Origin of the sequence: Pelagibius sp., assembly GCF_028289705.1 — a bacterium.
Classification (GTDB): Bacteria; Pseudomonadota; Alphaproteobacteria; order Kiloniellales; family Kiloniellaceae; genus Pelagibius.
Genome location: NZ_JANQOI010000087.1, coordinates 1 through 57,123 on the forward strand (window position 1 = coordinate 1; position 57,123 = coordinate 57,123).

The 57,123-nt window shown below is 66.6% G+C and carries 51 protein-coding genes (1 of these 51 only partly in view); 19 read left to right on the forward strand and 32 right to left on the reverse strand.

Annotated elements, in window-relative coordinates:
• From Q0996_RS10690 to Q0996_RS10745, 12 genes are all read right to left on the reverse strand, one after another.
• A partial coding sequence (locus Q0996_RS10690) for a glycerol-3-phosphate dehydrogenase (RefSeq protein ID WP_299618860.1) occupies positions 1-981 on the reverse strand: 981 nt, incomplete at its 3' end.
• A gap of 7 nt (positions 982-988) precedes the next feature.
• Positions 989-2,029, reverse strand: coding sequence for a 2-hydroxyacid dehydrogenase (locus Q0996_RS10695; RefSeq protein ID WP_299618863.1), 1,041 nt, complete (start codon positions 2,027-2,029; stop codon positions 989-991).
• Positions 2,026-3,585: an FGGY-family carbohydrate kinase gene (locus tag Q0996_RS10700; RefSeq protein WP_299618866.1), complete on the reverse strand. Its 1,560-nt coding sequence runs from the start codon at positions 3,583-3,585 to the stop codon at positions 2,026-2,028. Before Q0996_RS10700 ends, Q0996_RS10695 begins: the two co-directional genes overlap by 4 nt.
• A complete protein-coding gene (locus tag Q0996_RS10705; RefSeq protein WP_299618869.1) occupies positions 3,582-4,709 on the reverse strand; it encodes an ABC transporter ATP-binding protein in 1,128 nt (375 codons plus the stop codon). The genes Q0996_RS10700 and Q0996_RS10705 overlap by 4 nt, the downstream gene beginning before the upstream one ends.
• On the reverse strand, positions 4,706-5,815 hold the full coding sequence (locus Q0996_RS10710; protein ID WP_299618872.1) for an ABC transporter ATP-binding protein: 1,110 nt from the start codon (positions 5,813-5,815) through the stop codon (positions 4,706-4,708). The genes Q0996_RS10705 and Q0996_RS10710 overlap by 4 nt, the downstream gene beginning before the upstream one ends.
• A gap of 4 nt (positions 5,816-5,819) precedes the next feature.
• The gene (locus tag Q0996_RS10715; RefSeq protein ID WP_299618875.1) at positions 5,820-6,677 is read right to left on the reverse strand and encodes a carbohydrate ABC transporter permease; all 858 of its coding nucleotides are present in this window, start codon (positions 6,675-6,677) and stop codon (positions 5,820-5,822) included.
• 3 nt (positions 6,678-6,680) lie between these two features.
• Positions 6,681-7,604, reverse strand: a complete 924-nt coding sequence (locus tag Q0996_RS10720; protein WP_299618878.1) for a carbohydrate ABC transporter permease — start codon at positions 7,602-7,604, stop codon at positions 6,681-6,683.
• 123 nt (positions 7,605-7,727) lie between these two features.
• Positions 7,728-9,170 (reverse strand): extracellular solute-binding protein, encoded by a 1,443-nt coding sequence (locus Q0996_RS10725; protein ID WP_299618881.1) that lies wholly within the window; start codon positions 9,168-9,170, stop codon positions 7,728-7,730.
• A gap of 51 nt (positions 9,171-9,221) precedes the next feature.
• Positions 9,222-10,148, reverse strand: a complete 927-nt coding sequence (locus Q0996_RS10730) for a sugar-binding transcriptional regulator (RefSeq protein ID WP_299618884.1) — start codon at positions 10,146-10,148, stop codon at positions 9,222-9,224.
• A gap of 280 nt (positions 10,149-10,428) precedes the next feature.
• On the reverse strand, positions 10,429-11,409 hold the full coding sequence (locus Q0996_RS10735; RefSeq protein WP_299618886.1) for an acyl-CoA desaturase: 981 nt from the start codon (positions 11,407-11,409) through the stop codon (positions 10,429-10,431).
• Between the two features lie 27 nt (positions 11,410-11,436).
• On the reverse strand, positions 11,437-11,961 hold the full coding sequence (locus Q0996_RS10740; protein ID WP_299618888.1) for a hypothetical protein: 525 nt from the start codon (positions 11,959-11,961) through the stop codon (positions 11,437-11,439).
• Entirely contained in the window at positions 11,958-12,263 is a 306-nt protein-coding gene (locus Q0996_RS10745) for a metalloregulator ArsR/SmtB family transcription factor (protein WP_299618890.1), read from the reverse strand. Before Q0996_RS10745 ends, Q0996_RS10740 begins: the two co-directional genes overlap by 4 nt.
• A 192-nt stretch (positions 12,264-12,455) precedes the next feature.
• Between Q0996_RS10745 and Q0996_RS10750 the strand changes: the two genes are divergently transcribed.
• Positions 12,456-13,493, forward strand: a complete 1,038-nt coding sequence (locus Q0996_RS10750) for a zinc-binding dehydrogenase (protein WP_299618893.1) — start codon at positions 12,456-12,458, stop codon at positions 13,491-13,493.
• 184 nt (positions 13,494-13,677) lie between these two features.
• The gene (locus Q0996_RS10755) at positions 13,678-14,703 is read left to right on the forward strand and encodes a LacI family DNA-binding transcriptional regulator (RefSeq protein ID WP_299618895.1); all 1,026 of its coding nucleotides are present in this window, start codon (positions 13,678-13,680) and stop codon (positions 14,701-14,703) included.
• Positions 14,704-14,715: 12 nt separating this feature from the next.
• On the opposite strand, the gene Q0996_RS10760 is transcribed toward Q0996_RS10755, so the two are convergent.
• A complete protein-coding gene (locus Q0996_RS10760) occupies positions 14,716-15,861 on the reverse strand; it encodes a Gfo/Idh/MocA family protein (RefSeq protein ID WP_299618898.1) in 1,146 nt (381 codons plus the stop codon).
• 14 nt (positions 15,862-15,875) lie between these two features.
• Entirely contained in the window at positions 15,876-16,772 is an 897-nt protein-coding gene (locus tag Q0996_RS10765; protein ID WP_299618901.1) for a TIM barrel protein, read from the reverse strand.
• A 138-nt stretch (positions 16,773-16,910) separates the two neighbouring features.
• Here Q0996_RS10765 and iolC point away from each other — a divergent pair, with 138 nt between their 5' ends.
• Genes iolC through Q0996_RS10780 form a run of 3 tightly spaced genes read left to right on the forward strand, consistent with a single transcriptional unit; the run spans position 16,911 to position 19,673 of the window.
• Positions 16,911-17,978, forward strand: a complete 1,068-nt coding sequence (gene iolC, locus Q0996_RS10770; RefSeq protein WP_299618904.1) for a 5-dehydro-2-deoxygluconokinase — start codon at positions 16,911-16,913, stop codon at positions 17,976-17,978.
• Between the two features lie 3 nt (positions 17,979-17,981).
• Positions 17,982-18,821: a 5-deoxy-glucuronate isomerase gene (locus tag Q0996_RS10775; RefSeq protein ID WP_299618906.1), complete on the forward strand. Its 840-nt coding sequence runs from the start codon at positions 17,982-17,984 to the stop codon at positions 18,819-18,821.
• Entirely contained in the window at positions 18,822-19,673 is an 852-nt protein-coding gene (locus Q0996_RS10780) for a class II fructose-bisphosphate aldolase (RefSeq protein ID WP_299618909.1), read from the forward strand.
• A gap of 11 nt (positions 19,674-19,684) precedes the next feature.
• On the opposite strand, the gene Q0996_RS10785 is transcribed toward Q0996_RS10780, so the two are convergent.
• From Q0996_RS10785 to Q0996_RS10805, 5 genes are read right to left on the reverse strand one after another with little or no spacing between them, the layout of a single operon-like run.
• Positions 19,685-20,101 carry a DUF126 domain-containing protein gene (locus Q0996_RS10785; protein WP_299618912.1) on the reverse strand — a complete coding sequence of 139 codons (417 nt, stop codon included), beginning with the start codon at positions 20,099-20,101 and terminating at the stop codon, positions 19,685-19,687.
• 4 nt (positions 20,102-20,105) lie between these two features.
• Positions 20,106-21,365: an aconitase X catalytic domain-containing protein gene (locus tag Q0996_RS10790; RefSeq protein WP_299618915.1), complete on the reverse strand. Its 1,260-nt coding sequence runs from the start codon at positions 21,363-21,365 to the stop codon at positions 20,106-20,108.
• Between the two features lie 3 nt (positions 21,366-21,368).
• Complete coding sequence (locus tag Q0996_RS10795) at positions 21,369-22,187, reverse strand: aspartate dehydrogenase domain-containing protein (protein WP_299618918.1); 819 nt, start codon at positions 22,185-22,187, stop codon at positions 21,369-21,371.
• The gene (locus tag Q0996_RS10800; RefSeq protein WP_299618921.1) at positions 22,184-23,305 is read right to left on the reverse strand and encodes an enolase C-terminal domain-like protein; all 1,122 of its coding nucleotides are present in this window, start codon (positions 23,303-23,305) and stop codon (positions 22,184-22,186) included. The genes Q0996_RS10795 and Q0996_RS10800 overlap by 4 nt, the downstream gene beginning before the upstream one ends.
• Positions 23,306-25,012: a thiamine pyrophosphate-binding protein gene (locus Q0996_RS10805; RefSeq protein WP_299618923.1), complete on the reverse strand. Its 1,707-nt coding sequence runs from the start codon at positions 25,010-25,012 to the stop codon at positions 23,306-23,308. It abuts the gene before it with no gap.
• Positions 25,013-25,199: 187 nt separating this feature from the next.
• On the opposite strand from Q0996_RS10805, the gene Q0996_RS10810 reads away from it, so the two are divergent.
• The 7 genes from Q0996_RS10810 (at position 25,200) to Q0996_RS10840 (ending at position 31,873) form a co-directional block, all read left to right on the forward strand.
• A complete protein-coding gene (locus Q0996_RS10810; protein WP_299618925.1) occupies positions 25,200-26,663 on the forward strand; it encodes an MmgE/PrpD family protein in 1,464 nt (487 codons plus the stop codon).
• Positions 26,644-27,483 carry a transporter substrate-binding domain-containing protein gene (locus Q0996_RS10815; RefSeq protein WP_299618928.1) on the forward strand — a complete coding sequence of 280 codons (840 nt, stop codon included), beginning with the start codon at positions 26,644-26,646 and terminating at the stop codon, positions 27,481-27,483. The genes Q0996_RS10810 and Q0996_RS10815 overlap by 20 nt, the downstream gene beginning before the upstream one ends.
• Before the next feature lie 85 nt (positions 27,484-27,568).
• Positions 27,569-28,825 carry an FAD-binding oxidoreductase gene (locus Q0996_RS10820; RefSeq protein WP_299618931.1) on the forward strand — a complete coding sequence of 419 codons (1,257 nt, stop codon included), beginning with the start codon at positions 27,569-27,571 and terminating at the stop codon, positions 28,823-28,825.
• A gap of 30 nt (positions 28,826-28,855) precedes the next feature.
• Positions 28,856-29,515 (forward strand): amino acid ABC transporter permease, encoded by a 660-nt coding sequence (locus tag Q0996_RS10825; RefSeq protein WP_299618934.1) that lies wholly within the window; start codon positions 28,856-28,858, stop codon positions 29,513-29,515.
• 25 nt (positions 29,516-29,540) lie between these two features.
• Positions 29,541-30,305 (forward strand): amino acid ABC transporter ATP-binding protein, encoded by a 765-nt coding sequence (locus tag Q0996_RS10830; protein WP_367575665.1) that lies wholly within the window; start codon positions 29,541-29,543, stop codon positions 30,303-30,305.
• 101 nt (positions 30,306-30,406) lie between these two features.
• A complete protein-coding gene (locus Q0996_RS10835; RefSeq protein ID WP_299618939.1) occupies positions 30,407-31,090 on the forward strand; it encodes a GntR family transcriptional regulator in 684 nt (227 codons plus the stop codon).
• A 30-nt stretch (positions 31,091-31,120) separates the two neighbouring features.
• Positions 31,121-31,873 (forward strand): aspartate/glutamate racemase family protein, encoded by a 753-nt coding sequence (locus Q0996_RS10840; RefSeq protein ID WP_299618942.1) that lies wholly within the window; start codon positions 31,121-31,123, stop codon positions 31,871-31,873.
• Here the strand turns inward: Q0996_RS10840 and Q0996_RS10845 are convergent.
• The 3 genes from Q0996_RS10845 to Q0996_RS10855 all read right to left on the reverse strand — a co-directional run bounded on the left by Q0996_RS10845 (position 31,866) and on the right by Q0996_RS10855 (position 34,876).
• A complete protein-coding gene (locus Q0996_RS10845; protein WP_299618945.1) occupies positions 31,866-32,681 on the reverse strand; it encodes a carbohydrate ABC transporter permease in 816 nt (271 codons plus the stop codon). The genes Q0996_RS10840 and Q0996_RS10845 overlap by 8 nt on opposite strands.
• Positions 32,671-33,543, reverse strand: a complete 873-nt coding sequence (locus Q0996_RS10850; protein ID WP_299618948.1) for a carbohydrate ABC transporter permease — start codon at positions 33,541-33,543, stop codon at positions 32,671-32,673. Before Q0996_RS10850 ends, Q0996_RS10845 begins: the two co-directional genes overlap by 11 nt.
• 88 nt (positions 33,544-33,631) lie before the next feature.
• Positions 33,632-34,876: an ABC transporter substrate-binding protein gene (locus Q0996_RS10855; protein WP_299618951.1), complete on the reverse strand. Its 1,245-nt coding sequence runs from the start codon at positions 34,874-34,876 to the stop codon at positions 33,632-33,634.
• A 247-nt stretch (positions 34,877-35,123) separates the two neighbouring features.
• Here Q0996_RS10855 and Q0996_RS10860 point away from each other — a divergent pair, with 247 nt between their 5' ends.
• Positions 35,124-36,158, forward strand: coding sequence for a LacI family DNA-binding transcriptional regulator (locus tag Q0996_RS10860; protein WP_299618953.1), 1,035 nt, complete (start codon positions 35,124-35,126; stop codon positions 36,156-36,158).
• Positions 36,159-36,164: 6 nt separating this feature from the next.
• Here the strand turns inward: Q0996_RS10860 and Q0996_RS10865 are convergent, their stop codons facing one another.
• The 5 genes from Q0996_RS10865 to Q0996_RS10885 form a co-directional block, all read right to left on the reverse strand.
• Positions 36,165-36,962: a FadR/GntR family transcriptional regulator gene (locus Q0996_RS10865; RefSeq protein WP_299618955.1), complete on the reverse strand. Its 798-nt coding sequence runs from the start codon at positions 36,960-36,962 to the stop codon at positions 36,165-36,167.
• On the reverse strand, positions 36,931-37,893 hold the full coding sequence (locus Q0996_RS10870) for an ABC transporter ATP-binding protein (protein ID WP_299618957.1): 963 nt from the start codon (positions 37,891-37,893) through the stop codon (positions 36,931-36,933). The genes Q0996_RS10865 and Q0996_RS10870 overlap by 32 nt, the downstream gene beginning before the upstream one ends.
• Positions 37,890-39,758, reverse strand: a complete 1,869-nt coding sequence (locus Q0996_RS10875) for a dipeptide/oligopeptide/nickel ABC transporter permease/ATP-binding protein (protein WP_299618959.1) — start codon at positions 39,756-39,758, stop codon at positions 37,890-37,892. Before Q0996_RS10875 ends, Q0996_RS10870 begins: the two co-directional genes overlap by 4 nt.
• 10 nt (positions 39,759-39,768) lie before the next feature.
• Positions 39,769-40,716, reverse strand: coding sequence for an ABC transporter permease (locus tag Q0996_RS10880; protein ID WP_299618961.1), 948 nt, complete (start codon positions 40,714-40,716; stop codon positions 39,769-39,771).
• A 104-nt stretch (positions 40,717-40,820) separates the two neighbouring features.
• Positions 40,821-42,377: an ABC transporter substrate-binding protein gene (locus tag Q0996_RS10885; RefSeq protein WP_299618963.1), complete on the reverse strand. Its 1,557-nt coding sequence runs from the start codon at positions 42,375-42,377 to the stop codon at positions 40,821-40,823.
• A gap of 117 nt (positions 42,378-42,494) precedes the next feature.
• Between Q0996_RS10885 and Q0996_RS10890 the strand changes: the two genes are divergently transcribed.
• Complete coding sequence (locus tag Q0996_RS10890; RefSeq protein WP_299618965.1) at positions 42,495-43,163, forward strand: DUF1028 domain-containing protein; 669 nt, start codon at positions 42,495-42,497, stop codon at positions 43,161-43,163.
• A gap of 4 nt (positions 43,164-43,167) precedes the next feature.
• Here the strand turns inward: Q0996_RS10890 and Q0996_RS10895 are convergent, their stop codons facing one another.
• The 4 genes from Q0996_RS10895 to Q0996_RS10910 form a co-directional block, all read right to left on the reverse strand.
• The gene (locus Q0996_RS10895; protein ID WP_299618967.1) at positions 43,168-46,248 is read right to left on the reverse strand and encodes an efflux RND transporter permease subunit; all 3,081 of its coding nucleotides are present in this window, start codon (positions 46,246-46,248) and stop codon (positions 43,168-43,170) included.
• 4 nt (positions 46,249-46,252) lie between these two features.
• The gene (locus Q0996_RS10900; RefSeq protein ID WP_299618969.1) at positions 46,253-47,380 is read right to left on the reverse strand and encodes an efflux RND transporter periplasmic adaptor subunit; all 1,128 of its coding nucleotides are present in this window, start codon (positions 47,378-47,380) and stop codon (positions 46,253-46,255) included.
• A 319-nt stretch (positions 47,381-47,699) separates the two neighbouring features.
• Positions 47,700-48,722 carry an asparaginase gene (locus Q0996_RS10905; RefSeq protein WP_299618972.1) on the reverse strand — a complete coding sequence of 341 codons (1,023 nt, stop codon included), beginning with the start codon at positions 48,720-48,722 and terminating at the stop codon, positions 47,700-47,702.
• 136 nt (positions 48,723-48,858) lie between these two features.
• Entirely contained in the window at positions 48,859-50,310 is a 1,452-nt protein-coding gene (locus tag Q0996_RS10910) for a sodium:alanine symporter family protein (RefSeq protein ID WP_299618975.1), read from the reverse strand.
• Positions 50,311-50,772: 462 nt separating this feature from the next.
• On the opposite strand from Q0996_RS10910, the gene Q0996_RS10915 reads away from it, so the two are divergent.
• The gene (locus Q0996_RS10915) at positions 50,773-51,594 is read left to right on the forward strand and encodes a helix-turn-helix transcriptional regulator (protein WP_299618978.1); all 822 of its coding nucleotides are present in this window, start codon (positions 50,773-50,775) and stop codon (positions 51,592-51,594) included.
• 69 nt (positions 51,595-51,663) lie between these two features.
• On the opposite strand, the gene Q0996_RS10920 is transcribed toward Q0996_RS10915, so the two are convergent.
• Entirely contained in the window at positions 51,664-52,104 is a 441-nt protein-coding gene (locus Q0996_RS10920; RefSeq protein ID WP_322096685.1) for a MaoC family dehydratase, read from the reverse strand.
• Between the two features lie 303 nt (positions 52,105-52,407).
• Between Q0996_RS10920 and Q0996_RS10925 the strand changes: the two genes are divergently transcribed.
• The 4 genes in view from Q0996_RS10925 to Q0996_RS10940 are tightly spaced (at most 33 nt apart) and all read left to right on the forward strand, a layout consistent with a single transcriptional unit that may run on beyond the window.
• On the forward strand, positions 52,408-53,997 hold the full coding sequence (locus Q0996_RS10925; protein WP_299618981.1) for an ABC transporter substrate-binding protein: 1,590 nt from the start codon (positions 52,408-52,410) through the stop codon (positions 53,995-53,997).
• A 33-nt stretch (positions 53,998-54,030) separates the two neighbouring features.
• Positions 54,031-54,987, forward strand: a complete 957-nt coding sequence (locus tag Q0996_RS10930) for an ABC transporter permease (RefSeq protein WP_299618984.1) — start codon at positions 54,031-54,033, stop codon at positions 54,985-54,987.
• Positions 54,984-55,892, forward strand: coding sequence for an ABC transporter permease (locus Q0996_RS10935; protein ID WP_299618987.1), 909 nt, complete (start codon positions 54,984-54,986; stop codon positions 55,890-55,892). Before Q0996_RS10930 ends, Q0996_RS10935 begins: the two co-directional genes overlap by 4 nt.
• Positions 55,882-57,123 carry the 5' portion of an ABC transporter ATP-binding protein gene (locus Q0996_RS10940; protein ID WP_299618990.1) on the forward strand. 456 nt of this gene lie beyond the right edge of the window, so only the first 1,242 of its 1,698 coding nucleotides appear in the window; it begins with the start codon at positions 55,882-55,884; the stop codon falls past the right edge of the window. The genes Q0996_RS10935 and Q0996_RS10940 overlap by 11 nt, the downstream gene beginning before the upstream one ends.

Here is a 57,123-nt window from a genome sequence, read left to right on the forward strand (position 1 = left end):
CGGGCGGACCCCGGAGTAGGCGGTGATGACATCGCCCGCCGAGAGTTCCGTCCGGAAGTAGCGGTTCAGGATGGCGAGCAGATAGTCGACCTCGCCGCCGTCGATGGCCACATCCTCCGGGCGCTCGCCATAGGGCACGTCGGTGGTTCCCACCAGGGCCAGGTCGTCGAAGTAGGGATTGACGAAGATCAGGCGCTTGTCGTGAGCCTGGAGCACGTAGCCATGGTCGCCGCTCCACCAGCGCTTCAGGATGATGTGGCTGCCTTTGACGAGCCGCACGTGCCGCCGGGCATTGACGCCGGCGACGGTGCCCAGCACCTGTTCCACCCAGGGCCCGGCGGCATTGACGATGGCGCGGGCGCTCACTTCCCGCAGGGCTCCGCTTTCCATGTCCCGCAGGCTGACAAGCCAGGCTCCTTGGTCATCTCGGCGCGCCGAAACGCATGCGGTGCGAGTCAGCACCTCGGCACCGTGCCGTGCTGCGTCGACGGCATTGAGCACCACCAGCCGGGCATCGTCGACCCAGACGTCCCAGTAGGCGAAAGCCCTGGAGAAATCGTCGCGCAGCACCGTACCTTCCGGTGACCGGCGCAGGTCGACGGCGCTGGTCGCCGGGATGCGCTTGCGCCCGCCGAGGTGGTCGTAGAGGAACAGGCCGAGACGGATCAGCCAGCGCGGGCGCTGCTCCGGGCTGTGGGGCAGGACCAGGCGCATGGGCCAGGTGAGCTGCGGGGCGATTTGGAGCAGCACCTCGCGCTCGATCAGGGCCTCGCGCACCAGGCGGAACTCGTAGTACTCCAGGTAACGCAGTCCGCCGTGAATGTACTTGCCGGAGCGCGAGGAGGTGCCTTCGGCGAGATCGCCCTTCTCGCAGAGCAGGACGCTGAGGCCGCGGCCCGCGGCGTCCCGCGCCAGGCCGGCCCCATTGACGCCGCCGCCGACAACGAGAAGATCCACGGGGTCATTGGCGGCGGTCTTCATCGGCGCTTCAGCAGGGATTGAGGGGCGGTTCGCCCGCGATCCAGCGCCGCACCTCCTCGGCCGCCTTGGCGGCGGCGATGCGCACGGTCTTGAGGGAGGCGCCGGCGATGTGGGGCGTCAGGGTGACGTTGGGCAGGCTGAGCAGCGGCCAGTCGGCGGGTACCGGCTCGATGGCGAAGGTCTCCAACATCGCCCCGCCGAGATGGCCCGAAGAGAGCGCCTCGTAGAGCGCGTCGTAGTCCATCAGCGGGCCGCGCGCGGTGTTGACGATCACCGATCCCGGCCGCATGGCGGCGAAGGCGGCGGCGTCCATCATCCCCCGCGTCTCCTCGGTCACCCGCGGGTGCAGCGTCACCACGTCGGACTCGGCGAGAAGCTGGTTCAGTTCGACCATCGTCACGCCGGCGGCCGCGTCGTCGGGCAGCAACTGCACGTAGGGATCTGTGACCAGGATGCTGCAGCCGAAGGCGCGCAGCAGCCGCACCACCCGGGTGCCGATGTTGCCGTAGCCGATGACGCCGACGGTCATCTCCGAAAGCTCATCGCCGGTCACGTCGGCGCGGTAGAGGTCGCCGCGGAACTCGCCGCGGCGCAAGGCATCGTGACCCTTGGTGATGTTGCGGGTTTCGGCCAGGATGGCGCCGATGGTGAACTCCGCCACCGCCGAGGCGTTGCGGCCCGGCGTGTTGACCACGGTGACGCCGTGCCTGGCCGCCGCGCCCATGTCGATGTTCACGGGCCCGCCGCGGGAGACGGCGACCAGTCTGAGGTCTGGCATGGCCGCGAACATGGCGGCGGAGAGGGGGGCGAGGTGGGTGACCAGCACCGGCGCCGGGCCGATGTGCGCGATCACCTCGTCCGGATCGCCCATGTATTCCTTGAGACCGTCCATGCCCGCTTTGGCGTAGCCGTGCTCCATGGGCTCGTCCGGCCAGGGCAGGTCGAGGCCGTGGCAGCGAACCTTCGCGCCACAGGCTTCCTGGAGTGCCTCTTCGAACAGGGCCGAGAGCATGAAGCGGTCGCCGATGATCGCGATCTCCGTGGTCATGACAGGGCTCTCCGCGCGTCGACCATCCCGGCCCAGGCCGGGACCATCGCCTGGCGCGTCGCCAAATAGACCTCGTAGAGCGCGTCATAGATCCCGGTGAGCTGTGGGTCCGGCGGTTCCTCCGGCTGCAGCAGCGGTGTCACCCAGGCCTCGGTGCAGGCGTCGATGTCGGGGTAGAGGCCCTGTTGCACGGCGGCGATCATCACCGCCCCGGCGGCGCCGGCCTCCTCCTGAGCGACGGTGCGCACCGGGCGGCCTAGGGCCGCCGCCAGGATCCTGCGCAGGCCGGCGGAACGGGCGGCGCCGCCCGAAAGACGGATCTCGCCGGGCATCGGCCCCATGGCCGCATAGCAGTCCCGCGCCGCCAGGGCGAGCCCCTCGTAGACCGCGCGGATCAGCCCGAACCAGCCGGTGCTCTGCTGCAGTCCGGTGAAGCTCGCCCTTGCGTTGGGCTCCACGAAGGGCCCCCGCTCGCCGGCGGCGGAGATGTAGGGATGATAGAGCGCGGCGCCGGGCTGGGCGTCCATGACCCGCTCGTCCAGCCCGCCCAGCAGCTCCTCCAGGCTGCGCTCGACGCCCTCGGCGGCCAGGATCTCCCGGGCGAGACCGAGCACCCAGTCGATGTTCAGGGTCGCGGCCATGTTGGTCTGCATCTGGGCATAGGCGCGGCCCGGAAAGCCCATGGTGTAGCCGCAGCGCTGATCGTTCAGCACCACGGCATCGGCATCCGGGGCGAAGCGCATGTGCATGCCGGTGCTGCCCAGCAGGGTCAGGCCGGGCTGGACCCGCGCGTCGTGCAGCCCCGCGGCCATGGCACAGCACATGACATCGACATAGGCGAGGGTGACCGGCAGGCCCTGGGGCAGGCCCGTCGCCGCCGCGGCCTCGTCGGTCAGCGCGTCCGCGTGCACCGCGCCGTCGACGATGGGCGGCAGCAGCCGGCGCAGATCGCTGAGACCCAGCGCCTGCAGCACCTCTTCGGAATACTGTCTGGTTCGGAAATCGCCGAAGGTGAAAACGCTCTCGGTGGGATCGGCGACACGCCGGCCGGTGAGCTTGAAGTAGAGCCAGTCCTTGCAGTGCAGGGCCGTTTCGGCGCGCTCCAGAAGTTCCGGCTGGTGGCGCCTGATCCAGGTCAGATGGGTGCGCATCTGGCAGACGTTCACCCCGGCACCGGTGGTGCGGTAGATCAACTCCATGCCGTCGGAGTCCGCGATCTCCCGCGCTTCCACGACCGCACGGCCGTCCAGCCACAGCCAGCCGTCATGCACCGGCTCCCCGGCGCCGTCGATCAGCCAGCAGCCGTCGCCCTGGCCGGTGACGGAGAGGGCCAGGGCACGGCCGGAGAGGTTCTCGACCTTCTCTCCCAGATCGCGCAGCACGGCGACGGTGTCGTCCCAGGTGCGGCGCATGTCCTGTTCGACGCCGCCGTTGGGCAGCGTGACGTAGTGGTTGCGGCGGCTGACCATGGCGATCTCGTGGCCGGTGAGATCGAAGGCGACCGCCTTGATGACCGAAGTCCCTGCATCGATGCCGATCAGAAGATCGCCGGTCACGCCAGGGCTCCGCCGTGGCTGATGGCCGCGCCGGTCTCGGTGTCGAAGACGTGAAGGTTCGCCGAGTCCAGCACCACCCCGATGACGTCGCCCTTCGCGTAGCGTGTACGCTCGTGCTCGACCGACACGATCGAGCCGCCGGCGAAGCGCGCGGCGATGTGGGTCTGGTCGCCAAGCCACTGGTTGGCCGTCACCTCAGCCTGCGCACCCTCGGACGATATGCGCACGGCGTGGGGCCGTACGCCGATCGTGACCTGGGGTTTCTTGGCCAGCGCGGCCCGCAGCGCCAGGGAGAACTCGTTCTCGGCATAATCCAGGGCGACGCCGCCGCCGAGGCCGAAGTTGATCCGTCCGTTGTCGCTGCGCACCTCGGCCTCGAAGACGTTCATCGGCGGCTCACCGATGAAGGCGCCGGTGAAGAGGTTGGCGGGGCGGTCCTTCAGGTTGGCCGGCGTGTCGAACTGCTGCATCACACCGCCTTCCATCACCGCGATGCGGTCGGCCAGGGCGTTGGCCTCGGTCTGGTCGTGGGTGACGAGAATCGCCGTCAGGCCACGCTCCTTGATGAAATGCTTGATCCGCCCGCGCAGCAGGGCACGGAGCTGCGGTTCGAGCTGACCCATGGGCTCGTCCAGCAGATGCAGGTCGGCATCGCGGATCAGCGCCCGCCCCAGGCTCGCGCGCTGCTGCTGGCCGCCGGAGATCGAGCTGGGATAGCGCTCCAGCACGTCCTCGATTTCGAGGAGCTGGGCGATCTCGCCCACCCGCCGCTCGACCTCGCGCTTGTCGAGGGACAGCGACTTGAGGGCGAAGGCGATGTTGTCGCGCACCGTCAGCGGCGGATAGAGGGAGTAGCCCTCGAAGGCCATGGCGACGTTGCGCTTGGCCGGCGCCAGGCGGTGGATCTCCCGCCCGTTGACGCCGATGGCGCCTTTGGAGACCTCCTCGAAGCCGGCGATCATCCTCAGCGTCGAGGTCTTGCCGCAGCCGGAGGAGCCGAGGAGCGCGACGATCTCGCCCTTACTCACCGCCATGTCGAAGGCGCGCACGGCGTGCACCTCGTTGGCGCCGCCGGGGTTGTAGAACTTGTCGACGGAGCGCAGTTCCAGCAGTGCCTCGCTCATGCCGCCGCCTCGCTGGTGCCGCCGCCCTGGTCCGGCACGATCCGCGACTGGGTGGCGCGGTCGAACAGCAGGGCTTCGGACGACTCGACCTCGATGCTGGTCTTGCCCTCGCTGGGCGCCTCGGTGCCCGCCGGCCGCGATATCAGGATCTCGCGGCCCCGTTCGGTCACCACCAGGGTCACCGTCTTTTCGTTGAAGGGGGTCTCCGCCTCGATGGTGACCGGGATGCCGTCCTGGCTTTCAGCGAAGCGCAGGGACTCAGGCCGCAGGCCGAGCACGCAGTCCTTGCCGACGGCCGCCTCCAGGCCGCCATCCAAGGGCACCCTCTGGCCGGAAAGTCGGACGAAAACCCCGCCGCCGTCCTTCTCCGGCACGACATCGAGCAGGTTGATGGTGGGGTCGCCGAAGAGGCGCGCGATCTCGATGGAGGCGGGCCGGCGGTAGATGTCCTCCGGCGTGCCCGCCTGGGTGATCTGCCCTGCCGAGAGCACGGCGATCCGGTCTCCCAGGGCCATGGCCTCCTTGTAGTCCTGGGTGACGTAGATGACGGTGGCGCCCTGGTCCGCCAGCAGGCGGGGCAGTTCCAGGCGCATCTCGAAGCGCAGCTTGGCATCGACGTTGCGCAGCGGATCGTCGAGCAGCAACAGGCTGGGGGCCGCTGCCAGAGCGCGGGCGAGGGCGGTGCGCTGCTTCTGGCCGTTGGAGAGGGCGCGGGGCGCATGGCTCAGCACGTGGTCGATCTTCAGCAGCTTGGCGACGCGCTCCACGTCCTCGCGGATCCGGTCGCGGGGCAGCTTTCGGGCGGCCAGCGGACTGGCGATGTTGTCGAAGGCCGTCATATGCGGGAAGAGGGCGAAGTTCTGGAAGGCCATGCCGATGCCGCGGTGCTCCGGCGGCACCTCCCGCATTTCATGACCGCCGATCAGGATGTGCCCGTCCTCCGGCTCTTCCGCCCCGGCGATGCAGCGCAGCAGAACGGTCTTGCCCGACCCGGAAGGGCCGAAGAGCACCAGGGTCCGGCCTTCCTCGACGGTGAAGCCGACGTCGTCCAGAACGGTTTCGCTCTTGAACCGCTTGGTCAGGTTTTCGATGCGCAGCTCCGGCATGGCCTCACCCCTTCACCGCGCCGAGCGACAGACCCTCGACGAGGTAGCGCTGGGCATAGAGGGCGAGCGCCAGGGTCGGCGCGATGGAGAGCACGACCGCCGCGGCGATCTGGCCGTACTGGATGCCCGAGGCGGTGACGAAGGCCAGGGCGCCGACGGTCACCGGCTGCTTGTCCGCCGAAGCCAGCACCAGGGCGAAGATGAAGTTGTTCCAGGCAAAGATGAAGGCGAGCAGGCCCGCCGCGGCGATGCCGGGCCCGGCCAGCGGCAGGGCGATGCGCCGGAAGGTGGAGAGCCAGGAGTGTCCGGCGATGCGGTAGGCGTTCTCCAGATCAGGGCTGATGTCCTCGAAGTAGCCGCGGACGATCCAGAGGATCAGCGGCAGACAGATCAACTGATAGACCCAGATCAGCCCGAAGTAGGTGTTGGCCAGGCCGATGTCCTGGAAGTAGATGGTCAGCGGCAGCAGCACCAGCAGCGGCGGCGCGAAGCGGAACGACAGCAGCGTGAAGGCGATGTCCTCCGAACCGCGGAACTTGTGGCGGGCGAAGGCATAGGCGGCGGGCACCCCCAGCAGCAGGGCGACGGCCACCGAGCAGACCGACAGCAGGATCGAGTTCCAGAGGTTGCGCATGAAGGCGATATCCATGGACGCGACATGGGAGTCCAGCTTGCCGGTGATGATGGCGACGTAGTTCTTCAGGGTCGGCTCGAAGACCATGGAGGGCGGGCTGCGCAGGATGGTCTCGTTGGTCTGCAGGCTCATGAGCACGATCCAGAAGATCGGGAACATGAAGAACAGCACCACTAGGGTCAGGGCGATCCCCCGCAGCCACTTCTCGGTGAGCGACATGTGGTCCATGGCTCAGGCCTCCCCCCGGGCGCGCTCGCGCAGCCGCAGCCAGGACTTGATGAAGAAGTAGGACAGGAAATAGGTGACCACCCAGAGGATCATCAGGAGCGCCGCCGAGCGCCCGACGTTGGTCGACTGGAAGAAGTTCAGATAGGCCTCCACCTGGAAGACCATCAGCGTGTCGCCCGGCCCGCCCTGGGTGAGGGCGTAGATGATGTCGAACTGCTGGATCGAGTCCAGCAGGCGGAACAGACAGGCGGTGAGGATATAGGGCGAGAGCATCGGCAGGGTGATGCGCCAGAACTGCTGGAAGCGCGGCACGCCGTCCAGCGCCGCCGCCTCGAAGGGCTGGGTCGGCAGGGAGCGCAGCCCGGCCAGCAGCAGGATCATCATGAAGGGCGTGTAGACCCAGATATCGACCAGCACCACCGTCAGCAACGCCGTGTCGGGCGAGGAGCCCCAGCGGAAATCCGGAAGGCCGACCAGGGACGCGAAGTAGCTGAGGATACCGAAGTTCGGATTGGTCATCAGCTTCCACATCAGCGCTGCCAGGGCCGGCGCCGTCATCAGCGGCATCAACAGCATGATGGAGATGAAGTTATTGATGCGGCTGCGCCGTCTCAGCAGCAGCGCGATGCCGAGGCCGAGCAGAAGCTCCAGACCCACGGTCAGAAAGGCGTAGGTCAGGGAGATCTGCAGGGTGTTCCAGAAGTCCGGGTCGGAGAGGAAGTTGACGTAGTTCTCCCCCCAGTTCATGCCCCGGTTCCAGGGCTGGGAGAGGCGGAAGCGCTGCAGCGAGTAATAGACCGCCGTGAAGAAGGGCACGAGGATGGCGATGCAGACCAGAAGCGCCGGCAGACTCAGGAGATAGGGCAGGGCGCGGCGCGAGACCGCGAAGCGCCGGCGCGGGACGGAGATGTCGCTCAGCGTCGCCATGGGGAGGACCCTTCGAGTTCTTCAGTGACCTACCTTAACCGATCCCAACTCTGCGCGGCATCGGGTTTGACAGGTCGCAGAAGCGGAAGGCGGCCCGCCGCGGGAGCGGGCCGCCTCGCAGGCTCAGCCGAGGCCGGCGTCCTTGAGCTGACGGTTGACGCTGTCGGCCAGTTGGTCGAGGCCTTCGTCCACCGGCAGTTCCTTCGCCACCATCTTCTGCAGGCTGGAGGCCCACTCCGTGGTGAGGTCGAAGAACAGCGGCTGGGCGGTGAACTTGATGCTCGCCCCCGGTGCCGAGAGGTCGTGCATGGCGACATAGCCCGGATAGCTCTTGTCCAGCCGTTCGCGGAAGCCCGCGTCGGCCCAGACCGATTCCCGCACCGGATTGACGAAATCCATCTGGGTGGCGCCGAAGAGGCCATGCTCCGGCCCGGAGGCCCACTGGATGAAGTACCAGGCCGCGTCCTTCTTGGTGGAGAAGTTGGACATGGAGAGCGACCAGATCCAGATGTTGGGCGTCGGCGCCGAGGCCGCGGGGTTGGCCGCGAAGGGGGCATAGGCCAGCTTGCCGGCCATGGCGTTACCGCCGCCGTTCATGAAGTAGCCCAGGATGTCGGCGTCGAAGATCATCGCCGACTTGCCGGCGCCGAGATCGGTGCCGACCTGATACCAGGTGTGGGACGACCAGTCGGCCGCACCGCTTTCCTGGATCATCCGTACCCAGTCGGCGTGGAAGGCCTTGGAGCCGGCGGTGTTCATGGCGGCGGAGAGTTTGCCGTCGGCGGCGACGTTCAGGTCCTTCTCGTTGAAGTTGGCATAGGCCGAGAGGAAGCCCGGGTGGATTGTCGCCCAGCTCCGCGAGCCGCGCACGCCGATGCCGTAGACGCCGTCGATCTCCTTGGTGGCCTTGGCCGCCACCTCGATCAGCTCGGACATGTTGGTCGGCACCGAGGCGCCGATCTGCTTCAGCATGCCCTCGTTGTAGGCGAGGTTGTTCTGCTCGTAGCCCCAGGGCACGCACCACTGCTTGGCGTCGGGGGAGCCGAGCTCGCCGCCGGGCCGACCGTTCCAGGCGCAGGACTTGCGCACGCCTTCCAGCATGTCTTCCCAGTTATAGGTGGGCGAGGTTTTGCCGCTGTCCTGGATCCACTCGTTAAGGTCGGGGATCCAGCCGGCGGGCCCGTAGGTCCAGGTCATGTAGGCGCCGGTCATGAAGGCGTCGTACTCGCTGGAGCGCGAGGAGAGGGCGGCGGTCACCTTGTCGAAGTAGACGTCCTCGGGGAAGACGTCGTAGCTCACTTCCATCCCGGTGAGGGACTTGAAGTTCTCCAGGTTGGCGATCATCGCATCGGTGTAGGGATGCTTGTTGAGCAGCAGCTTGACGCCGGTGCCGGCGTGCTTCTTCCAATCGAAGTCGGCGGCCATCGCCTGGGTCGAGACCATGTTCACCAGCACCCCGGCCGTGCCGGCGGAGACGCCCAGAGCAGCGAGGCCGCGGATCAAACTGCGGCGGCTCATCTGCCCACGGCGGAACGCGTCAATGAGATCCTTTTCTTTCTCGTACATTGTGTTCCTCCCGTTTGCTCATCTTATCTCGACTGTGGCCGACGGCCCGGCTCACAGCTCCTCGACAAGGCGTCGAGCGGTCGCCTCATCGACAATCAATCCACTAAGCAGTCCGCTGCGCAGGGCCGCGCGGATGGCTTCGAACTTGACCAGGCCGCCGGCGATGGCGACCACCTCGCGGCCGCGCATGGTTTCCAGGGCAGGGGCCATGACTTTTTCGTCGGATGCGGCGGGCAGCGGCGCGCCGTCCACGGTCAGGAACTGGCCGAGGATTTCCGCGGCCGCGCCCATTCGGCGCAGTTCGTCGATGGCATCCGGCCCGTCCAGGGCGGCGGCGGAGGCGCTGCCGGCGGTGTGGTCGACGTTGCCGATCCCGACGATGACCAGCGAGGCCTCGGCGATCAGTTCCATGGTCGCCGCAAGGCCGGACTGCGCCAGCATCACCCGCTTGTCCTCGGCGGAGTTGGCGAACAGCGGCGCGGGCATCAAGTAAGCCTCGGCGTTGGTCTTGCGCGCCAGATTGTGGATCACGTCGTAGGGGTTGGCGGCGTAGCTGCGTGTCAGGCCGCCCAGCATGGAGACGAAGCGCGCGCCCTCGCTCGGCGTGCGCCCCATGGCGTCCACCGAGGCGGCAATGGTGCGGCCGTGGCCGATGCCGATTACCTCGTGGGCGCCGGAGGCCAGGACCTGCATCAGATAGTCGGCGCCGACCGTGCTGAGCGCCCTCAGGGGCAGGGGGCCGGTCTCCAGCGCCTCCATGGCGACCCGGCAGGCGGAAAGGCCGTAGGCCGCCATCAGCCGGGTTTCCAGGGCGACGCAATCTACGGACTCGATATCGACGAAGACCCGGACCAGGCCTTCGTTCTGGGCGCGGGCGATGTAGCGGTGGGCGCGGGTGTTGGGGACGCTGAGGCGCTTGGCGACCTCGCTCTGGGTCAGCCCGCCGACGAAATGCAGCCACGCCGCCCGGGCCGCCATTTCGGTCTCCTGGCGGGCGTTTGCGCTCCCCAATCTTGTCGGTGTCGACATCGCCGCCCGATCAAGTCATTCTTGAAAATATTTTCGTTATTGGAATTTTTTTCAAAACAGCGACGAATGTCAACGCTTATTGCTGTGCACAGCCCGCAATCGCCGACTTTCCCGCTTTACGGGCTGCTCACAGCCATGACTCCGGGCCGCATGGTCAGGACTGCGGCTTCAAGGTAAAGCTGTTCAGTCTGACCGGCAGTCACCTCGGTTCCGGAAGCCTCGTGTTTGTCTACTTCGTCATGCTCGACAAGGCTTCTTGGCCCGGTGCCGCTGCCGCCAGCGCGCGGTCAGTTATCGGTGAGATGCCCGGGCGCGGCGGAAGGTTCTTTGGAAGCTTCACGTTCCACGCCAGCCCCAGCCACTGAAGCAGGCGAATGAACTGCCATCCGAGATCGATCTGACCGGGATAGTGGCCGTGCCGCGCAGAGTTGGGAAAGGCATGATGGTTGTTGTGCCAGGACTCCCCCATGGTGGGAATGGCGAGCCAAGGAACGTTGTAAGCCTGGATCACTGCGCCGTCGACGAGCCAGTCTTGGGGCCCCTTGGTATGCGCGTGATAGGAGATGGCCCAGTGCAGAGTCGTACAGGCGGCGACACGCACGCAGACACCCCAGATGACCCACGGCAGGCCACCCAGAAGATAGAGGACAATGGCGATGGGTATCTGGTGAAGCATCCAGGTGCGCTGCAGGAAAGCCACGTAGCGGTCTTGCGAGATCTCGGGACCGGGATCGAATCCGGGCGGATTCTTAAGCTGGAGTTTGAAGTTGAGGTAATAGAACCCGTCGACGAGGACCGGCAGTTCGTGGCGCAGATACCAATGGCAGTCCGGCTGTCGCTGTGCCCAGTCTCGGCTGTCGTGATAGCGGATCGTCCACAGGGGGCCGCCCATGCCGACGGCCGTACCCAACCACAGCATGATGCGTTCCAACCATTTGGGACACTCGAAGCTGCGGTGAATCAGGCGGCGATGAAAGCCAACCGAATGGCCGGCGCAAAGTGTAACGCTGGCAAGCACGCAAAACGCGCCGAGGGCGCCCCACTCGAAGGTGAGGGGTGCTGCGACTATGGCGGCACCGAACATGCCCGTGTTCCACAGCGACCGCGGAGGGTCCCAGACAACCTCTCCTTCCACGGGGTCCGCCTGGTCGAGGCCGGTGAGCGAGTTGACCTTATAGGGGTCTTGATTCGTCGATTTGCCGTCACTCATGGGTGTTCTTTCTCTCAGAGGCGTCGATCAAGGAACCGGGCCAAGGAACCGGGCGGCCTTGCCACCCAGGCGAACGATCTGTCGCAGTCTCTGCGGGGAAAGACGGCCGGCCTGAGAGTCGATCGCCGCAAGGTCCTCGACGAGGGTGAGCAGCTTCCCGATCTGCATGTCGACTCTGCGGTCCGCGGATCGGTCCGTTGCAGACTCTCTGCGACAGTCACGCAGCAATTGAAGCGCCGGCGCCAATTCACGGCGGCGGCGTTCCTCCAGAGCCCGCATCATCACGGTCCAGGGATCGCTGTCGGTTTGCCAATGTTCCGGTGCAGTCGATTCAACGAGCCCGAAGGCCTCCAGCCACGCCATGGCTTCCTTCAGCGAATCAGGGTCCAGCTCCAGGGCTTGACAGATTTCGTTCTCCCGCAGGGGCCGCCCGGCGAGGAAAAGGTATCCATGGACACGGCAGGGGAGAGGAGGGTTCCCCCAGCGCCCGCCGAGCTCCCCGAGGAAGTCGACCAGGCGCATTGTCGCGGGAGTCAGGGCCGAAGACGTCATTCGTCGTCTTTCCTTTCCTTTCTTTTCGCAGCGATGCGCCGGGCGTCGGGGCAGAAGGGGGTAAGGAAGCCATAGAGCGCATTGGCGAGGCTGTCGGCTGCAACGCTGTAAATCACGAATTGCCCGCGCTTTTGCTCATGCACCAGGCCGGCTTCTTTCAGCACCGAAAGATGCTTCGAGATTGATGGGGTCGCCATGTCGAACTGGGCCGCGATCTCTCCCACAGTCATGGGTCCCCCGGCGAGATGGTTGAGGATCCGGCGCCGCGGCTCGGAAGACAGGGCTTTGAAGGCGTTGGACATAGATATTTTCCTAATTTGGAAAATATCTAATTGCAAGAGGAAACTCTGCTGCTCCTATGAGTGGTGGACGGAGCACCGGGCAGACCCGGCGAATTCGTTGTCGATCTTCAGGCAGGCTTGTGGCTTGCTGGGTAGCGGACCTGGGCGAGGGCCGAACCCTCGTTCCCGTAACGCAGTGAACCGAGGAGCGGCATGAAGGCGGCGGTACTCGAAGAGTGGAAAAGTCTTGCCGTGCGCCAGGTGCGCGATCCGGAGCCGTCGGCGGGCGAGGCGCTGATCAAGGTCGGCTATACAGGGATCTGCGGGTCGGACGCGCACATCTTCAACGGTGACATTCCCATCGCCCGCACACCGGTGATCCCCGGCCACGAGTTCATGGGCACCATTGCCGCCATCGAGGGGCAGGCGGAAGAGGGCCTGGCTCCCGGCCGGCGGGTCGCCGTGCATCCGCTGGTCTCCTGCGGGGTTTGCGTCGCCTGCCGGCGCGGCCATCCCCACGTTTGCGAGAAGCTGGTGGTGATCGGCGTCAACCGGGACGGCGCCTTCGCCGAGTATGTCAGCGTGCCAGCGGAGCGCTTGATCCCGCTGGGCGACGATCTGCCCGACGAAGTGGCGGCGCTCACCGAACCCTTCGCGGTCGGCTTTCACGCCTGCAAGCGCGCGGACCTGAAACCGGGCGAGCGGGTTCTGGTGATCGGCGGCGGGCCCATCGGGCTCTTCGCGGCCATGGTGGCCCGGCGCCAGGGCGCCGTCGACATCGCCATCACCGAGCCCATGGCGGCGCGGCGCGCCTTCGTGGAGAGTCACGGCTTTGCCGCCTTCGATCCGATCAATGACGCCTGCCTGTCGAAGCTCGCCGCGCAAAGCGCGGGGGAGGGCTTCGATGTGGTGATCGAAACCTCCGGCGTCGACGCCGGCCTCCGCTGCGCTGTCGAGGCCGCCTCGCCACGGGGCCGGATCGTGTCCCTCGGCTTTCCGGCGGAGAGGTTCGCCCGCTACAACGTCACCTTCGCCATCATGAAGGAACTGAGCTTCATCGGCAGCCGGGTCTACCCGCGCCAGGAATTCTGCGAGACGGTGCAGCTGCTCACAGAGGCGGTGCGTGACGGCGAGATCGCTTTCGACCGTCTGATCATGGACGTGCGGGGTCTCGAGGACCTGGAGCGGTCGATCCTCGGCGTCGCCGAGGGGAGGGAGCGCGGAAAGATCCTGATCCGCCCGTCCAACTGATCGGGAAAACTGATCCGCCCCTCGGGGAATCGCGGTTCAGCCGGTTGTGACCTGCAATCGGTTGCAAGGCGTGGTCTCACAGCGCAGAGTTGTGACCGCTGGCGCCGTGGCCGAAGATGGCACCTAGCGAATCGCTGTCCGGGCCGATGGTCGGCCCGGGCCTTGGGACGGAGGAGGACCGGCCTTGGATCGGGCCATACGCGGCGAGACGCGCGTGACCTTGCGGGAGGTGGCGGAGGCGGCCGGGGTCTCCCGCTCGGCCGTGTCGCGCACCTTCACCGAAGGGGCCAGCGTCTCCACTCGGACGCGCAAGAAGGTGGAAAAGGCGGCGCGCGAACTGGGCTACCGTCCCAACGTGCTGGCCCGCAGCCTCACCACGAAGCGCACTGCCCTGATCGGCCTGATCTCCAACAACTTCCAGAACCCGGCCTTCATGGAGATCTTCGATCTCTTTACTGCGGGACTGCAAGACCGGGGGCTGAGGCCCTTGCTGGTCAACCTTTCAGACGACAGGCAGGCCGAGGCGTCCCTGGAGTTGCTCATGCAGTATAGCGTCGACGGCGTCATCGTCGCCTCCTCGACCTTGCCGGCGCATTTCTCCACGACCCTGGCGGAGGCCCGGCTGCCGGTGGTTCACGCCTTCGGCAAGCCGAGCGCTTCGTTCGACGTGAACGTTGTCGGAGCCGACAACGTGCGCGGCGGCGCGCTTGCGGCGGATCTGCTGGTGGAGCGGGGCTATCGCTCGATCGCCTTCCTCGGCGGACCCAAGATGGCCTCCTCGACCAAGGACAGGCTTCAGGGCTTCAGGCAACGCCTGGGCCGCGCCGGCCTCAAGATCGCGAAGATCCGCTATGCGGAAACCTACGGCTACGAGGCCGGGCGCAAGACCATGGCGGCGCTGCTCGACGAGGCGACCGCCGAAGCCGTCTTCTGCGGCGACGACATTCTCTGCATGGGCGCGCGGGACACCTGCCGCGCCCGGGGGCTGGCCGTTCCCGGGGATATCGGGCTGATCGGATTCAATGACATCGCCATGGCGGGCTGGGAGGGCTACCGCCTGACCACCGTGCACCAGCCGATCCATGACATCATCGTCAGCGCGGTGGAACTGATCGTCAGCCAGGTCGAGGAGCCGAACCGCGCGGCAGAGGCGCGCATCTTTCCCTGCCGTATGGTCGAGCGCGACACGATCCGTCCCCACGCGGAGTGAGGGCGCCGGCTGTCAGGCGGAGACGTCGGTCCAGGCACCGCCGGCCTTAGCCGAGGCGGCGGCGGCGTGTATGGCGGCGATGCTGTGCAGGCCCTCGGCCGCCGACGGAAAGTGCAGGCAATCCGGATCGGGGTTCCTGTCGTCCTTTCGGGCGCGGATCACCTCCGCCAGGTCGGCGTAGATGTTGCCGAAGGCCCCGAACATGCCTTCGGCGTGCCCGACCACCAGTCGCGAGGCGCGCTGGGCCGCCGGCGCGAGGCCCGAGCCGCCGCGCTCCAGGATGCGCGTCGCCTCGTTCAGCGGTGTCCAGCGCAGTTGGTTGGGCTGTTCCTGCGCCCAACTGAGGCCGCCCTTTTCGCCGAAGACCTGCAAGGTAAGCCCGTGCATCCGCCCGACCGCAACGGCGCTGGTCCAGAGCCGTCCGACCGCCCCCTCGGACATGCGAAAGGCGATCTGCGCGTCGTCTTCCAGCGCACGCCCCTCGATGCAGGAGGCGAAGTCGGCGGAGAGGCGGGTGACCGCCTGCCCGGTGACGAAGCAGGCCATGTGCAGCGCATGGCTGCCGGCGTCGGCCAGCACCGAGGAGACGCCGGCCTGCGCCGGGTCATAGCGCCAGCGCACCCGCGGGTTGTCGGCGTCGTCTGCGTCAGCATGGAAGCCGTGGGCGAATTCCGCCACCACCAGGCGGACACGCCCAAGGTCCCCACCGGCGACCATGGCGCGCATCTGGCGCACCAGGGGATAGCCGGAATAGCCGTAGTTCACGGCGCAGAGGCGGCGGTTCTTCTGGGCGATGGCGACGATTTCCTCGGCCTCGGCAAGCGTGGTGGTCATCGGCTTTTCGCAGAGCACGTCGAAGCCCGCCTCCAGCAAGGCCTTGGTGATCTCGAAGTGTGTCTGGTTCGGCGTTGCGACGGTCACCAGATCCAAGCGATCCGACCGCTTCGATTCGCTTTCCAGCATCTCCCGCCAGTCGCCGTAGGCCCGGTCGCGCGCGGCACCCAGTGCGAGCGCGAAGGCGCGCGCCCGCGCGGGGTCTATGTCCAGGGCGCCCGCGGCTAAGACGAAGGCGCCGTCCAGCCCCGCGGCAGTGCGATGGGCTCTGCCGATCTGGCTGTCTTCGCCGCCGCCGATGAGGCCCCAGGCAAGCTTGCTCATGAACGCTCCAAGGCTCACTGCGCGAGGCCGACCTCGCGCAGATAGGCAAGGCTCGCCCGCGCGTCGTCGACCGGCGATGTGGCGCCCGCGGGGTCGCAGTCCTGTTCCACCGTCGCCCAGCCCTCGAAGTCCTCGGCGATCATCGCTTCGCGGAGCCGCGCAAAGTCGACGGAGCCTTGACCGAGGGTGCAGAACAGGCCCTGGGCGCAGGCGTCGTAGAAGCCGATCCTCTCTTCGATCACTTTGGATTTCATGCTCGGGTCAACGTCCTTGAAGTGAAGATAGCAGATGCGCTCGGCATGGCGCTTGTAGAAGTCCACCGGATCGAAACCCGCGTAGACACAGTGGCCGGTGTCCAGGCAGATCGAGAGCAGCGTCTCGTCGACTTCCTCCAGCGCGCGCTCCAGTTCGTCTTCGAACTCGCAGAATCCGGCGGCGTGGGCGTGCAGGCCGACGGTGAGGCCATAGTCCTCCCGGCCCATGCGGGCGACGCTGCGAAGGCGCTCGACGAAGCCGCGCCAGTCGTCGCCGGCCAGGCGCTCGGCCTCTTCGGGGCGGCCTGCCGTCGGGGCCCGGCTGGCGGCGATGGAATCGATCAGGACCAGCAGCTTGGCGCCGTGCGCGGCCAGGGACGCGCAGGTGCGCCGGCTGGCATCCAGCACCTCGTCCCACTTGGAAGGATCGTGAAAGGGGCGAAAGACAATCCCGCCGATCAGCGAAAGATTCCATTCCGCGAGGCTTTCGCGCAGCACCGCGGGGTCTTCCGGCATGTAGCCGATGGGCCCGAGTTCGATGCCGTCGTAGCCGGCCGCTGCCGCCTGGTCGAGAACCCGCTGCCAGGGCGGATTGCGGGGATCTTCCGCGAACTCGACGCCCCAGGAACAGGGCGCGTTGCCGATGGAAAGCTGCACGTGACTCTCCTTGTCGATCTCAGTTCGACGCCCAGTGGCTGCATTCCGGCTCTCATTCTGCAACCGGTTGCAAGCGTTCTATCCGACATATAGGATCGCCCGTCAAGCATCCAGCGCGGCCTTGCCCCGGGAGCGGGCGTGCCCTCGGTCGCGACGGGAGATGCGGTGGTGGCGCAAGGCGACGAGACGATCCCCCTGACCATGACGGAGCCCTTGGCGATACAACGGTTCGACCGAAGGCGCCCTCTCGGGGCGCTGGTGCTGGGCCGCGCTGGTATGGATCTCTATCCCGCAGAGAGCGGCGGCAAGATCGAGGAGGCGGCGTCCTTTACCAGCGATGTCGGCGGCTCCGCCGGCAACATCGCGGTGGCGCTCGCCAGACTGGGGGTCAAGGTGGGTTTGCTGAGCACGCTCTCCGAGGATCCGGTGGGCCGCTTCGTGCGCCGGCGCCTGAACGCCCTCGGCGTGGACACCCGCTACGTCCGTTCGGTCCCCGGCGATCCGCGGACCAGCCTTGCGTTTGCCGAGGTGCGCGCCGAGGACTGCGAGGTCACGATCTACCGCAACAACGCCGCCGACCTGCAGCTCACTCTGGACGAGTCCCTTGGGGCCAGCGTCGCCGAGGCCAGCGCGCTGATCGTCACGGGCACGGCGCTGGTTGCGGAGCCCTCGCGCAGCGCGACCCTGGCGCTGCTGGCCGCGGCCCGGGCGGCCGATACGGTGACGATCTTCGACCTGGACTACCGCGCCTATGCCTGGCGCTCGCGCGCCGAAACCGCCGCGGTCTATGGCGAGGCCGCCGCCCTCAGCGATCTGATCGTCGGCAACGCAGAGGAGTTCGCCGTCTTCGCCGAGGATGGCGACGGCGAGGCCGCGGCGGCAGCGCTGACGGCAGAGGCCGGGCGCGGCGTCCTCCTGAAGCGCGGGGTGGGCGGCGCCTCCCTGCTGACGGCAGGCGCGCGCATGGACAGCGGCATCTTCCCCGTAACGGCGCTGAAGCCTTACGGCGCCGGCGATGCCTTCATGGGCGGCCTGGTTGCCGCACTCCTGACCGACGCAAGCCCGGAGGACGCGATCCGCCAGGGCTCCGCCGCGGCGGCCGTGGTGGTCTCCCGCCGGGGCTGCGCCTCGGCCATGCCCGACACCGCCGAACTCACCGCCTTCTTGTCGTCCCACCGGATGACCCGCAATCCCACGAGGACCTGAGCGATGCACATCCAGCCCTACGACAACCGGAACGATCCGATCATCGGCGCCGACCATGAGCGGGTGCCCCTGGTCTATATGAACATCGTCAAGCTGAAGCAGGGGGAGCGCTTCGACTATGCCGTCGAAGGCTACGAGACCTGTTGCGTGCCGGCCCACGGCACCATCGATGTGAGCGTCGGCAACCAGCACTTCGAAGCGCTGGGCGACCGCGCCTCGATCTGGGAGGGCGATCCCTCCGGCGTTTACGTGCCCAGCGGGCGGGAGGCCGGCTTCACCTGCGTGTCGGAAGACACCGAGGTCTTCATCGCCGGCGCTAGGTTCGACGAGGTGTTGGAGCCCTTCGCCGTGCGCTCGAACGAGATCGACCCGGTGCAGTACGGCTCCGACGAGACCAAGACCCACCGCAAGATCAAACACATCCTCGGCCAGAAGCAGGCCGGTCGGGTGGGGCGGCTTCTGGTCAGCGAGCTGTTCACCGTCGGCGCCGGCGGCTGGTCGGGCTTTCCCTCCCACAAACACGAGAACGACGCGCTGCCCGACGAGACCCGCCACGACGAGGTCTACAACTTCCGCTTCAACCCGGACTGGGGCTTCGGCGCGCAGTTCCATCAGCGCGAGGGCGAGGAGTTCGGGCAGTGCTATCACGTGAAGAACGGCTCCACCTTCGTCATCGACGGCGGCTATCACCCGAGTGTCGCGGCGCCCGGATACGAGATGTACTACTTCACCATCCTCGGGGGACTGTCGCAGCGTCCGCTGGTGCAGAACTTCCAGCCTGAACACGCCTATCAGGTGGAAACCATCCCGGGCATCAAGGACATGATCGCCAAGTTCAAGTAGATGCTGGTCAATCTCTCAGAAATCCTCCAGCCGGCGCTGGAAGGCCGCTACGCCGTAGGCTGCTTCAACGTCTTCGGCTACGAAGACGCCCGCGCCGTGGTGCAGGCCGCGGAACGGCTGGAAGCGCCGGTGATCCTTTCGGCCAACCTGGACCTGCGGCAGTTCATGCCGGTGAAGATGGTGGCGGAGCTGTTCCGCGGTTTGGCCGAGGAGGCGCGGGTGCCGGTCTGCGTCCATCTCGATCACACCTATGCGGTGGACGATGTCATGGATGCCATCGATCTGGGATTCAGCTCGGTCATGATCGACGGCTCCCAACTGCCGCTCGAAGAGAACATCGCCGCCGTCAAGCGGGTGGTCGCCTATGCCCGTGCCCGGAGCGTGTCGGTGGAGGCGGAGATCGGCTCGGTGCCCTATGCCGAGGGCCGCGACCATATCAGGTCGGAACTGACCGATCCGGATGAGGCCCGCCGCCTGGCCGAGGAGGGTGGGCTCGATGCGCTGGCTGTTTCCGTCGGCAACGTCCACCGGCTGACCGCGCCCGGCGCCACCGTCGCCTTCGACCGGCTGAAGGAGATCGAAGCCCTGGTGCGCCTGCCGCTGGTCATTCACGGCACCTCGGGCCTCTACGAGGACGATATCCGCAGGCTGGCGCGGACCCGGGTCTGCAAGTTCAATATCGGCACGGTGCTGCGCCAGGCCTTCGGCGCCAGCCTGCGCCAGGCCTTCACCGATGACGCGGCGATCTACGACCGCCTCGACCTCATGAAGATCGCCATGCCGGCGGTGCAGAAAGAGGCGGAGCGCATGATCACCCTGCTGGGCTGGCCTGGCTCGGGCAAGACCCTCTGACCGCTACCGGGTCACAGCAAGCGAACGGTGCCTTCGTCGCCATCCACCTCGAGCATGGCGCCAGCGGCGACCTCCGCGGCGAGTTGCTTTGCCATGCCGGAGACGATCGGCACTTCGGAAAGGATGGCGCCCTGGACCACGGAAGGGTCGGGCAGGTCGTCGGTGACGATGGCCACGGGGTGGGTGTTATGCTGCTTGAGCTGATAGAGGAATCGCCAGGCGCCGGCGGAGCCGCGGGTCGCCGGCACGATCAGCACCTTGCCGGTGACCGACTGGCCGCGCAGATCGCTCATCTCCCCCACCACCGCGCCGCTGCGGATGTCCGCATCGCCGAGAAAGGAAAAGGCGGTCCTTGAGGGCAGGGCGGGCCCCGATGCGCGCCCGCGCACGATGGCCCTGCCGCGCCATTCCCTGGGCGCGCCGCTCATGACCTCAAAACCGCGGGACGAAGCGTCCGCTCACCGCTGACTCGACCGCCCGTTCGGTGGAGGTCAGCAGGGTCGGACAGTGGATCATGTCGCGGACATAGCGCGCCTGCTTGGCGGAGTCGACGACGATGGTCCGCAACTGTGGCGGAACCACCCCCAGCGTGGGGTCCGGCGAGCAGGTGCGGGCGAAGTGGCAGGAAATCGGGCAGGTGTCGGCGATCACCTTCGCTCCGGCGGCGAGAATCGGACCCAGCAGCCCTGCATCCGCTGCCATCTGGCGGACGTGGCGGTTGGTGGTCACCCAGAGCTCGATCCCGTCGCGCACTTTGCGACCGTCGAGCAGCGCCGCGTAGTGCTTCATCTCCTCGAAGGAGGCATGGGGGCAGCCCAGGTGAACGATGTCGAAGTCCTCCGCCGCGCCGGTGCAGAATTCATCGTAGATCCGCCGCACATCCGCGTCCCTGATGGTCAGGCTAGGAAGGTTCTCTGGCGCCGCTTCGCTGTCCTCCGTGTACGGCGGGGTGACGCCGGGAAGGATGAACATGGCGACGCCGCCGGAGGTCGCCATGCCGACGCCGAGGGCGTCCAGCTCGTCGAGATCGGGCCGCGCCGCCAAGCCGCCGATCCAGGGGATGCCGTTGGTCACCTCGGCCCCGATGGCATAGCCCAGGGCGGTGAAGTCCGTCGTGCCTTCGGGCTTCGCCTCCACGACCGCGCGGTGGGTGGCCTTGCGCTTGCTGTCGAGGTGCAGGCCGAAGCGCGGATAGCGGCCGGTGATCCCGGCATAGACGGCGAAGAAACCGTCGCGATTGGACTTCGCCCCCAGGACCGAGTTGGCGAAGATAGTCACGCCGCTTTCGATGGAGGCGATGTGCATGTTCCAGGTGGGCCAGTGGCCCGCCCAGTATGGCGTACAGGTGAAGCAGTTGGCGCTGCCCATGGCCTTGTGGGCCTGTTCGGCGCGCTGCTGAAGCCGCGCCAGGCCTTCGGGGGCATGGGTGTCCTGCCAGTTGCCCATGTCGGCGTTGGCGATGTTGGTAGAAACCGGTACCCGCATCTGCGCGCCTTTCCCGGCCAGGTCTTCCATCAGCTCCACGTCGCCCAGGTACATGGCCATGCCGGCGTGAACGTGGGCATAGCCGATGTCCACCATGTCCGGCGCATCGAAGGCCTCCCCCAACTGGATCAGCGCTTCCATGGCCTGGCGCGGCACCGGGCCGTCCCGCCCGTCGAGCAACGCACGGTCGTGGTCGGAGAGTTCCATGGCTCAGCTTCCCACCCGCAGAGACGCACGAAGTTGCCTTAGCGCCGCGACGATGCTCGGCGCGACGATGCGGCTGGTGCGGTTGTTCTCCGGCGAGGGGAAGTTCTGGGAGGTCATCTCCAAGTCTACCACGTCGGCCTTCACCCGGATGGTGTGGCGCGCGCCGGGCAGGCGGCCGTCCGCCTGGATCTCCACGAGGGTCTTGTCGAGCCCGACCCCGGCGAGGCTGAGGGAGACGGCGACGTTGAAGTGGCGGGGGAAGTGCCGGGCGGCCTCGCGCGCCGAGCCGGAGAAGACGGGAACCGGCTCTGACTCTGCGCGGTCGAGGTTGATGCCGTGGTCGGCGATATAGGCCTCGTGGACCAGAGACTGCGGCAGAATGCGGGAGATCAGCCGCACCTCCTCAATGGTGCCTTCCCGCGCCGCCCGCAGGATGTCGAGGCCGGGCAGGGTGCCGCCGGCGATCTGCAGCGTCGCCCCCTGCTCCTGGGCCAGGTCGACGAGATCGAGATTCACCGCCAGGGCGCCGACGCTGACCGCGATGACATGGGCGCCGGCCTTCAGCGCGGGCTCCACCACATCGCGAAAACTGTCATAGGTGGCCGCTTCCACCACGATGGCCGCATGGTCCGGCGCTTCGTTTGGTGCGATGACCGGCACGTTGAGGCCCAAGGCCGCGGCCTTCTTGCGCGCTTTCGCCGGGTCTCTGGCGGCAATCGCGGCGATCTCCAGCGCGTCGTCGCCGTCGGCCTGGACCTTGCGGACGATCTGCTCGCCGACATTGCCGAAGCCGCAGAGAACGAAGCGCGTGACGCCCGTCATTCGAAGAGGTCCAGCCGGTATTTGGCCAGTTTGTCCCGATCCACCGTCACGCCGAGACCCGGCGTCGTGGGGACCTGCACCTTGCCTCCCGAAACCGGGAAGGGTTCGGCGAGGATGTCCTTCTGCAGGTAGTAGGTGGACATGTAGAACTCGCAGCCCAGCAGCAGGTCCGGAACCGCCGCCATCAGGTGGGCGCCGGCGGCATGGGCGATGCCGGTTTCGAACATGCAGCCGCCGTAGACCTCGATCCCGGCGGCCCGGGCGATGGCGGCGACCTCCAGGGCGCGGCGGATGCCGCCGGACTTCATGATCTTCAGCGCGAAGATGTCGGCGATCCGCATCTGGGCGCCAAGCAGCGCCTCGCGCGGATCGAAGACCGACTCGTCGGCCATGATCGGCGTGTCGGTGGCGCGGGTGATCTCGGCCAGCGCCGCGCGCTCGTGCATCTTCACCGGCTGTTCGATGAAGGCCGGCGCGAAGGCCTCCAGATCGCGGATGCGGCGCTGCGCATCGAAGGCGGGAAGCCCCTGATTGTAATCGATCCGCAGGGAGATGCCGTCGCCGTAGATCTCCCGCAGCTTCTCCAGGCGCATCAGGTCGAAGGCATGGCCGTCGAATCCGGTCTTCAGCTTGAACAGCCGCACGCCGTCGTCATGGAGCGCCGCGATATCGTCGAGGTCCTTCTCGAAGTCCGCATTGGCGACGGAGAAGCTGAGCGGCATCTCCGTACGCTGACGCCCGCCGACGAGTTCGGCGACGGAAAGACCGCTGATTTGTCCGGTGATGTCGAGCAGCGCCGATTCCAGTGCCGCCTTGGCTTCATTGTGGCCGACGATGACCTTGCCGACGGTGTTGAGGAGCGCTTCCACCTGCACGGGGTCCTGGCCCTGCAGGTGCGGGCGCATGTGGACATGCAGGGCGGCGGCGTTGCCCTCCGCCGTGCCGGTGAAGACCGGCCAGGGCGAGGCCTCACCCCAGCCCGTGATCCCCGTGTCGGTGACGATTTCCAGCAGAACGGATCTGATGCCGGCGACATCGCCGCTGCCGTGGGAATGCACCGCCTTGGCCGGCACGGAGACCGAATGGACGCGGATATCCCTGATCCGATGATCGCCCATCTACGCGATCCATTCGCTGACCGGTGCCTTGGCCTCGTGTAGGGGTTGGCTGATGACGTCGACCAGGGTCGGGCCGTCGTGAGCGACCGCTTCCTTCAATACGCCCTGGAGCTGTTCGGGGTCTTCCACCTTCCAGGACTTAACGCCGAACGCCGCTGCGACGGCGGCATGGTCGGTGCGCGAGAAGTCGACCGAGAAATAGCGCTCCTCGAACCCGCTGCGCTGTCCGGCCTTGATCCAGCCATAGACCGAGTTGGAAAAGACGATAAAGGTGATGGGCATCGACTTGCGCACCACGGTCTCCAACTCGCCGCAGGTGAAGCCGAAGCTGCCGTCGCCCATCAGGGCCACGACCTTCTTGCCGGGCAGGCCGACCTGGACCCCCATGGCGGCGGACAGCGAGTAGCCGAGCGCGCCGTGGGCACGGTTCGAAAACAGCGTGCGGCCGCTGGTGCGGACCTCGTAGAAGGCGGAGATGTAGGGGCAGGGCGTGCCCGGGTCGCCCACCAGAATGGCATCGTCGTCCAGCACCCGGCGCAGATCGGCGATGGTCCGCTCCGGCTTGATCGGCCGCTCCGCGCTGGCTGCGAGCTGTTGGAACTCGGACCACTTGCGGTCCTTGGCTTTCGCGACCGCCGCGGCGCCACCGAAACCCGGCACCGAGCCGTTGCGGGTCGTCAGTGCCGCGTTCAGGGCCTCCAGAGCGAGGCGGGCGTCGGAGACGACGGCGACCTCGGTCTTGTAGGACGACGCCATCACTTCCGGGTCGCTGTCGATGTGGACGATGCGCGTGCCCTTTTTGGGGACCCGCCAGAGTTCGGTCGTCACTGATCCCGCCCGGCAGCCGATGAAGATCACCAAGTCCGCCTTGTTCACCAGCTCGCGGGTCGCCGGCACGCCGCCGTTGGAGCCGACCACGCCGACGCAGTTGGGGTGGCTCTCGGCAATGGTGCCCTGGCCGGAGATGGTCGTGGCCACCGCGATGTCGAGGGCCTCGACGAAGCTCCGCAACGCCGTCTCGCCGCGGGCGATGACCGTCCCGCCGCCGGCGACGATGACCGGGAAGCGTGCGGAAAGAATGGCCTCCACCGCCGCCTCGATCTGTGCCGGGTCGGGGCCGAAGGGGTAGGCCGGAAAGGCGCCATGGGCCTGGTCCGCCCAGATCTGGTCGGGATCAGCGGGGCCACGCTGCACATCGATGGGAAAACCCAGATGGGCCGCGCCCGGCCGCCCAGTCGTCATCTTGCGAAAGGCGGTGCGCACCATGTCGGGCACCGCATCGGAATGATTGATCACCGCGTTCCACTTGGTCAGCGGACGCATCAGTCCTTCCTGATCCAGCTCGGTCAGCGGGTAGTGGCCGCGCGAACGGGTGCCGACGTCTGAGGTGATGGCCAGGACCGGGATGGACGACTCGTTGGCTTCCACGAGTCCCGGAAGGATGTAGGTGGCACCGCCGCCGGAAGGGCCTTCGCAGACACCCACCTTGCCGGTGACGCGCGCATAGCCGTCCGCCATGTAGGCGGCGCAGCGTTCGTCGCGGGTCAGGATGTGTTCGATGTCGTGGTCGAGCCGGTAGAGGGCGTCATAGAGGGGCAGGGTGGTGTCCCCGCAGAGGCCGAAGATGTGCCGGACGCCGTGTGCCTCCAGCATGCGGACCATCGCCTCCGCACCGTTCATCGTATTGCTTTGTGCGCTGGTAGCCACGCCGTTCGCTTCCTGTCGTGGATGGGACTTTGGACGTTGACTAATTGTGCGCCAATCTGTATACCAAATGGAATTCCGCGTCAAATCCTATCTCCCGGAGGTTTGCACGCGGCCAAGAACAAGGTGCCGCGGTCCCGCAGTGAAGGGCTGCCGGTGCCACGGGATTGAGGCTTCGGGGATGGATCTCTTGAGTGACCGTGCTCCGATCACGCGCCGCTTGGCGGCCTTTATTGCCGGAACGACGCCGGAGACGCTGCCGGAAGAGGTGGTTGCCTACAGCAAGCAACTGATCTTCGACGGTATCGGCACGCTGGTCTCGGCGACCCATCCCTCGGTCACCGCCAGCGCCGGCATCGGCGCCTTCGCCATGGCCCAGGGTGGGGCCGGCCGCGCGACTTTGATCGGGCGCGAGGCCAAGGTCGATGTGGTGAACGCGGCGCTGGCCAACGGCACGCTGGGCTATGCCTCCGATTTCGAGCCGCACCATCCCGAAGCGATCCTGCACCCCATCGCGGTGATGCTGCCGACCGCCCTGGCGCTCTGCGAGGCGGAGGGGCGGAACGGCCGCGACCTGGTGACCGCGGTCGCTCTGGGCTGCGAGATCACTTATCGCGTCTCCATGGCCTTGGACCCGCGGGAACTCTATGCCCTGGGGTTCCATCCCTCGGCCATCGCCGGCAGCTTCGGCGCGGCCGCCGCGGCGGCCTATCTGTTGCGGCTGAGCGCTGAGCAGACGGTGCGGACCCTGGGACTCGCGGCGCTCCAGACCTCCGGCATGATGGCCTGGCAGGACGACCCCCGCGAGGACGCGCGGCCTTTTCAGATGGGCCTGGGGGCACGCAACGGCGTGACCGCGGCGCTCCTGGCCCAGGGCGGGTTCGGCGCCCCGGACCGCATCTTCGACGGCGGACACACGGTGCTGAAGGCCTACAGCCGGGTCGCCGATCCGGCGCCGCTGACCGACGGCCTGGGCGCGGTTTGGGACGGGGTGATGGAACTGGCGATCAAGCCCTATCCCTGCGTCTCCTTCCTGCATCCGGCCCTGGACGCTCTGGAAGCGTTGCTGTCCCGCCACGCGCTCGCCTCCAGCGACATCCGCGCCATCCGGCTGCGCTTTGCCGATGCCGGCGCGCATTGCGTCGACGGCAATCCGCTGAAGGGCCACAACGCGCAATACGTGCTGCCGGTGCGGGCGGCGCTGGGGCGCCTCTCCTACCTCGATCTGTTCCACGACCGACGCCTCAGCGATCCCGAGGTGGCGCGTCTCGCCGAGAGCGCAACGGTGGAGCGGGACTTCGGCGAGTTCGAAGCGCGCTTCCCCGATTTCTACATCGGCGAAGTCACCCTCACACTCGCCGACGACCAGGAGCTGCGCGAGCGCTGCGACATCGCCCGGGGCTATCCGGAATCGCCGCTGAGCGGCGCGGAGATCGAGACCAAGTTCCGCAGCATCGTCGGCGAGGTCGCCGATCAAAGTCGGACCGACCGCCTCGCCGAGGCGGCGGCGTCCATCCATGAGGCCGCAAGCGTCGAGGCCTTGGCGGCCTTGCTTGGCCAGGCACCGCATAGGGGACTGGGTGCGGAGACGCAGAACCGGGAAGCTAATCGCAATTCAACAAGGGAGAAGTCGAATGAAGTATCTCTTCACTAAGCTCACAGCACTTCTGGCGGCGGCTCTGCTGTTCGCCGGGCTCTCCGGCACGGCCTCCGCGCAGGACGCGGAGTCCACCTGGGAGCGGATCAAGCGCACCAGCGAGGTCCGTTTCGCTGTCTTCACCTATCCGCCCTACTTCGTGAAAGACCCCGGCTCCGGGGAGTGGGGCGGCGCCCTGGTGGAAATGGCGCGCGACGTCGCCAAGGAACTCAAGGTCGACCTTGAGATGGTCGAAGTGGGCGGCTGGAGCGAACTGGTGCTGGCCATCTCCACGGGCAAGGTGGACTTCGCCGCCGGCATGCAGGCAACCCCGATCCGGGCCACGGCCATCGACTTCGCCGGTCCCATCTACTGGATCGAGTGGGTCACCGTGAACAACCCGAAGTTCGAAGGCAAGAACTGGGAGGACTACAACGATCCCGACGTCAAGGTCGCGGTGATGACCGGGACCTCGGACCAGATCCTGCTGGACCGCTGGGCGCCGAAGGCGACTCAGCTCCAGTTCAAGGAGCTCTCCCAGATCATCCTCGCCGTTTCCTCGGGCCGTGCCGATGCCTTCACCACCACGGTGCTCTCCAGCATGATCGCCAAGGAGAAGAACCCGGGCCTCGGCACCTTCAACACGCCGAAGCCCCGGGCCGCCCTGCCGGGCTACTTCGGCATCCGTTCCGAGTTCGACCCCCGCTTCAAGAACTTCCTGAACTGGTGGGCCGAGTGGAACAACGAGCTGGGAGCCAACGAGCGCCGCATGAAGGAAGGCATGATGAAGTACAGCGGCATCACCGAAATCCCCGACTCGGTCAGCTTCTCCAAGTAGGAGCTTTGACGGCACCCCGCGGAGTGCGTGGCCCTCGGACGCCGCGCACTCCCGGGCCGCATGCATAAGGACAGGGGCGACCCCGATGCAAGCAACCGCAACTGCGCCGGCGACGGTCACGGTGATCGGCGCGGGCATGGTGGGCACCTGCTGTGCCCTCTACCTGCAGAACGAGGGCTTCCGGGTGACTCTGGTGGACCGCAAGGCGCCGGGGGAGGGGGCTTCCTTCGGCAATCTCGGCTGCTTCGGTATCGCCTCCTGCGTGCCGCCGGGGATGCCGGGGATCTGGCGCAAGGTTCCCCGCATGCTGCTCGACAAGGACGCGCCGCTGAAGCTGCGCTGGGGCCACGCCCTGCGGGCCGCCCCCTGGTTTCTGAAGTTCATTGCGAACACCAGCAGGGCCCGCGTCGAGGAGATCGCGCGGGCGCGCCAGAGCCTCCTGAACCGGGTCCACGAAACCCTCGATCCCCTGGTCGCCGAGGCCGGGGCGGGCAACCTCATGAGCCCGACCGGCATTCTCTTTACCTTCGAGAGCGAGGAGGCCTTTCAGGGCGCCGCCTATGCCTTCGACATCCGCCGCCGCAACGGCGTGATGATGGATGTGCTGTCGGGCGACGAGGCGCGTGAGCTGGAACCGAATCTCACCTCCAATGTCGTGCGGGCGATCCGTGTGCCGAGCCTTGTCTCGACCCTGGACCCCAGCGGCCTGGTGAAGTCCCTGGCGGCGCTGTTCGAACGGCGTGGCGGAACCCTCCTGTGCAATGCCGTACGGGGCTTCGAGGTCGGGAGCGAGGGGGTCACGGCCGTGAAGACCGACAGCGGCGACACAGCGGTCGACAACGTGGTGATCGCCGCCGGCGTCTGGTCGCGTCCTCTGGCCGAGGCGCTGGGCACCAATGTCCCGCTGGAGGCGGAACGGGGCTATCACACCGTCTTTCATGGGGCGGATGTGAAGATCAACGAGGCGATCCTCTCGGTGGACCGCTACATCTCCGTCACCCCCATGAGAGAGGGCATCCGCGTCGGCGGCTTTGCCGAGTTCGCCGCCCCGGACGCGCCCGCGGACATGCGCCACGCCAAGACCGCCGCCCAGCATGGCCAGAAGCTGTTTCCCGGTCTCGATGCCGCCACACGCTCCGAATGGATGGGGCCGCGTCCCTCGCACCCGGATTCCAAACCGGCCATCGGACGCTCGCCGCGGCACCGCAACGCCTATTTCGCCTTCGGCCACGACCACCTGGGCCTGACCTTCGGCAGCATCACCGGAAAGCTGATCTCCGAGGTGGTGGCCGGGAAGCCGCCCAGCGTGGATCTGGAACCCTTCAGGCCGGACCGCTTCTGACGGCGCCACAAGCAGGGAGAGGAGCAAGCGATGTATAACTGGGATTTCATGACCGTTGTGATCGGCTACGAGGCCTGGTGGCTGAAAGGGCTCCTCGTCACCCTGGCCTACGCCTCGGGAACGGTCCTCGGCGGGCTGATCATCGGCGTGATCTGCGGCATGGGCCTGCTGGCGAACCGCTGGTGGCTGACCGGCCCGATCCACCTCTATGTCGAGATCTTCCGCTGCACCCCGGTGCTGGTCCAGATCGTCTGGTTCTTTTTCGCGCTGCCCATCATCATCGGCATCGACCTGCCGGCCTGGCTCGCCGCCGGCATCGGCCTGACCCTCTACATGGGCTGCTTCGCCACCGAGATCTTCCGCGGCGGCATCATTTCCATCGACAAGGGCCAGTGGCAGGCGTCCCGCGCCATCGGCATGACCTATCTGGAGATGATGCGGCACATCATCCTGCCCCAGGCCTTTCGCCGCATGATCCCGCCCTTCGTGAACCAGTCGGTGATCCAGTTCAAGAACACGGCCCTGCTCTATGTCGTGGCGGTGCCGGACATGATGTACACCGGCTATCTGGTGGTCGCCGACACCTACCGGCCGCTCGAGGTCTACAGTGGCGTTGCCGTCGCCTACTTCATCCTGCTCTACCCCCTGACCCAGTGGGGCAAACGTCTGGAGGCGCGCCGTGACCAATAGCGCCGAAGACCCCGGGCGTCCGAAGCTGGAGCTGACCGACATCCGCAAGAATTACGGGGCCGTGGAGGCGGTGCGCGGCGTCTCGCTGGCGGTGGAGAGCGGCCAGGTGGTGGCCATCATCGGGCCGTCGGGCTGCGGCAAGTCGACCCTGCTGCGCTGCATCAACCATCTGGAGGAGCCGACCGCCGGCAAGGTCCGCCTCGGCGATCAGGAGATCGACTACAGCCACAAGAAAGGGCTGCCACGCGGCCGGGCTCTGGCGCGCTTCCGCGGGCGCTTCGGCATGGTCTTTCAGCAGTTCGATCTCTTCGCCCACAAGACCGTGCTGGAGAACGTCACCATCGGGCAGACCGTGGTACAGAGAAAGCCCAGGCAAGAGGCCGAGAAGGTGGCGCGGGAGTTCCTCGACCGCGTGGGTCTGGCCGGCATGGAAAGCCGCCTGCCCAGGGAGCTTTCCGGCGGCCAGCAACAGCGCGTCGCCATGGCGCGGGCCCTGGCGCTCTCGCCGGAGGTGCTGCTGTTTGACGAGGTGACCTCGGCGCTGGACCCCGAACTCGTGGGCGAAGTGCTGGAAGTCATGCAGACCCTGGCGCGGGAGGGCTCCACCATGATCGTGGTGACCCACGAGATGGCCTTCGCCCGCGATGTCGCGGACAAGGTCATTTTCATGGACCAGGGCCAGATCGAGATCGAGGGCTCGGCGCAGGAGGTCATGGTCGCCCCGACGAACCCCCGGCTGAAGTCCTTCCTGGCGCGGTTTCATGGGAACGGCGGCCAGGGATCGCCATAGAAAGGCTTGAAAAACCGGGCTGATTGGCCGAGTAAGGCGTCTTCCCGCAGGCGACTCCGTCAGGCGGGAGCCCGGCGGCCAGGCCGCGTCTCGGATTGGATATGGCAAGCAAGAGCACAGCACCGAAGGGCCAAAGCAGCGTCGACAAGGTCTATGAACAGGTCCGCCTGCTGGCGACGGACTTCGAGTTCAAGCCCAACGAGAAGATCAACGAGCGCTCCCTGGCCGAGCGGCTCGGCACCAGCCGGACGCCGCTGCGCGAGGCCCTGAACCGGCTGGTGGCCGAGGGCTTTCTGAGCTTCGAGAACGGGCGGGGCTTCTTCTGCCGCTCCCTCAGTCCGCAGAAGATCCTCGATCTCTACGAGGCGCGGCTGGCCATCGAGTGCGAGGCGCTGAGGCTGGCGGTGACCCGGGCCTCGGATGAGGAGATCGCCGCCATCAAGCAATCGCTGAAGGACACCGAGGCGGCCTACTCCAGTGCCTCTTCACCGCGCGAACTGGTGGAGCTGGACGAAGCCTTCCACCTCAGTTTCGTCAGACTGGCGAAGAACCTGGAGTTCGAGCGCCTCCTCGCCAACATCAATGCGCGCATCCGATATGTGCGCTGGATCGACATGAGCGAGCGGCGGGGGATCACCCCTGCCGATCACATGCGCATCGCCGATGCCTTGGCGCGGCGGGACGAAGAGGGGGCGGTGCGGGAGCTGCGCAACCACATCGCCAAGCGCAGCGAAGAGGCGACGGAGGCGGTCAGGACCGCCTACTCGCAGCTCTATGTCTCCTAGCAACTCACGCAGGCCAGAGGGCAGCCCGGCATGACGGTCGAACGCGGGGGCAAGCCCGTCTATGGGGCGACGGTCGGCATCCTGATGTTGGAGGCGCGCTTCCCGCGCATCCTCGGCGACATCGGCAATGCCCTGACCTGGCCGTTTCCGGTGCAGTACCGCGTGGTCCGCGGCGCCTCGCCGGATCGCGTGGTCCGCCACAAGGCGGAGGGGACGACCGAGGCTTTCATCGCCGCGGCGCAAGACCTCGTCGCTTCCGGCGTCGACGGCATCACCACCAACTGCGGTTTCCTGTCGCTGATCCAGGCGGAAGTCTCCGGCGCCGTCGAGGTGCCAGTGGCGACCTCGGCGTTGATGCAGGTGCCTCTGGTGCAGTCCCTGTTGCCGCCGGGAAAGCGTGTGGGGGTGCTGACCATCTCCAAGTCCACGCTGACGGAGGAACACCTGCAGGCCGCCGGCGTGCCGCTCGACACGCCCATCGTCGGCACCGAGGGCGGGCGCGCGTTCACCGACGCCATCCTGGAGGATCGCCTGGAGATCGATTTCGCCGCCTGCCGTCTCGACCTCCTGGACGCGGCGCTGGCCTTGCTGGAGGAGCATCCCGACGTCGGCGCCATCGTCCTGGAGTGCACCAACATGGTGCCCTATGCGGCGGACATCCGGAAGGCCACGGACCTGCCGGTCTACTCCATCTACACTTTCGTGACCTGGTTCCAGTCCGGGCTGATGCCGCGGACCTTTCCCCTGGAGCTGGGAGATCCAAGGTTGCCGCCGGCTACTTGAGGCCGCCGCCGAAGCTGCGCAGCAGGGCGCTCTGGATCACCCCGACCATGGCGAGGATCGGCAGGGAGGCGAGGAAGCCGATGGCCGCCAGCCGCCCCCAGAAGGTCTCGTCCTCGGTGATCAGGGTGGCGATATAGGTGGGCAGGGTGAACTTGGAGGGCGTCTGCACGAAGAGCAGCGCATAGGCGAACTCGTTCCAGCTCAAGATCATCAGGAAGATCGCCGTGGCCACCAGGCCCGGGGTCATGATCGGCAGCACGATGGTGGCCAGGCGCTGCAGCAGTCCCGCACCGTCGATCCGCGCGGCCTCCTCGTAGCTGATGGACACGTCGCGCACGAAGCCCAGCAGCATCCAGATGGCAAACGGCAGGGTGTAGACCTGATAGACCAGGATCAGCCCCGCCAGGGTGTCCAGCAGCCCCAGGGAGCGCAGCACCTGATAGAGCGGAATGGCGAGCACCAGAGGCGGCGCCAGCTTGATCAGCAGCACGAAGAGCAGGAAGGCCAGGTCGAGCTGCTTGGGAAAACTGAGGCGGACCAGGGCATAGGCGGCCGGGAAACCGGCCAGCAGCGCGACCAAGGTGGAGCCGAGCGCGACGATGAGGCTGTTCAGCACCTTGCCGGCGATATCGTCCTCGATCAGTTCCCGGTAGTGCTCCAGGGTCACGGAATCCGGGAAGAGGTCGACCTCGGCGGAGACGTATTCGATGGGCGGCTTCACCGAAGTGCCGACCATCCAGACGATGGGCAGCAGCATCAGGCCGGTGACGGCATAGACCGTCAGGCTGTGCAGCGGACTACGCCACATCAGACCCGCTCCGGATGATGTTGCGGGCATAGAGGGCGGCCAGCAGGCCGGCGACGATGACCATGATCACCGCCGCCGCCGAGGCAAGCCCGACGTCGAAGAAGCGGAAGCCCAGGCGGTAGACGAACATGGAGAGCGTCTCGGTGGCCTGCCCGGGGCCGCCGCCGGTCAGCGCATAGACCTTGTCGAAGATCTTGAAGCTGTCGATGCTGCGCAGCAGGGCCGCCAGCATGATGTGGGGCAGCAGCAGCGGCAGGGTTATGGTGATGAGGATCTGCTTCGGCGAGGCGCCGTCGATGCGCGCGGCCTCATAGACCTCCAGCGGGATCGCCTGCATGCCCGCCAGCAGGATCAGGAAGGTCAGTGGGGCCGTTTGCCAGAGGTCCACCAGGACCAGGGAGATCATCGCCAGGTCGGGATCGAAGAGCCACTCCACCGGCGGCAGCGCCGCGGCCCTCAGCGCATTGTTGAGAAAGCCGAAGTCATAGTGGAACCAGGCGCTCCAGATGGCGGTCACCACCATGGTGGAGAGCACATAGGGGGCGACCAGGGCGGGGATTACCGCCCAGCGGCCGGGGAAGCTGCGGGTCACCATGAGGGCCAGCATTAGCCCCAGGGCGACCTCGCTGACCGTGGCCATGAGGGTGAAGGCGACGGTGTTCCAGGTCGCCGTCCGGAAAAAGGAATCGTCGAAGAGGTAGGTGTAGTTCTCGGTGCCGACGAAGCTCGCCCCCTCGAAACCGTACTCGGTGGCGAAGAAGGAAAGCAGCAGGCTGCGCCCGAGGGGATAGACCGTGAGCAGCGCCAGCAGACAGAGCGCCGGTGCCAGCATCAGCAGGGAGAGATAACGCGGCGAATGCACGGGCCGACCCTCGCGCTCTGACGAAGCGGGGAGAGGGCGGCGGTCCGCCGCCCTCTCCCCCCGGAATGATACGCCGAATGATACTCCGTCAGCGCGAAAGCGCGCGGGCGATCTTCTTGTTGGCCTCGCTGAGGGCCTTCTCCGCCGGCATCTCGCCGATCAGGGCGAGCTGCAGGTAGTCGCCGAGGATCGCTTCCACCTTGCTCCACTGGGTGATGCGCGGGCGCGGCTGGGCGTTCTGCAGGGCCTCGACCTGGGCCGGATACCAGCGGTACTTGGCGATCACCTCGGGGTCCTTATAGACGCTGCTGCGCGTCGGCGGGATGCCGATTTCAAGGGCCAGGGTCTTCTGCATCTCGGCGGAGGTCAGGAAGTCGATGAAGTCGCGGGCCTGCTCCGGGTTCTTGGCGTCCGCCGGGACGGCCAGCAGCCAGCTTCCCAGCATCGGCGCCGGGCCCTGCACCTGGCCGGGCGCGGCCATGATCTCGATCTTGCCCGGAACCTTGGACTTCGCCGGGTCGTCCAGCGACGGCGCCCAGGAGGGCCAGAGCTCGATGGTCATCGCCGTGGTGCCCTGCATCAGCGCGTCGCGCACCTCGGTGGAGTTGTAGGTCTCGATGCCCTTCGGCGCGTAGTTCTTCAGCTCGAGATAGAGGTTCAGGGCCTCGAGCGCGGCGGCGCTGTCCAGCCGCGCCTCACCGTCGGCCCCGACCACCCGGGCGCCGTGGGCCCAGAGGATCGGCAGGAAGCCGGTGACGATGGGATTGGCCTTTTTGCCGCGGAACACCGCGCCGGAGACGCCGCCTTCGTTCTCGCTGATGGTCTTTGCCGCTGCCAGCACATCGGTCCAGCTTTCCGGACGGCCCAGGTTGTACTTGTCGAAGAGATCCTTGCGATAGGCGAAGAGTTCGACGTTGCCGACAAAGGGGACGGCGTAGAAGGGGCCGCTGCCCACCGGGTAGCGGGAGACGTCGCGGGCCGGCTTGACGAAGTCCTCACCGACCCCGCCGCCCAGCTTGTCCAGGTCGGCCAGCCAGCCCTTGGACATGAACTCGACGGCCCAGGGATCGTCCAGCATGATCACGTCATAGGCGCCGGACTTCTCGCGCATCGAAATGGTGACCTTTTCGAGCAGACCGCCGCCGGTCAGCTCCAGGCGCTCCACCTCGAGGCCGGGGTTCTTGGCCAGGTAGGCTTCGACGGCGAGCTCGAGGGCATCGCCATAACCGCCATCGCGGCCGGCGATGACCAGCTTCTCGGCCTGAGCCACGCCGGTAAAGGCGCTGCTCATGACCATGGCCCCCGCCATCACGGTGGTCGTCAATCGGTTCATTGTGCGGTTCTCCCTTCCCTGGTTTGCCACCCGGCGCCTCGCGGAGGGCGTTTCAGCCGCATGCGCCGGTGGATTTCAAAGCGCCGATACGATGATCGCACAAGCGCAGTCAATTTGCAAACGTTTGCACATTAGGCCGGTCGACGGTTGCGGGCAAATGAAGGATTTATGAATTTCTCTTGTCTTCGTGACGGGTTAGTGTAAGAAAACGTTTGCAAATCAACGGCTCGTAGCCGATAACCAAGCCATGAGCCGGGTCACCATCAAAGATGTCGCAAGGGAAGCGGGCGTGTCGGCCTCGGCGGTGTCGCGCGTGTTCACGGAAGGCGGCTCCGCCTCTTCGCAGACCCGCGAGAAGGTGATGGCGGCGGCTGAACGGTTGGGCTACCGCCCCTCGCTCCTGGCCCGCGGCCTGGTGCGCAACCGCACCAACCTGATCACCCTGGTGACCGGGCGGATGAACGATCCCTTCGATGCCCTGTTCCTCGATCAGTTCTCCGAGTCCCTGGCGGAGCGTGGAACCCATCTGCTGCTGGCCTCGGCGGGTCCGTCCGGCGAGGCCGGTCTGCTGCAGGCCCTCGACTATCAGTCGGACGCCGTCGTCGTTTCGGCGGGCACCATGTCGCTGGAGCACTCGGAACTCTGCGTGCGGGCAGGGCTGCCGATCATTCTCGCTGGCCGGGTGATGGCGGTGCCCGGGGTGGACTGCGTGCTCGCCGACAACAGCGACGGCGGGCGCCAGGCCGCCGAGCTGCTGCGGCGCGTCGGCTGCCGCCGGCTCGCCTATCTCGGCCGCGGTGGTGCCACCTTCTCCGACGGGGAGCGTTGGCAGGGCTACAAGTCGGCGGCCGCAGCCGCGGGGCTCACGGTGACAAACCAGATCATCGAGGGGCGCGACGACACCGCCGCGGCCCAGGGTGCCGCCGCCCTGCTGTCGCGGGACCTGCGCCCCGACGGCGTGTTCTGCAGCAACGACAGCATCGCCATCGCGGCTCTGGAGACCGCCCGCGCCCTCGGGCTGAAGGTGCCCGACGAGCTCTCCATCGTCGGCTTCAATAACATCCCTACGGCCGCGCGGCGCAGCTTCCGCCTGACCACCCTGAACTATCCGGTCAAGCGGGTGGTGCAGGGCATTCTCGCGCTGCTCGACAGCCGGCTCGACGATCCGCGGCGTGCCGACGAAGTCCGCCGCATCCCTACCCAGCTCGTGGTTCGCGGCACCACCCGCCAGCACCAGCCGGAAGACTGGCACGCCCTCGCGGAAACGCCGGCTCTCGAATGAGGGCGATCAGCGGTCGCCGATGGTCAGGAAGGCCTTCGTGACCTGGGCTTCCTGGGCCAGCATGATGCGTTGGGCGGCGCGCATGTGGGCCTGCATGATGGCCCGCGCCTCGTCGGCGTCCCCGGCCCGCAGCGCCGAGATCAACTGCTCCTGATAGGAGAGGCCGCGTTCCCGCAGTTCGGGATTGGGCTGTCCGTAGATCCGCTTGCAGACCGTGAGGTCCTTCAGCAGCCGCACGAGAAAGCCGCAGGTGAAGCCCAGCAGGGGATTGTCGGAAAAGCCGGCGAGTGCCTCGTGAAACTCCAGTTCGGCGACGCGCTGCTGGCGCTCCTCTTCGATGGAGGCGGGAGGGGCGGTGTAGACACTCATGCGCCTGCGCAGCTCGTCGATCTGCTCTTCGGTGATGTGGGGGGCGAGATCGAACACGAGCTGCGGTTCGAGCGCGATGCGCAGCTCGTAGATGTGGGCGATGGAGATCTCTTTGAAGAAGAAGTGATTGGCCAGCAGTGCGCTGGCGTGGTCGGCCCCCAGCTCGGTGATGAAGGCGCCGCCGCCGGGGCCCGTGCGGGTGCGGATCAGCCCCTGGGTCTCCAGCACCCTCAAGGCTTCGCGCACAGTGCCCTTGCTGACCCCCAGGTGGGCGATCAACTGGTGTTCCTGGGGCAGGCGGTCGCCCGGTGCCAGACCGTTTTCGATGATCCAGTCCTTGATGGTTTCCGCCACCGCTTGGGGGCGGTTGCGCCCGCGTGCCGGCAGGCGCAGGGGCTGGTTCTCAGTTGAGGGGGTGGAGGCAGGCTGTTTCATGGTCCGTCGAGAGTTGGGTCAGAGGGGGTGGGCCGCCGCGGCAATCGTCTTGCGCGCGTCCGCAGCGGGCGGCAAAGGCGCATCCGGGCGGCGGGTTCAAGGGGTCCGGCAACTCGGCGGCTGCCGCTTCGGTGCGGAGCAGCGGGCGCCCAATCAGGGGCGCGCTGCGGGCCAGCAGCCCGGTATAGGGGTGGCGCGGCGCGGTGAAGATCTTTTCGGCCTGGCCCATCTCCACGACCCGCCCGAAGTAGAGGACGGCGACCCGGTCGCTCACCGCTTCGACGACCGCGAGGTCGTGACTGATGAAGAGGTAGGTCAGGTCGAAGGCCTCCCGCAGCTCGGCGAGCAGGTTCAGGACCTGCGCCTGTACCGAGACGTCGAGGGCGGAGACCGGTTCGTCCAGCACCAGGATGCGCGGTGACGCCGCCAGGGCGCGGGCGATGCCGATGCGCTGCGCCTGGCCGCCCGAAAACTCATGCGGATAGCGCTCAAGGAACTCCTTGCGCAGGTTCACTGCCTCGAAGAGTTCGGCGATGCGGGCCTTGCGGGCCGCGGCGTCGAGCCCCAGCAGATGGATCAGCGGCGCTTCGAGGATCTGGCGGACCGTCTTGCGCGGATTGAGGGAGGAGATCGGGTCCTGGAAGACGTATTGAATGAGCCTGCCGAAGGCGACCGGATCGCCGGTCTGGTCGGAGAGGTCCTTGCCCTCGATCTCGATACTGCCCTCGCTGGGGGCGAGGAGCCCGACCAGCATACGGGCCAGCGTCGACTTGCCGCAGCCGGACTCGCCGACGATCCCAAGGGTCTCCCCCGGGGCGACGGCGAAGCTCACGTCACGCACCGCGTGAACCGCCGGCTTGGGCCGGCCGAGCAGACTGCGCCCGCCGCCGAAGGTCTTGCCGAGACCGCGCACCGCCAGCGCCGGTGTCATGGGGTCGCGCCTTCGGGAAAGAGGCAGCGGACCGCCCGCATACCGCAGGACTGCAGCACGACTTCGCCCTGCCGGCAGGCGTTCTGGGCCTTGTCGCAGCGCGGCGCGAAGGCGCAGCCGGCCGGTAGCGCATCCACGGGCGGCGGCAGGCCGGGAATGGCTGAGAGCGCGCGCCGACCGCCGCCGAGTTCGGGCACACAGGCGATGAGCCGGCGGGTGTAGGGATGGCGCGGCGCCGCCAGCACCTCCTCGGTCGGTCCCGTCTCGACGATGCGGCCCGCATACATCACCGCCACCCGGTCGCAGAGCTGTGCCACCACGCCGAAATCGTGGGTGATGAAGATCAGCGCCATGTTCCGCTCCCGGCGCAGTTCGTCGAGCAGTGCCAGGACCTGGGCCTGGACCGTCACGTCGAGGGCGGTCGTCGGTTCGTCGGCAATCACCAGATCGGGATCGTTCACCAGGGCGAGGGCAATGCCGACGCGCTGGCGCATCCCGCCGGAGAGTTCGTGGGGATAGGCCTTCGCCCGTGCCGCCGCATTGGGGATGCGCACTTTTTCGAGGAGAGCGACGGAGTGGTTCCAGGCCTCCTGGCGCGACAGCGGGCGATGGCTGCGGATCGCTTCCACCATCTGATCGCCGACCCGGTAGAGCGGGTGAAGCGTGGCCAGGGGGTCCTGGAAGACGTAGGCGACGCGCCCGCCGCGCACCCGTCTCAGCGCTTCGCCGTTCATGGAGAGGGTGTCCTCACCGTCGAGGCGCACGGCACCGCCGGCGATGACGCCCGGCGGCGAGGCGACCAGGCCGAGCAGCGAAAGCGCGGTGACGGACTTGCCCGAGCCGGACTCGCCGATGAGCCCGAGGCATTCGCCCGGCGCGACCTCGAAATCGACGCCGCCGACGGCCTTGTAGGTTCGCGGGCCGACCTGGAACTCGGTCTGCAGATCCACGACCTGGAGCAGCGCGTCGGTTTTCCCGGCGGCCGGCGGAGACGGCCGCTCGACACGGGTGGCGGCGGCGGGCCGCGACAGGGCGCCGGCGCGCAGGCGCGGGTCAAGCGCGTCGCGCACGCCGTCGCCGAGGAGGTTCACGCTCATGACGATGACGAAGATCATGACCCCGGGCACGATGGAGGCGTGGGGCGCGTTGATCAGCAGTTTGCGGCCCTCGCCGAGCATGGAGCCGAGGTCGGCCTGCGGCGGTTGCGACCCGAGGCCGAGGAAGGAAAGGCCGGCGGTTTCCAGGATCATCCAGCCGATGGTGGTCGACATGGCGATGACGATCACCGGCAGCACGTTGGGCAGGATCTCCGACCAAATGATGCGCAGCCGGCCCATGCCGGACAGCCGCGCCGCGTCGACGAACTCGCGGTGGGCGATGCTGACGGTGACGCCGCGGATGTTGCGGGCGAAGAAGGGAATGTTGACGACGGCGACGGCATAGAGCGCATTCAACAGGCCGGGGCCCAGCACCGCGACAATGGCCAGGGCGAGCAAGATGTAGGGAAAGGCCATCAGCATATCGATGCCGCGCATCGTCAGGTCGTCGATGCGACCGCCGTAGAAGCCGGCGACGATACCGATCGCCGAGCCGATGAACGCGGCAATCAGGGCGGCGGCGATGCCGACGGCGAGGCTCAGGCGCGTGCCCCAGATCAGCCGCGACAGGAGGTCCCGCCCGAGATGATCGGTGCCGAGCAGCGCGCCATCGCTGAAGGGGCGCTTCAGCCGATTGACCGGGTCGGTGATATCCGGATCGGCGAGCGGCAGCAGCGGGGCGAGCAGGGCGACGCAGCAGACCGCGAGCAGGACGATCCCGCCGAAGGCGGCGAGGCGATTGCGCAGGATGAGTTTCAGGGTGACCATCGCCGGCGGCTCAGGCCTTTACCCGCGGGTCGAGCCAGCTTTGCGAGAGGTCGGCCAGCAGGTTGAACAGCACGTAGCTTGCCGCGACCACGATGACGCCGCCCTGGACCAGCAGGATGTCGCGCGTCGAGATCGCCTGCACCAGCATGCGCCCCACGCCCGGCCACTGAAACACGGTCTCGATGTAGACCGCGCCGCCGAGCACGAAGCCGGCCTGCACGCCGATCACCGGAATGATCGAGACCAGGGCCGCCTTGAAGGCGTGGCCGTAGAGAACCCGGGTTTCGGAGACGCCCTTGGCGCGGGCGGTGCGGATGAAGTCCTGACGCAGCACCTCCAGCATGGCCGAGCGGGTCAGCCGGGCGATGACACCGGTGGCCACGACGGAAAGGGTCAGCGCCGGCAGGATGAGATGCCGCAGGAGGTCGGGCAGGTCGCCGCCGCCGTAGATCGCAAACATGCCGCTCGCCGGCAGCCAGCGCAGTTCCACCGCGAACAGCAGGATCAGCAAGAGGCCCAGCCAGAAGGAGGGAACCGAGATCCCGATGAGGACCACGAAGGTCAGGATCTTGTCGGTCCAGCCGTATTGCCGGGCCGCGGTCCAGATGCCGATCAGGAGGCCCCAGATGGTGCAGAGCAGCAGCGCCGCCCCGGCCAGGATCAGGGTCGCCGAGAAGCGCTCCAGAACCTCGTCCAGCACCGGCCGGTTGAGGCTGTAGGAGCGCCCGAGGTCGCCCTGCAGAAGATTGCCCAGCCAGATCAGATACTGCTGGACCTGGGGCTTATCCAGGCCGAGGTCGCGGTTCAGCTTCTCAACGTTCTCCGGCGTCGCGAAGGACCCCAGGATGGCGGTCGCCGGGTCGCCGGGGATCAGCGCCATGATGGCGAAGACGATGACGGTCAGTCCCAGGAGAACCGGAACCAAGGCGATCAGACGCTTGATCAGGTAGCTCAGCATCCGCGCGTCCCTTCAGCTCGGCCGCCGGCCCGGCCGGCCGGCGGGGCGGTTCGCAAGAGGATCCGCCCCGCCCAAGGTTCCGGCAACCGGAGAAACGCCGCCGGTCAGCTCTTGGAGACGTCCTTCAAGAGCAGGAAGAAGGAGGGCTGCAGCTTGAAATTGGAGACGCGCTCCGAAGTCGCCGCGTTCTGCTTCCAGTTGGCGATGAAGGCCCAGGGCGCATCCTCGTAGACGATGGCCTGCATCTCCTTGTAGAGCCGGGCTCGCTCGGCCTGGTCGGTGGCGCTGCGCGCGGCCTCCAGCAATTTGTCGACCTCGGGGTTCGAATAGTAACCCGAGTTGAAGCCGCCCTTGTCGGGCCAGGCTTCGGTGCGCAGCGCGAGGTAGGGCAGCGTGTCCGGATCGTTGGTCATCCAGGCCATCTCCGCCATGTCCGCCTTGCCCTCGAGGCCGGGGTTCACCTGACCGAGGAAGGTGTTCCACTCGTAGGTCTCGATCTTGACGTCGAGCCCGACCTTGGCGAGATCGGCCTGGATCGCCGCGCCCATGGGAACCGGATCGAGCATGCCCGAGCCGCCCTCGGTGACGTAGAAGGTGAGCTCGGCGCCGGCATGGCCGGCTTCCTCCAGCAGCGCTTTTGCCTTCTCCGGGTTGTGAGGATAGGGCTGGAGGGCATCGTTGTAGGCCCAGGCGAAGGCCGGCGGCGTCGGGCCGGAAGCGACCTCCGCGGTGCCCTGCAGGATCTGCTCAACCAGAGCCTTCTTGTCGATGGCATAGTTGACCGCCTGGCGCACGCGCTTGTCGGCAAAGGGCCCTTCCTTGGCATTCAGGATGAGAAACCAGAGGTGCGGGCCGGCCTGCTCATGCAGCTGGAAGCCGTTGCCGTCGAAGGTCGCGACCGAGTCCGGGGGGACCTCCACCATGATGTCGATGCCGCCGGACAGCATCTCGGCGACCCGGGTGTTGGCATCGGTGATCGGGCGGAAGACGATCGCTTCCAGGGACGGCGCGCCGCCCCAGTAGTCTTCATTGCGGACCACCACGACCTTGGCGTTGGACTCCCACTCAGCGAACTTGAAGGGGCCACTACCGGCGGGATTGCGGCCGAAGTCGGCGCCATGGGTCTTCACCGCCTCCGGCGAGACGATCAGCCCCGTCGGATAGGCGAGATTGGAAAGGAAAGGCGCGTAGGGTGCGTTCAAGGTGAACTTCACCGTGTCGTCGTCCAGCGCCTCGACGTCCTCGACCGCGGAGAAGAAAAAGGAGAGCGGGAAGGGCCCGGTGTCGTGGAAGGGATGGCTCTCGTCCAGCATGCGGTCGAAGTTGAACTCGACCGCGGCCGCGTTGACCGGCGTGCCGTCGTGGAAGGTGACGCCTTGGCGCAGCTCGAAGGTGTATTCGGTGCCGTCCTCGCTGATCGACCAACTGCTTGCCAGCGAGGGTTCCACCTCCAAGGTGCCGTCCTTGTAGCGGACCAGGCCGTCATAGACGTTCATCAGAATACGGAAGTCGTTCACCGCCGTGACGGCATGGGGGTCGAGCGATTTCGGTTCGGCGATCTGGCCGACCACCAGAACGTTGGGAGGGGTCTGGGCGAGTGCGGCGGGCGCGGCCAAAGCCACGGCCGCGAGGCCAAGCGCCCATGGTGAGAGTTTTTTCATGGCGATCTCCCTGTTGAAGATCCGAATTTATCATAAGAAATTTGCAAAGCAAGTTTATCATGATAAATTGCTTCGTACTCGTGCAATTGTTGCGCGGCCTCGGATGCGGCAGGTGCCATGACGTTCTCCATACTTGCATTGGACCGGCAGACCGGCGCCATCGGCTGCGCGGCGGCGACCGGCAACCTGGCGGTGGGCGCCTGGGTGCTGCGCGCGGCGGCCAGGGTGGGGGCGGTGGCGACCCAGGGGCTCTGCGTCAGTCCTCTGTGGGGCGATCAGGCCCTGGCCCGGCTGGAAAGCGGCGAACGCGCCGAAGCGGTGGTGGACGGTCTGACCGCCGCCGATCCCGGCCGCGAGCATCGCCAGCTTGCGGTGCTCGATTTTCACGGCGGCGGGGCGGTCTGGACCGGCGATGCCAACACCGACGTCAAGGCCCACATCATCGGGACCGATTGCGTCATCGCCGGCAACTGGCTGTCCGGCCGGGGCGTTCTCACGGCCATGGAGCAGAGTTACCGGCAAGACGTGGACTCGGGTGAGGGCGGCTTCGGCCATCGCCTGCTTGCGGCGCTCGAAGCGGGAATCGCGGCCGGCAGCGATGCCCGCGGGACCTTGTCGGCGGCCATCAGGATTGTCCGCGCCGACCGTTCGCCCCTCGACCTGCGCGTGGATTACGACAAGGCGCCCCTGGACCGGCTGCGCGCGCTTTATGAGATGGCGACCAACCCGCCCTATAGCGAGTGGACGCGCCAGGTGCCGACGCTCGACGATCCCTATCGCTGTTGAGGCGTCAGCCTGCCGCCCTGCGAATACCGAAGAAGGTCGCGTAGAGCACCGGCACCACCCCGAGGGTCAGCATGGTGCCGAGGGAAAGCCCGAAGGCCAGGATGCAGGCCAGGGAATAGAACAGCGGATCGAAACTGATGATCAGCGGCATCACCCCCAGCACGGTGGTGATGGTGCTCATCATGATCGGCCGGAAGCGGGCGAGGGAGGCCATGACCACCGCCTCGTAGTCGGTCCTGCCGGCGGCGCGCTCGCTGTCCATGCGGTCGATCAGCACGATGCCGTTGTTGATGATCACCCCGGCCAGGCTGAAGAGGCCGAGGATCGAAAAGAAGTCGAAGGGCGCGTTCATCACGATCAGCCCGACGAAGGCCCCGGCAAAGGCCAGCGGGATGGTCAGGATGATGATCGCCGGCCGCCGGAAAGAATTGAACTGCCAGATCAGCAGCACGACGATGCCGGCCAGGCAGATCGGCATGTTGGCGAACAGCTTCTCGTTGGTCTCGGCCGAGGAGTCCAGTTCGCCGCCGAGCTCCCAACGGTAGTCGGGGCCGAGGTTGAGCTCTTCGATGAGCGGCTCCACGAGGGCCAGTTGCTCCGGCGCCTTGAGGAACTGGTGCTTGGCCTCGATGGTGACCATCAGCTCTTGATTGCGCCGCGCCAGACGGCTGAATTGCCAGATGCCGGAGATGTCGGCGATCTGGGTTAGGGGCACGTTGCTGGCCCGCTCGCCGGAATAGACGTTGACGTTCCAGAGGTCGCCGAGGGATTCCCGCTCTTCATCGAGGGATTGGATGACCACGGGGATCGCGATGTCGCCCTCGCGGTATTCGGTGATCTGCGCACCGTCGATATGGGCCTGGAGGGAGAGGGCGACCTCCTGGGAGGTTAGGCCGGCGCGGCGCGCCCGCGCCTGATCGACGCTGACGAGGATTTTCGGGACCTTGTTCTCCCAGTCGTTGCGCACATCCAGGGAGCCCGGAATGGCCTTGATCTTGCGCTTCAGTTCCTCGCCCTTGGCGTAAAGCACGTCCGGGTCCGGCCCGACCAGCCGGTATTCCATGAAGCCGGGTTCCTGGGCGCCGAGCCACATCTGCTTCACCCGTCCCAGCACCTCCGGGTATTCCCTGTCGAGTTTGTCGCGCAGCCGCTCGACCACCGCAGGCGTCTGCTCGCCGGTCTCGGTGTTGACGATCAGGAAGGCCAGGTGCGGGTCGGGGTCGAGGGGCGCCAGGGACAGAAAGAACCGCGGGCCGCCGGTTCCGATATAGGCGATGGAACTGGTGATCTCCGGGTTTTCCTCCTCGTCCGCCAGCCAGTCCGTGAAGCGCTGCACCACCTCGTCGGTGGCGCTGATGGAATAGCCGGCAGGCAGGTCCAGATAGACAAGGAACTGGTTGCGGTCGCTGGGCCCGAAGAACTGGCGCACCAGCAGGCTGGCGATGACGGCGCCGCCGACCAGCACCAGGACCGCGCCGATGAGCACGGCGGTCCGGTTGTTCAGCATCAGCTCGAGGACCCGGCGGTAGACCCTGTAGAAGCGGCCCGCGTAGAGCGCGGCTTCGTCCTGCCCGCCGGCACTCCCGCCGGCGCTTCCTGCGACCGCCGGCACCTTCATGAACCAGAAGCAGTTGGCCGGGGTGGCGTACATGGAGAGAAACCAGGAGGCCAGCAGCAGGATGATCACCACCGCCGGCAGCGAAAAGGCATACTCCCCGGTTTGCCCTTCGATCAGCAGGATCGGCAGGAAGGCGAGGATCGTGGTCAGGGAGGAGGTGAGCAGCGGCACCGCCAAGGTTCGTCCGGACTCGATGCAGGCCTCGCGCTTGTTCTGGCCGCGTTCCAGGCGTGCCTTGATGTCCTCAGCGACGACGATGCCGTTGTCCACCAGCATGCCGAGGGCGATGATCGCCGAAGCGATGGAGACCCGTTCCAGCTCGATCCCCATCAACCCCATGATGATGAGACCCAAGAGCATGGTCATGGGAACGAAGGAGCCGACGATCAGGCCGACCCGCAGCCCGAGGAACAGCATCACCACCGCGAGCACGATGACGAGTGTCTGATAGACGTTGCTGAGGGCGCCGTTGACCGCGGCGACGACGAGATCCGGCTGGAAGGTGGCGTATTCCAGTACGTAGCCGACGGGCAGCCGCGATTCGAGGTCGCGGATCTTGGCGGTGAGCCGCTCGCCGAACTCGACCGAGTTTACCCCGGGCGTAATGGAGACGCTGAGCACGATGGCCGGGCGGCCGTTGAAATAGGCCAGCGCGCTGGGCGGATCGACATAGCCGCGCACCACGGTCAGGAGGTCGCTCAGCCGCGTCGACTGCTGGGTGCCGGGAATCTGGATCAGGACATTCTCGATCTCGCCCACCGAGCGGAAGTTGCCGCTGGGCTCGACGATGATGTCGGGGCCTTTGGCCTCGATGCGCCCGCCGGGCAGGATCACGTTCTGCTGGATCAGCGCGTTGACCACATCGCCGGGCTTGATGCCGAACTGGGCGAGCTTGGTGGTGGAGAACTTCAGCGTCACCTGCTCGTCCTGCACCCCCCAGAGTTCCACCTTGCGGATGCCGTCGAGCTCATAAAGGCGGTCGCGGATGTCGCGCGCGGCGATGCGCATCTCCGCCATGGAGAAGCCCTCGCTCCAGAGCGCGATTGTGGCGATGGCGGTGAGGCCGAACTCGTCGTTGACGAAGGGCCCGATGGTGCCGTCGGGCAGGTCCGGCGTCAGGTCCTGCATCTTGTTGCGGACCTTCTGCCAGATCAGGTCGAGATCGTCGTACTCGTCGCGGACGTCGGCGTGGATGATCGAGACGCCGGTCTTGGAGTCCGACCAGATTTCGTCGATCTCCGGCAGGGTGCGGATCTGCGCCTCGAGCTGGCGGGTGATGAGCTCCTCGATCTGCGACGGCTCCATCCCCGGGAAGTAGGCCGACACCACGATCTCCCGGATCACGATCGGCGGATCTTCCTGGCGCGGGAAGGTGACGAACTGGCTGAGCCCCAGGACGACGACGGCAATCAGGAAGACGATGGTGATCCGCGAGATGTCCAGGGCAAAGCGGGTGATGAAGGACACCGGATCACTCCTGGACGGGCGCTGTCGCCAGTGCCGCAGCGCCGGACTCCAAGAGATTTACCCGTTGGCCGTCATCGAGAAAGCTGACCCCGGCGACGGCGACGATGTCGCCCGCTGCCAGCCCGCTGGTGACCACGACCTGATCGTCGTGGACGCCTTCGATTTCGACCTTGGTCCGCGCCACAGTCGAGCTCCCGCCGTCGAAAACGAAGACCGAGGCGTCGCCGGGTTCGCCGCCGGGCACGATGGCGGTCACGGGCACCAGATAGGACACCTCGGCATCGCCTCCACCGAGCAACACGGTGATCTCGGCGGTCATGCCCGGGCGGATGCCGCCCCGATCGTCCAGGACCGCGACCTTGACCGGAAAGGCATTCGCCGTGCCCGCGGCCGAGCCGATCTCGGAGACCGCACCTTGGTGGCTGCGCTCGGACTCAGTGGGAAAGCGGATCTCCGCAGCCAGGCCCAGGCTGATGTTGCCGATCGAGGTTTCCGGCACGTTGATGGCCACCTCCATGGCGCCTTCGGCGAAGATCTCGAAAAGGCTCTCGCCCCGTTGGATCTCCTGAAAGGGATCGACGTTGCGGGTGGCGACCACGCCGTCGAAGGGCGCAACCAGGGCCGTCTTCTCCAGATCGCGGCGCGCCAGGTTGAGCTTGGATTTGGCGAAGCTGACGGTGTTGCGCGCGCTGTCGAAGGCGGCCGCTGCCTGGTCGAGGGCCGCCTTGCTGACCCAGTCCTTCGAATAGAGGGTCTTCTGCCGGTCGAAGTCGTTCTGTTTTTCCGCCAGCTCCGCCTGGGCCCGGCCCAGTTCGGCCTCGGCCGCCTGCACGTTGAGCGCAAAGGGCTGCCGGTCGAGCTCCGCCAGAACGTCGCCCCTGGCGATCTTGGCGCCGATGTCGACATTGACCTTCTGGACGTTGCCGCCGACCTCGAAGCTGAGGCTGGAGGTGTCGACGGCTTCGACGACGCCGGGAAAGCGCCTCACCTGGCCGGAGGCCCGCTCCGACACGGTCACCGTCTTGATGGCGCGAATGCGTTCGACGACTTCCGGCGCCTCCTCCGCGCAGGCGGCCAGAAAACCCAGCGCGAGAAGAACGACACAGGAGCTCTTAAGGACCGAAGCGTTCATACCTGCAGCCTCCATGGGCACGCGCATTGGTGTCTAAAGATCGGGAACGAGTACGATGCGATGTAGATGGGTGTTGCTCGTGGGCGATCGATCTCTCCACCGCTCAGTCAGACCGCGTCAGTCCCGTGACCCGCGCGCAAGCGGTGCGAATCCTCTCTGATAACTCTAGGGCGACACCCTATCGAAGACAATCTCCGCCCCTTACGGAACCGGCTGATGGAGCGGCCGTTGCCGCCGTATTCGCGGGTGCCGCAACCAGTGCTGCGGCCTGTTCAATCTTGTCGCGAACGGCCGCCCCGGGTTGCGGGCGGAGCATCGTTCAGGATGTCGTCAGCTCGCCGCGAAGATCCTGCTGCATCAGCGCGGCGACGGCACTGCGGTCGAGGCCGAGGGCGAAGAGCGCATGCAGTTTCGTGAAGGCGGCCTCGGTGGTCATGTCGAAGCCGCTGAGCACGCCGGCATCGGCCAGCGCGGAGCCGGCGGCATAGCGCCGGAGGGAGACGCTGCCTTCCGGGCATTGGGAGACGGCGACGATGATGACCCCCGCGGTGCTGGCGCGCTCCAGCGCCGCCAGGAACTGCGGGTCGGCGGTCGGGCCGGTTCCCACGCCATAGCAGCGCAGGACGATGCCGACGGCTCCGGTATCGACGATGGCATCGATGAAGCGCTCCGGGATACCGGGGAAAATGCGCAGGACGGCGCTGTTGCAGGCGTGGTAGGGGGGCGGGAGTTCGCCGAAGATCCCGCTGTCGCTTGGCAGGCCGTTGGTGCCGTTGAACCGCAGCTCGGTGCCGATTTCGGCGAGCGGCGGGAAATTCGGCGAGGCGAAGGCGTCGAGTTCGGTGGCGTTGACCTTGGTAGTCCGGTTGCCTCTCAGGACATGGCGGCCGAAGCAGACGCCGACCTCCTTGATCTTTCCGGTCGCGATCGCCTGGACGGCGCCGATCAGGTTGCCGGCGGCATCGTTGCGCACCTCGCAGAGCGGGATCTGGGAACCGGTGAGGATCACCGGCTTGCGGCTGCCGCCCAGCAGGAAGGAGAGGGCGGAGGCGGTATAGGCCAGGGTGTCGGTGCCGTGGATCACCACGAAGCCGTCGAAGCGGTCGGCGGCACCGGCAATCTGCTCAGCCAGATGATACCAGTGATGCGGTGTCGCGTTGGAGCTCTCCAGCGGATCGTCGTACTCGATCAGCTCGTAGGCCGGCATCGACTCGGCGCTGAGCTCGGGAAGCCGCTCGCGGATCAGCGCGTCGAGATCGCGCGCCGGCGCATAGCCCTTCTCCGAGGGGCGCATGCCGAAGGTCCCGCCGGTGTAGATGATGGCGACCGACTTTCCGCTCATGGTCTTCCTACTCCTCGATCCTGTCCGCGGTCGGCCCAAAGACGAGAGGCGGCCCGACTGGACCGCCTCTGCCTTCGCTCGTCAGAGCGAACCCCGCGTCGTGCTGCCGAAGCTTAGCTTCAGCGTGCCAACTGTGCTACTCGGCGGGTTGAGTCTTGCCTGCGGGCACTTCGTCGTCGAAGACCCAGGCATCCTTGTCGATCCTGAGGTCCGAGAACTTCTCGGGATCGAACACCGGGTGCGCGACGCCGGCCTTGATCTGGTCGTCATAGTCCTTCAGCAGCCGCAGCATCGGCTTCAGCAGCAGGGCCAAGGCGGTCAGGTTGACCAGGGCCAGCAGCCCCATGGAGAGGTCGGAGAAGACCAGGATGTCGCCGAAGCTCTGGGTGCCGGCATAGAGCACCCAGACCAGGGTCAGGACCTTCAGGACCGTGAAGGGCAGCGGGTTCTTGTCGGAGAAGTAGCCGATGCCGTTTTCCCCGAGATAGTAGTTGTAGAGCACCGAACTGAAGGCGAAGAGCATCAGGGCCACACTCACATAGGCCTCGCCCCAGCCGCCGATGTGGTCGGCCAGTGAATTCTGGGTCAGCACCACGCCTTGCACATCTGCGGCACCCGGCTGGTAGACGCCGCTCAGCAGGATGATGAAAGCGGTGCAAGAGCAGATGATGATGGTGTCGATGAACACGGAGAAAGCCTGCACCGTGCCCTGGCTGCAGGGATGCTTCACATAGGCGACGGCGGCCACGTTGGGGGCGCTGCCGAGGCCCGCCTCGTTGGAGAAGAGGCCGCGCTTGACGCCCATCATGATGGCCGCGCCGATGCCGCCGCCGATGGCCGACGAGGGGGCGAAGGCCTCGGTGACGATCCGCGCGATGACGCCGGGAATGTCGGCGATGTTCAGCACGATCACCACGATGGCGATGAGGATGTAGCCCAGGGCCATGATCGGCACGATGAACTCGGTGACCGCGGCGATGCGCTGGATGCCGCCGAACAGGATGGCGGCAAGGGCGACCGTGAGCACGATGGCGGTGATGTACTTGTTGAGGCCGAAGGCGTCTTCCATGGAGGTCGAGACCGTGACCGCCTGGAAGCCGGTGAAGGCGAAGGCAAAGGTCAGCAACAGCAGGACGGAGAAGATCCCGGCGAGCCACTTCCAGTTCGTGCCGAGGCCGCGCTCGACATAGTAGGCCGGACCGCCGCGGAAGGAGCCGTCCGGCTCCGCTGTCTTGTAGAGCTGGGCCAGGGAGCATTCGAAGAAGCTCGTGGCCATGCCCATGAGGCCGATCATCCACATCCAGAAGACGGCGCCCGGCCCGCCGAGGGTGATGGCCACGGCCACGCCGCCGATGTTGCCGCCGCCGACGCGCCCGGCCACCGACAGCATGAGCGCCTGGAACGAGCTGATGTGGCCGCCTTCATGGTGAAAGGCGGTGCGCAGCACGTTGAACATGCGCCCGAAGTAGCGGAACTGCACGAACCGCGAGGTGAAGGTGATGGTCAGGCCGACGATGACCAGGATGTACACCAATGCATCCCAGACATAGCCACTCAGCATGTTGAAGACGTCGTTCAAGGCACTCATCTCTACGGCTCCCCATTTTGCCCCGTCGCCGAAACGCGACTACGCCACGGCGCCCGACAGCCCTCGCGCATGGAATGCGGGAGCAGAGGTCGGATCACCGCCGATGAAAGGAGTCTTGTTCCGTTGCACGTCCCCCGCACAACTGTGGGGGCGGCCTGTCCGGCTTGCTGTCCTGGCGAAGTCTTCTTCGTGCCGTCTTGGCTTCGCCGGCGGGCCCGGGTTGTCCCCTGGCTCCTGCCCGTTGAACTGCTCCTCCCGGTCCGGCCCCGCGCGGCCTCAGCCTGAGGCGGGGAAGAACCGTCTGCACCCTAGGAGCGCACAAGGCGGCAATCAATTGGGCGGGATGGTGCATGTTGACGCACTATGGTGCAATGAAAGCATCAACTAGCATCAATTCAGTTGCCACTTGTTCTAAGGCGGGGTAGCCTTACGTCTTTGAGTGCTGGTTTAGGGAGACCCGCATTGAACCCTGATTTTCCTCGAAATCTCCGGGTTCTGACCGACCACTACAAGTCGGTCGCGGAGGTCTGCCGCCGGCTCGACCTCAACCGTTCCCAGTTCAACCGCTACATCAGCGGGCGCTCCATGCCCTCCCGGCACGTGTTCAAGAAGATCTGCGACTTCTTCGGGGTGGAGGAGTACGAGATCTTTCTGCCGCATCAGGAGTTCCTGAAGATCGTCGGTCTGAAACGCAATCAGCCCGCCGCCGACGACGGCTTTCGGCCCTACGTGGCCTATCTCGACCAGCTCGTGCGGCGCTCCCGCGGCGACCTCCTGGACTACGAGGGCTACTACTTCGAGTACAGCTATTCCATGACCCGCCCGGGGCTGATCCTGCGCTCCCTGCTGCGTTTAAGCGGCAATGCGGGCTTCACCACCTATCAGCGCGTCGAAAACATGGCCCGCTTCGGTGCGGCCGGTCCGCGGGTGACCTGCAAGTACCGCGGGATGGCCTTTTATCTGAACGACCGCATCTTTCTGGTCGACTACGACAGCCTGACCGGCAATGAGATCAGCCAGACGGTGCTCTACCCCAACTACCAGACCCGGCTCACCCGGCTGAACGGTCTCAAGCTGGGCGTGGCCGCCAGCGGCCGGCGCGAGCCGCTCTGCGCGCGGGTGCTGCTGGAGGCGCTGGGCCGGCAGATCAGCGTGAAGAAAGCCCTCAAATCCTGCGGTCTCTTCGACCCCGAAAGCCCCGAGATTCAGCCCGATATCCGAAGCCTGATCACCAACCGGATCGAAGACGGCGCCCACCACTTCCGCGTTGTGAGCGAGGGCTAGCCGACGCCACGGCTTCTGGCGTGATGTGTTCCGATCGGGCGCTTTCGGGAACGATGGCCTTTCTTCGCTTCAGTCCTGGTCCCTGCGCGGCACCTTGACCACGGCTTCGCCCTCCAGCACCACGGTGTCTCCGATCCTGCACTGGCAGTGGAGGCGCGCGCGCTGGCGTTCGGCATTCAGCTCCACAACCTCGACCGTGGCGTCGACCGTATCGCCGATCTTTACCGGCGCCAGGAACTTCAGAGTCTGGGAGACGTAGATGGCGCCGGGGCCCGGCAGCCGCGTGCCGATGACCGCGGAAATGAGACTGGCGGTGTAGAGGCCGTGGGCGATGCGGCCCTTGAAGGGCGTTTTGGCGGCGAAGTGCTCGGAGAGGTGCACCGGGTTGCGGTCCCCGGTGATCTCGGCAAAGCCCACCACATCCGACGACTTCACGGTCTTGGAATAGGTCTCGGCCATGCCCATGCTGAGATCGTCGAAGTAGAGGGTCTGAAAGGGCAGGAAGCTCACGGCTCGCCTCTTATGGCAGATCGAAGGGTCGGTGCGGGCGCCGGCGCCAGCGCGGACAGAATTCACAAGGCTCTCGATACCGAACGCCAGAGTAGCGGGCTTGTCGGCCGGCAGCAATTTCCGAGGGACGGGCCCCCCGCGACAGCGGCCCCGGCGGCACGAACCTGAACCGCTGCCTTCCGGACACGGCCACCCTTGCCCTCAGACACGATGTGTTCCAAAATTGTCTCAACAGCAAACAGCGGCACCAGATCCGCTCAAAGACACGAAGTGTCCAATAAGACAAGCAGGGAAGAGGAAATCATGACAGATTTGAGTCAATTGGAACGCCTGCTCCGGGTGGGCGGGGTGAGCCGCCGTGACTTTCTGAAGCAGGCCACGGCGCTCGGCATTACCGCTGCCGTCGCGACCTCGGCGGCCAACCGTGTCGCCCATGCGGCGACCCCGAAAAAGGGCGGCCGCCTGCGGCTCGGCATCGGCCACGGCTCCACCACCGATACGCTGGATCCGGCGACCTACGAAAACCTCTACATGCAGGTCCTGGGCGGCGCCGTCCACGGCAAGCTGACGGAGGTCGGCAACAGCGGCGACATCACGCCCGAGCTCGCGGAATCCTGGGAGCCGTCTGCGGATGCCCGGCAGTGGCGCTTCAAGCTGCGCCAGGGCGTTGAGTTCCACAACGGCAAGACCCTGGAGGCCGAGGACGTCATCGCCTCCATGAACCATCACCGTGGCGAAGACTCGAAGTCGGCGGCGAAGCCCATCGTCGATCCCATCGAGACCATCGAGGCCGACGGCAAGGACACGGTGGTCTTTGCCCTGAAGTCCGGCAACGCCGACTTCCCCTTCATCGTCAGCGACTATCACCTGGCGATCATGCCCTCCAAGGACGGCGAGATCGACGCGACGGCCGGCGCCGGCACCGGCGGCTACAGCATCGAGAGCTACGATCCCGGCGTGCGCACTGCGCTGAAGCGCTTCCCCAACTACTGGAAGTCCAACCGGGCGCACTTCGACGAAGCGGAGTTGCTGGCCATCGTCGACGTCACGGCACGGACCAACGCGCTCACCACCGGTGAGATCGACGCCATGGACCGGGTCGACATCAAGACCGCCCATCTGCTGGCGCGCAACCCCAACGTCAACATCGTCGAGACCAGCGGCACTGCGCACTACACCTTTGCCATGCGCACCGACACGCCGCCCTTCGACAACAACGACGTGCGGCTGGCGCTGAAGCACGCCCTCGACCGCAAAGCGATGCTGAAGACCGTGCTGCGCGGCCACGGCGTGGAGGGCAACGACCATCCCATCGGCCGCTCCAACCGCTATCACGCGGGCGATCTGCCGCAGCGCGAGTACGATGTCGACAAGGCCAAGTTCCACCTGAAGAAGGCGGGGCTCAGCAGCCTCGCCGTGGATCTCAGCGCCGCCGACGCCGCCTTCCCGGGGGCTGTCGACGCGGCGGTGCTCTATAAGGAGCATGCGGCCAAGGCCGGCATCGACATCAACGTGGTGCGGGAGCCCAACGACGGCTATTGGTCCAACGTCTGGCTGAAGAAGCCCTGGTGCGCAGTCTACTGGGGCGGCCGGCCGACGGAAGACTGGATGTTCTCCACCGCCTATGCCGCCGGGGCGCCCTGGAACGACACCTATTGGGAGCACGCGCGCTTCAATGACCTGCTGATTCAGGCGCGGGCGGAGCTCGACGAGGCCAAACGCCGCGAGATGTATCACGAGATGCAGACGCTGGTGCGCGACGAAGGCGGTGTCGTCGTACCCATGTTCAACAACTACGTCATGGGCCTTTCCAAGAAACTTGCCCACGAGGAAATGGGGGCCAATTGGGGCTTCGACGGCTTCCGCGCCGTCGAGCGCTGGTGGTTCGCCTGATCGGCGCTGCATCGTCTGTGCCGATGACCCAGCATGTATAAGATCGTAAAGATGGTGGCCCAGCGCTTGGCGCTGGGCCTCGTCACCCTGTTCGTGGTGTCGCTGATCATTTTCCTCGGCGTCGAGTTGCTGCCGGGGGATCTGGCCCAGGAGATTCTGGGCCGCTCGGCGACGGAGGAGACCGTGGCCGCGTTCCGCCGGGATCTCGGCCTCGACCTCCCGCCGCATACCCGCTACATCGAGTGGCTGGCCGGAATCGTCCAGGGCGACTTCGGCCGCTCGCTGGCCAGCCAGCGGGAGATTTCCGAGCTCATCGGCGTGCGGCTGCAGAACACCCTGTTCCTGGCCGCGCTGGCGGCCATCATCTCGGTGCCGCTCGCCCTGTTCCTGGGCGTGATGGCGGCGCTCTATCGCAACAGCGTCTATGACCGGGCAGTGAACGTGGTGAGCCTCTCCGCGGTCTCCTTTCCCGAGTTCTTCATCGCCTACATCCTGATCCTCTACCTCGCGGTCAAGTTTCCCTGGTTCCCCAGCCTGGCGAATGTCGATCCGACGACGCCGCTGATGGAGCGCGCCTACCGCAGCTTCCTGCCGGCGCTGACCCTGACCCTGGTGGTGGTGGCCCAGATGATGCGCATGACCCGGGCGGCCATCATCAATCTCCTGGCCAGCCCCTACATCGAGATGGCCAACCTGAAGGGGCTCTCGCGCTCCCGGGTGATCCTCTATCACGCGCTGCCGAACGCCTGGGCGCCGATCATCAACGTGATCGTCCTCAGCCTCGCCTACCTGATCGTCGGCGTGGTGGTGGTGGAGGTGGTCTTCATCTATCCGGGCCTCGGTCAGCTCATCGTGGATTCCGTGCGTACCCGCGACATCCCGGTGGTGCAGGCCTGCAGCCTGATCTTCGCCGCCACTTACATCCTGCTGAACCTGACGGCCGACGTGCTGACCATTCTCACCAACCCCAGACTGCTGCACCCGAAATGACCGAGCGCACCGAAACAGACTCGAGCCTCTCGGCCAGCGAAGCCTTCGTTCCGGCGGTCCGTGCGGGCATCTGGAGCGTGGTGGGGCGGGAGCTCTGGAAGGCGCCCTTCAGTGCCAAGTTCGGCCTCCTGGTGGTGGTCGCCTATGTCGTCGTCGCCGTCTTCGCGCCGGTGCTCGCGCCCTTCGGCGAGTCGGAAATCGTCGGCAGCGAGTACGAGCCCTGGAGCGAGGACTTCCTGCTGGGCACCGACAACCTCGGCCGCGATATGCTCACCCGGCTGATCTACGGTGCGCGCAACACCATCGGCATCGCCTTCGTCACCACCTGCCTGGCCTTTCTGATCGGCGGATTCGGCGGCATCCTCGCGGCGATCCTCGGCGGCTGGACCGATCAGTTGCTGAGCCGTCTGGTGGACGTCCTGATGGCGATCCCGCAGCTCATCTTCGCGCTACTGCTGCTGACCATCGTGGGGACCTCGGTGCCGGCCCTGGTGGGCATCATCGCGGTGCTCGACTCCACCCGGGTCTATCGCCTGGCGCGGGCGGTCAGCATGAACGTGGTGGTCATGGATTTCGTCGAGGCGTCGCGGCTGCGCGGGGAGGGCATCGTCTGGATCGCCACCCGCGAGGTGCTGCCCAACATCCTGCCGCCGCTGGCCGCCGAGTTCGGCCTGCGCTTCTGCTTCGTGTTCCTGCTGATCAGCGCTCTCAGCTTCCTGGGCCTCGGCATTCAACCGCCGACGGCGGACTGGGGCTCCATGGTGCGCGACAACGCGACGCTCATCACCTACAGCGACATCACGCCGCTGTTGCCGGCCGCCGCCATCGCCCTGCTGACGGTGGGCGTCAACTTCGTCGTCGACTGGTTCCTTCACAAATCGAGCGGGCTGCGTGATGACCACTGAGACGGGGACCACTGAGAGGGGGGCCGCCAACGGCGGCGGCGATGTCCTCCTGGAGATGCGCGGCCTGCGCATCGAGGGGCAGAGCGACGAGCAGTGGAGCGACATCGTCAAAGGGCTGGACCTGACTTTGCGGCGCGGCGAGGTGCTGGGCCTGATCGGCGAGTCCGGTGCCGGCAAATCGACCATGGGCCTTGCCGCCATGGGCTACGCGCGCCCGGGCTGCCGCATTTCCGGCGGCTCCATCCTCTTCGACGGCATGGACCTGATGACCGCCAGCGAGGATCAGAAGCGCAGCCTGCGCGGTGCGCGCATCGCCTATGTCGCGCAGAGCGCGGCGGCCTCCTTCAACCCGGCCCACAAGCTGATCGAGCAGTATGCCGAGATGCCCGTGCGCCATGGGCTCAAGTCCAGGACCGAGGCCAATGCCGATGCCGTCGAGCTCTTCGGGCGGCTGCGCCTGCCCGATCCCGAGGGCATCGGTTTCCGCTATCCCCATCAGGTCTCCGGCGGCCAGCTTCAGCGCGCCATGACGGCCATGGCCATGTCCTGCCGGCCCGATCTGATCATCTTCGACGAGCCGACCACCGCCCTCGACGTCACCACCCAGATCGAGGTCCTGGCGACCATCCGCGACATCGTCGACCAGTTCAACACGGCGGCCATCTACATCACCCACGATCTGGCGGTGGTGGCCCAGATGGCTGACCGCATCATGGTCCTGCGCTATGGCGAGCTGGTGGAGGAGGCGGAGACCCGGCGCATGCTCTCGGCCCCGACCCAGGACTACACCAAGTCGCTCTGGGCCGTGCGCTCCTTCCAGAAACAAGCGGTGATGGCGCCGGAGGAAGCGACGCCGCTGGTCAAGGTGGACCATGTGACCGCCGCTTATGGCGATACCCCGGTGCTCCACGACATCTCCTTCGAGATTCACCGCGGCCGCACGGTCGCCGTGGTCGGCGAGTCGGGCAGTGGCAAGAGCACGACCGCGCGGGTGATCACCGGCCTGCTGCCGCCGGTGAGCGGACAGGTGCTGTTCGACGGCAAGCCCTTGCCCGGCGACTACCGCCAGCGCAGCAAGGACCAGCTCCGCCACGCCCAGATGATCTATCAGATGCCGGACACGGCGATCAATCCGCGCCAGCGGGTGCGCGACATCATCGGCCGGCCGCTTTCGTTCTATCTGGGCTTGAACGGCCGCGAGCGCGAGCAGCGGGTGCGCGGCCTGCTGGAG

Bases quoted from the DNA above. Each gene is read 5' to 3' on its own strand.
- Q0996_RS10760 (WP_299618898.1), bottom strand. From the start codon at position 15,861: ATGAGCAAGCTTGCCTGGGGCCTCATCGGCGGCGGCGAAGACAGCCAG.
- Q0996_RS10935 (WP_299618987.1), top strand. From the start codon at position 54,984: ATGACCGAGCGCACCGAAACAGACTCGAGCCTCTCGGCCAGCGAAGCC.
- Q0996_RS10860 (WP_299618953.1), top strand. From the start codon at position 35,124: ATGAGCCGGGTCACCATCAAAGATGTCGCAAGGGAAGCGGGCGTGTCG.
- Q0996_RS10800 (WP_299618921.1), bottom strand. From the start codon at position 23,305: ATGGGCGATCATCGGATCAGGGATATCCGCGTCCATTCGGTCTCCGTG.
- Q0996_RS10870 (WP_299618957.1), bottom strand. From the start codon at position 37,893: ATGACACCGGCGCTGGCGGTGCGCGGTCTCGGCAAGACCTTCGGCGGC.
- Q0996_RS10880 (WP_299618961.1), bottom strand. From the start codon at position 40,716: ATGCTGAGCTACCTGATCAAGCGTCTGATCGCCTTGGTTCCGGTTCTC.
- Q0996_RS10740 (WP_299618888.1), bottom strand. From the start codon at position 11,961: ATGACGTCTTCGGCCCTGACTCCCGCGACAATGCGCCTGGTCGACTTC.
- Q0996_RS10725 (WP_299618881.1), bottom strand. From the start codon at position 9,170: ATGTACGAGAAAGAAAAGGATCTCATTGACGCGTTCCGCCGTGGGCAG.
- Q0996_RS10785 (WP_299618912.1), bottom strand. From the start codon at position 20,101: ATGAGCGGCGCGCCCAGGGAATGGCGCGGCAGGGCCATCGTGCGCGGG.
- Q0996_RS10750 (WP_299618893.1), top strand. From the start codon at position 12,456: ATGAAGGCGGCGGTACTCGAAGAGTGGAAAAGTCTTGCCGTGCGCCAG.
- Q0996_RS10795 (WP_299618918.1), bottom strand. From the start codon at position 22,187: ATGACGGGCGTCACGCGCTTCGTTCTCTGCGGCTTCGGCAATGTCGGC.
- Q0996_RS10845 (WP_299618945.1), bottom strand. From the start codon at position 32,681: ATGTGGCGTAGTCCGCTGCACAGCCTGACGGTCTATGCCGTCACCGGC.
- Q0996_RS10890 (WP_299618965.1), top strand. From the start codon at position 42,495: ATGACGTTCTCCATACTTGCATTGGACCGGCAGACCGGCGCCATCGGC.
- Q0996_RS10910 (WP_299618975.1), bottom strand. From the start codon at position 50,310: ATGAGTGCCTTGAACGACGTCTTCAACATGCTGAGTGGCTATGTCTGG.
- Q0996_RS10745 (WP_299618890.1), bottom strand. From the start codon at position 12,263: ATGTCCAACGCCTTCAAAGCCCTGTCTTCCGAGCCGCGGCGCCGGATC.
- Q0996_RS10925 (WP_299618981.1), top strand. From the start codon at position 52,408: ATGACAGATTTGAGTCAATTGGAACGCCTGCTCCGGGTGGGCGGGGTG.
- Q0996_RS10730 (WP_299618884.1), bottom strand. From the start codon at position 10,148: ATGGCGGCCCGGGCGGCGTGGCTGCATTTCGTCGGCGGGCTGACCCAG.
- Q0996_RS10840 (WP_299618942.1), top strand. From the start codon at position 31,121: ATGACGGTCGAACGCGGGGGCAAGCCCGTCTATGGGGCGACGGTCGGC.
- Q0996_RS10885 (WP_299618963.1), bottom strand. From the start codon at position 42,377: ATGAAAAAACTCTCACCATGGGCGCTTGGCCTCGCGGCCGTGGCTTTG.
- Q0996_RS10905 (WP_299618972.1), bottom strand. From the start codon at position 48,722: ATGAGCGGAAAGTCGGTCGCCATCATCTACACCGGCGGGACCTTCGGC.
- Q0996_RS10695 (WP_299618863.1), bottom strand. From the start codon at position 2,029: ATGACCACGGAGATCGCGATCATCGGCGACCGCTTCATGCTCTCGGCC.
- Q0996_RS10715 (WP_299618875.1), bottom strand. From the start codon at position 6,677: ATGGACCACATGTCGCTCACCGAGAAGTGGCTGCGGGGGATCGCCCTG.
- Q0996_RS10815 (WP_299618928.1), top strand. From the start codon at position 26,644: ATGAAGTATCTCTTCACTAAGCTCACAGCACTTCTGGCGGCGGCTCTG.
- Q0996_RS10735 (WP_299618886.1), bottom strand. From the start codon at position 11,409: ATGAGTGACGGCAAATCGACGAATCAAGACCCCTATAAGGTCAACTCG.
- Q0996_RS10865 (WP_299618955.1), bottom strand. From the start codon at position 36,962: ATGAAACAGCCTGCCTCCACCCCCTCAACTGAGAACCAGCCCCTGCGC.
- Q0996_RS10825 (WP_299618934.1), top strand. From the start codon at position 28,856: ATGTATAACTGGGATTTCATGACCGTTGTGATCGGCTACGAGGCCTGG.
- Q0996_RS10820 (WP_299618931.1), top strand. From the start codon at position 27,569: ATGCAAGCAACCGCAACTGCGCCGGCGACGGTCACGGTGATCGGCGCG.
- Q0996_RS10930 (WP_299618984.1), top strand. From the start codon at position 54,031: ATGTATAAGATCGTAAAGATGGTGGCCCAGCGCTTGGCGCTGGGCCTC.
- Q0996_RS10790 (WP_299618915.1), bottom strand. From the start codon at position 21,365: ATGGAACTCTCCGACCACGACCGTGCGTTGCTCGACGGGCGGGACGGC.
- Q0996_RS10780 (WP_299618909.1), top strand. From the start codon at position 18,822: ATGCTGGTCAATCTCTCAGAAATCCTCCAGCCGGCGCTGGAAGGCCGC.
- Q0996_RS10710 (WP_299618872.1), bottom strand. From the start codon at position 5,815: ATGCCGGAGCTGCGCATCGAAAACCTGACCAAGCGGTTCAAGAGCGAA.
- Q0996_RS10775 (WP_299618906.1), top strand. From the start codon at position 17,982: ATGCACATCCAGCCCTACGACAACCGGAACGATCCGATCATCGGCGCC.
- Q0996_RS10855 (WP_299618951.1), bottom strand. From the start codon at position 34,876: ATGAACCGATTGACGACCACCGTGATGGCGGGGGCCATGGTCATGAGC.
- Q0996_RS10875 (WP_299618959.1), bottom strand. From the start codon at position 39,758: ATGGTCACCCTGAAACTCATCCTGCGCAATCGCCTCGCCGCCTTCGGC.
- Q0996_RS10720 (WP_299618878.1), bottom strand. From the start codon at position 7,604: ATGGCGACGCTGAGCGACATCTCCGTCCCGCGCCGGCGCTTCGCGGTC.
- Q0996_RS10705 (WP_299618869.1), bottom strand. From the start codon at position 4,709: ATGAGCGAGGCACTGCTGGAACTGCGCTCCGTCGACAAGTTCTACAAC.
- Q0996_RS10900 (WP_299618969.1), bottom strand. From the start codon at position 47,380: ATGAACGCTTCGGTCCTTAAGAGCTCCTGTGTCGTTCTTCTCGCGCTG.
- Q0996_RS10835 (WP_299618939.1), top strand. From the start codon at position 30,407: ATGGCAAGCAAGAGCACAGCACCGAAGGGCCAAAGCAGCGTCGACAAG.